Raw genomic sequence first — 57,126 nt, forward strand, 5'->3', positions numbered from 1 at the left:
GAGCTGGCCGAGGCGACGAACTTGTTGTCGACGTCGCGGCTGGTGACGTTGACCGGAATCGGCGGGGTGGGAAAGACCCGGCTTGCTCTACGCGCAGCCGCCAAGGCGCAACGAAACTTCTCCGACGGTGTGACGCTGGTGGAACTGGCTGAGTTGCTGGATGATTCGCTGTTGTCGGGGGTCGTGGCGGCCGCACTGGGGTTGCGCGACCAGTCTGCCCGACCCTCACACGAGGTGCTCGTCGAGTTCCTTGCCCCGCGTGAAGTGTTGCTCGTGCTGGACAACTGCGAGCAGGTGGTGGCCGCGGCCGCGAAACTTGCCGAGATCCTGCTCCGCGTGTGCCCTCGGCTGCGTATTCTCGCGACGAGTCGCGAACCGCTCGGAATCGGCGGGGAAACAGCGCTTCTGATTCCCCCGCTGCCCGTCCCKGATCCSGAYCACCTGCCGAAAGGACTGCCCCGCAACGATGCGGTCACTCTCTTCGCGGAACGCGGCGCCGCYGTAGTCCCGGGATTCGAGCTGACCGAGGAGAACAAGGTCACCATCGCCCGAATCTGTCAGCGGCTGGACGGGCTGCCGCTACCGATCGAACTGGCGGCGGCCCGGCTTCGCGCGATGACGCCCGACCAGATCCTGCAGCGCCTCACCGACCGCTACCTGCTGCTCACTCGCGGCAGCAGGGACGCGCCCTCGCGGCAGCAGACGTTGCGGATGTGCATCGACTGGAGCTATGACCTGTGCACYCCTGCGGAACAACGGATGTGGGCGCAGCTCTCGGTGTTCGCGGGCAGTTTCGAACTCGAGGCCGCGGAACAGGTCTGCGATGGTGACGACGTAGACGACCTCCTCGACACSGTGACGTTCCTCGTCGACAAGTCGATCCTGACGAGAGARGAGTCGGGTTCCGCGGTGCGGTTCCGAATGCTCGAGACCGTCCGCGCCTACGGACGGGAAAAGGCGCAGGAGAACGGCGACTACATCGCGCTTCGCCGTCGGCACCGCGACTGGTGTGAGCGGCTGGCGGTCGAGGCGGAAACCGAATGGATCAGCTCCCGGCAGCTCGCGTTGATCTCCAGACTGGGTCGGGAACAACCGAATATCCGCGAGGCGCTGGATTTCTGTGTGTCCGACAGTCCCGCAACGGGACTGCGGATCGCTGCCGCACTGTACCCGTTCTGGCTGTCCCGGGGATTGCTCAGCGAGGGTCGGCGATGGCTCGGTCGCCTCCTGGCTCGACAACCGGCCGAGCCTACCGGCGATCGGGTCAAGGCGCTCTACGCCGCCAGTGTGCTGGCCGGAGTGCAGGGCGACATTCCCGTGTCGGACACGCTGGCGGAGGAAGCGCAGGCGGTCGCCGCTCAGACAACCGACCCGCTGGTGCGTGCGCACGCCGACCACACGGTCGGATACGCGGCACTGTTCGCGGGGCGCCTCCCCGACGCCCGCGCACACCTCGAGAAGGCCGTCCGAGGGTTCACGGCACGCAACGACCTTTACGAGGTGGCTGCAGTCGTCGGCCTCGGCATGACGCATGACCTCGTGAACGACACGGAACGAGCCATCGAATGCCATGAGCGCGTCCTCGCGATCACCGAGGCGCAGGGCGAATCGGTGTATCGGTCGTATTCGCTGTGGGCGCTGGCCGTCGCGGTGTGGCGGCTCGGGGAGAGAGCACGAGCGGTCCAGCTCCTCGGGCAGGCGCTCCGAGTCGAGCGTCGGGTGAACGATCGACTCAATGCCAGTGTGTGTCTGCAGGCACTCGCATGGATAGCCGCCGAGGAACAGGACATGGAACGCGCGGTCGTATTGCTGGGCGCCGCAGACGAGTTCACCCGGTCGGTGGGCAGTTCGACGGTGTTGGTGCCCGGCCTGAGCGTGTACCAGGACGAGTGCGAACGCCGGACCCGAGAGGCGATGAGTGAGCAGGCCTTCACCGCGGCCCGCAGAAGGGGCACGGCACTCGGTTTCGACGCAGCCGTCGCCTACGCGCTGGGCGAGCAGATTTCGCCCTCTCCGACGTCCGCCGGTCCGTCGCCTGCACCGACGAAGCGGGAGCGTGAGGTTGCCACCCTCATCGCCGAGGGGCTGACCAACAAGGAGATCGCCGCTCGGCTGGTGATCTCGCCCCGCACCGCACAGGGGCACGTGGAACATCTCCTGACGAAGCTGGGATTCAATTCACGTGCGCAGATCGCGGCGTGGGTCGTGGAATCGCAGGGCGAAGGGTGAGATCAGGGCGAGAAGCGACTGCATGATCCCCTGGCGATGGCGCGATCAGTTACCTGGTGATCGGGTGGTCGCGTGACCAGTCCGCGCTGACCTCGCGTAAAGCCTGGATGAGTTTGCGCACGGCCGGTGCCGGCTGAGTGTCCGCCCGCCTGATCATGCAGACGGTCAACTGAGGCGGATTCCATTCCGTTGCCGGAGTGACAACTTCGTCGGCGCAGTGGTCGCGGAGCGTGTGCCGGGGCAGCATTGCGATGCCCACCCGGGCCGCGACCATGAGCAGGCTCGTGTGCGGGTTCGTCGTCTCGTAGACGATGTCCTGTGCCGGCGGTGCGAACGCGGTGTCCACCAACTCCCGCAGGGCGAAACCGTGCGCGGACACCACCCAGGACTGGCCGGCGAGGTCCTGAATTCCCACTGTCGACTTGCCGGCCAGAGGATGTCGCCGGGACACGCACAGCACGACCTCGTCGGAGATCAGATCGGTTGCGGTGAGGCTGGCGTCGGAGGCCGGGTCGTTGGCCCTCACGACGAGTCCGAGGTCGAGTTCGCCGTTCGTCACGCTGTCGCGCACACCCTGGGAGCCCGATTCCCACACCGAGAAGCGCACGTTGGGGAACGAGTTCCGGTAGAGCGGAACCACTCTCGGTAGCAGTATCTGGCTGGCCGTGGTGACGGCACCCAGGCGCACGCTGCCGCTGCGCAGTCCGTTGATCAGCCCCGCCTCCTCGCGGAGCGCGCGATCGGCCTGCAACACCTGCCGAATGTGCGGTAGCAGAATCCGGGCCTCCGCGCTGGGGAGAACCCCGTTGGCGCGGCGGATCAAGAGGACGACATTGAGGTCCTCCTCGAGGCGCCGGATCTGCTGGCTGAGGGTCGGCTGCCCGATGCCCACCTCCTGAGCGGCCTTGCGCAGCGAACCGAGGCGGACCGCGGCCTCCAGATAGCGCATCTGCTCCGACCTCATGCCGCGACCCTAGACCCGAGTGATCGATGATGGCAATCACCCTGGTCGCCTGCGCTCACTTCCGTGAATCAGTTACCCGGATCACACTGGGAAACGAATCGAGAGGCCCGGGGAGGGCCCCAAACGAAGGAGACGCGATGCCCCGCGCCACTGAGAGCGCCGCAATGCCATGGCTGCGCAGGGTCGGCCTTGCGACGCCCGAGTTGGTCGTCGTGACGCATGAGCACGAACTTCTGCCGGACGGGCCGGCGTTCGGCCCGCCGTGGGTCGTGAAGCCGGACATCGCCGGCAGCGGCAAGGGCCTCGCCGGCCTCGTGCACATCTGCAGGTCCCGGGACGAGCTGTCCTCCGCCGTCACCGCAACTCTTCGGAGCGGTGCGCCCGCGGTGGTGGAGGAATTCGTCGAGGGCGAGGAGTGCTACCTCTCCATCGCCCTGGACGAGACGACTCGTGGTGCTGTCGTGCGCGCCGCCGCCACCGGTGGAGTCGGATTCGATGCGCACCAGGCGGCTGCCGTGACGGTCGGCCTGGCGGAAGGCCCCGACGACCACGCGGTCGCCGGCCTGCTCGACCGGGCCGCCGTGTCGGACCCTCGGTTGCGCAGTGCGATCGGTGATGCGCTTCAGGTTCTCTGGAGCGCCTTCTGCAGTGCGGAGGCCGTCCTCGTCGAGGTCAACCCGTTCCGCTGGGACGGTCAGCGACTGGTCGCCGTCGGTGTGGCGGTCGAATTCGACCCCCACGGTCATCCCGACGCACAGGCACTCCGTCCGTCGGCACTGGTGGATGCCGACCCCGTCGTGGACCGCGCACCCACCCCACGCGAACTGGCAGTCCGCGAGGCCGACGCCGCCGAACCGAACAGGGCGGGCATCAAGTTCTTCGAGTTGGACGGCGACGTCGCCTGCATGATCACCGGCGGCGGTGCGGGGCTTCTCGCCCTGGACTACCTGACCGACCTCGGTATCCGTCCCGCCTGCTACCTCGACGCGTCGCCGGGTGCCGGTAGCGCGAAGCTGCAGACGCTGTTCAGTTCGGCGCTCTCCGTCCCCGGGCTTCGCGGGGTGCTGTTCGGCGGCGCCGTGCTGAGTCTCGCCGATGCCCGCGACGTGGCGGTCGAGTTCGCTGCTGCCGCGGATCGGGCCGGATTCGACTCCACACGGGTGCCGACCGTCGTCCGGCTGGCCGGCCCACACGAAGCGGAGGCGCACGCCGTCCTCCGTCGGCGTCTGCCCGGGGCTCTCGTCCTGGATCGCGCGGCCTCACTCGAAGACGCATGCGACCTACTGCTGACCGCGATGGAGCAGTCGCCGCAGGAACTGGAAGGACTCGTCCGATGATTCGTGAGCTTCTCGAAGCCCGTTCAGGTCTTCTCGTGCAGGGCATCACGGGCAGGCAGGGGCAGCTGGAAACGCGGTGGATGCTCGATTCCGGTGTCGACGTGGCCGCCGGTGTCACCCCCGGCAAGGGGGGTTCCGCGGTGCTCGGCGTGCCGGTCTTCGACACCGTCGCCGAGGCCGTGGCGGCGACAGACTCCCGGGTCGCGATGAGCTACGCGCCGCCGCACGCCGCCGCGGATGCGGTCGTCGAAGCCGCACAGGCGGGCGTCGAACTGATCGTGGTCAGCTCGGAGAACATCCCGCAGCATCGCTGGCTCCGGGCACTCGCGGTCGCGCGAGAGCACCACTGCCACGTCATCGGCCCGAACTCCCAAGGTGTCGTCGTCCCCGGCGTGGGCCGAATCGGCTGCCCCGGCGGTAACGAACCGTGGCAGCGATTCGCGCCCGGCTCGGTGGGCATCGTCTCCCGCAGCGGCGGCATGGCCTCCGAACTGGCGATGCTGATGCGCAACTGGGGATGGGGAACCAGCGTGCAGATGTCCATCGGCGGCACGCCCGCGGTCGGGACGACCCTCACCGAAGGCGTCGAACTCGCCGCGAGTGACCCGAACACCCGTGCTGTGGTGGTGTTCGGCGAACCGTCCGGCGGCCAGGAAATCGACCTGGCAGTCGCGGTGGCAGACGGACGAATCGACGTGCCGGTCATCGCGATGGTGGCCGGGCGTGCCGCAGATTCCCTCCCGACGACGCTGCCGTTCGGGCACGCGCCGCGCAGCGCCGACGGAGCCACCGTGCAGGAAAAGTGTGCAGCGCTCGCCGATGCGGGCGTCCTCGTGGCCCGCTCCACCCACCACGTGCGCGCCCACCTCGCGGACGTACTGCCGGCCGCTGCGCTTCGCTGACCGTCATCCCAGACAGAAGGAAATCTCGTCATGACCCAGATCGAATCCGGAGCGGCGGCCCCGGTCCTGACCGTCGGCACCAGCGCAGCGGACAGCACCGGCCGGCCGTGGTTCGAAGCGGAGATCGCCAAGCGCCGTGAGTTCGCTCTGGCGATGGGCGGCCCGGACAAGATCGAGCGCCAACACGCGCGCGGCCGACTGACGGCGCGCGAACGCATCGAACGGCTCGTCGACGACGGATCGTGGCGCGAGATCGGCATGATGACCGGATCGGCCCGCTACGACGAACGCGGGCAGCTGATCTCGGTCGAATCGTCGAATGTCGTGTGCGGGCAGGCGAAGATCGACGGTCGGGACGTCATCGTCGTCGCCGAGGACTTCACAGTCCGAGGGGGATCGTCGGAGGCGACCAACCCCGAAAAATGGCAGTACGTAGAGCGTTTGGCATTGACGTACCGGTGGCCGGTGATCCGGCTGGTCGAGACCGCCGGCGGGAGCGTCAACCTCCTCGAGCAGATGTCCGCCACCAAGATTCCGGGATACCCGCACTGGCCGATGGTGGAGTTGCTGGCCACAGTTCCCGTCGTCGGCGTCGCGCTCGGCGCGGCCGCAGGCCTCGGCGCGGTCCGGGTGTGCGCGAGTCACCTGTCGATCATGACCGCCGAGGGTTCCTACCTGTTCGCGGGTGGACCGGCAGTCGTGAAGAAGGCGGTGGGCGAGGACGTCACCAACGCCGAGCTCGGCGGCGCGGGTGTGCATGCGCGTGCATCGGGTGTCGTCGACAACGAGGCGGCCGACGAGTTCGAGGCACTCGACGACGTCGTCCGATTCCTGTCGTACCTTCCGTCGAGCGTTCACGAGCTCCCTCCGGTGAGGGCCTGCGCCGATCCGGTGGATCGTCGTGACGAGGCCCTGTCCACGACGATCCCGGAAATCAAGCAGTATTCGTACGACATGCGCACGCTGCTGGCCTCGGTCTTCGACGACGGTAGCCTGTTCGAGATCGGACGGTATTTCGGACAGTCTCAGATCACGATGCTCGCCCGTCTCGACGGTCACACCGTGGCGGTCCTCGCGAACGATCCCAGGTGGCTCGGCGGATCGTTGACCGTCGATTCCGCGGAGAAGATCACCAGGTTCGTCGACATGGCCGACACGTTCCACCTGCCGGTGGTGAACCTGATCGACCAGCCCGGGACGTTTGTCGGCCGCGACGCCGAGCAGAAGGGCACCCTCCGCAAGGGCATCAGGACGGCCATGGCCCTCGAGCAGGCTCGCGTCCCCTGGCTCTCGCTGTTCGTGCGTCGGGCCTACGGGCTGGCAGGCGCCGCCTACGGGCCGATAGGTGGTGGCAGCATCAACCGGCGCCTCGCCTGGCCGACGGCGCACTGGGGATCGATCCCCATCGAGGGCGGCGTCGAGGCCGCCTACCGGCGCACCCTGGCCGAAAGTGATGACCCGGACACGCTCCGTGCCGAACTCTACGCGCGGTTCCAACCCGTGGAGAACCCGTTCCGAACTGCGGAAAGGTTCGGAATCCAGGACGTCATCGACCCCCGCGACACCCGTCCGATGCTGTGCGAATGGGTACGTCAGGCCTACCGAATCCTGCCCGCACAGCTCGGCACGACCGCACGCACCATGCGGGCCTGACCGACACCTCATCGCGAACGCCACTTACGAGGAGCAGACCATGAATCTCCAACACGCAGACGTCCGACGCATCCTTGAACTACTCGACACCGCAGAGCATCTCGATTCGCTGGACCTCCGGATCGGCGACGTCGTCCTGCAGGCGCGTAAACCGGGCGCCGCGCCGACGAGTGCGCTGCCGGTCGAAGCCCTGGCGCCGACGACCGCCCCCGCCACCCCGGCCCCCGCCCCGGCCGTGACGCCGCCGCCCGCGCCGGCCGCCTCGGTCACCGTGAGCAGCCCGGCACTCGCCGAAGTCCCGGATCGGATGATCGCCATCCGGGCACCCATGCCGGGCACGTTCTACCGCACGCCGGCACCGACTCAGCCGCCGTTCGTGGAAGAGGGTCAGCAGATCGAGGCATCCGCGACACTCTGCCTGATCGAGGTGATGAAAATGTTCAACTCGGTCCCGACGCCGACAGCGGGCCGCGTTCATTCGATCCTCGTCGAGCACGGTCAGGCCGTCGAGCACGAGCAGATCCTGATGATCGTCGATCCCACCGACGCGGAGGCCGCAGCATGACCGACGACATCCCAGTCGTTCGGCACGACATCCGGAGAGTGTTCGTCGCCAATCGCGGCGAGATCGCGGTCCGCATCATCCGGGCGTGCCGTCACCTCGGCGTCGAGACCGTGGTCGGGGTTTCCGACGCGGACGTCGACAGCCTGGCCGCGCGGATGGCCGACGAGGTCGTAGTCCTCGGTCCGCCGCAGCCGACCCACAGCTACCTCCGCGCGGACCTGCTGATCCGGGCGGCGAAGCGGACCCGTTGCGACGCGGTCCATCCCGGCTACGGATTCCTGTCCGAACGAGCGTCGTTCGCCCGTGCCTGCCGCGACGCCGGCCTGATCTTCATCGGCCCGACACCCGAGTCGATCGACAGCATGGGCGACAAGATCACGGCGGTGGGCCTGGCATCGGAGGCCGGGGTTCCCTGTGTGCCCGGCTCGGGGGCAGTGTCCGATCCGGACGAGGCTCTGGCGATTGCCACGGAGATCGGGTTTCCGGTGCTGATCAAGGCGACCGCGGGCGGCGGGGGCCGCGGCATGCGGGTCGTGGGGTCGGCGGCGGAACTCCCGGAACTGTTCAGGTCCGCGTCGTCGGAAGCCCAATCGGCCTTCGGCGATCCCACCCTGTACGTCGAGAAGTTCATCGAACGCGCACGGCACATCGAGATCCAGGTCATCGGTGATCAGTTCGGCAACGTCGTCCACCTCGGTGAGCGAGAGTGTTCGACGCAGCGGCGGCATCAGAAGCTGATCGAGGAGGCGCCCTCGCCTGTACTCGGGGAGAGCGAACGGGAAGCGATGGGCGAGAGCGCGGTCCGCCTCGCCCGGAACGTGGACTACGTCGGTGCGGGCACCGTCGAGTTCGTGGTCGACGACCGCGACAACAGCTACTACTTCCTGGAAATGAACACCCGCATCCAGGTCGAGCATCCCGTCACCGAAATGATCAGCGGGCGCGATCTGGTGGCCGAACAGATTCGTATCGCGTCCGGGCTACCGTTGTCCTTCACACAGGACGAGGTGATCCTGGACGGTCATGCGATCGAGTGCCGCATCAACGCCGAAGACCCCGATCGCGGCTTCTTCCCCAGTCCGGGGTTGGTCGAGGAGTGGGGACCACCGAGCGGGCCGGGCGTTCGGGTCGACACCCACTGCTACTCGGGATACACGGTCTCGCCGTACTACGACTCACTTCTCGCGAAGATCATCGTGCACGCCCCCACCCGAGCCGAGGCGATTCAGAAGATGAGCACCGCCCTGTCCGAGTTGACGGTCACCGGTCCGACGACCACCGCCACGTTCCACCACTCGGTGCTCGCTCACCCCGACTTCGCCGCGGGAGCGGTCACCACCAGATGGGTCGAGGACACCTTCCTTCGCCAGTCCCTCACCGAGGCGGGAGCATCGGCATGAGCAACCATCAGATCACCTTCACCGACACCAGCCTGACCGACGGTCAGGCCGCGGTATGGGCGGGTGCATTGGACAATCGGATGGTCCTCGCACCCGCCGCCGCGCTGTCGTCCAGCGGCCTCGCTGCGGTCGAGGTGCTGAGCCCGGCGATGCTGGACGAATGCCTGGCCCGCGACGAACACCCGCTGCAGCGGGTGGAACTCGCCCATCGGCACTACGGCCCCGTTCCGTTGCGGGCCACCGTCAACCTGCTGACCGGGCATGGGCGGCCGGGTGCCGACGTCCTCGGACCCACGGCGGTCGACGGCTGGCTGACGGCACTGGCAGCTGCGGGCCTGCGGCAGGTGGTCCTGCTGGATCCGTTGCTGGACCTGGTCCGCCTCAAGGCCGCTCTGGAATCTGCCACCACGGCGGGGCTGACCGCCATTGCCGCGCTTCCTTATACAGCCGATGACGGCGTGTCCGACGAAACCTATGCGGAGCGCGCCGCATCTCTCATCGCTGCCGGCGCCGACCGGGTGATGCTGCGAGACGAGAGCGGAGTCCTGACACCGGACCGGGCGCGCACCCTTGTCCCGGCACTGGTGTCGGCGCTCGGTGACACTCCCCTCGACCTGCACACCCGGTGCCACACCGCACTCGGAACCGTCGTCGCCCTCGAGGCCGGCCGGCTCGGCGTCCGCGGCATCGACACCGCACTGCCGTCGGTCGCCAACGGCGCCTCCCTTCCGTCGCTGCCGTCGTTGATCCGCGTCCTGCGACGCGACGACGTTCAGGGTCTGCCCGACCTCGACGCTCTGCTGTCCGCCGATGCGATCCTCGCCGGGATCGCCGATCAGGAAGGCTTTCCCGCGGCAACCCCGTGGCCGTTCGATCTGGCGACGTACGTCCATCAGCTGCCGGGTGAGGTGGCGGCCGACGTGCGGAGCGCCCTGCGTGAGCGTGGACGGTGGGCCGACCTGCACGAGTTTGCCGCCGAATGCGCGGCCGTGCGCCGTGAGATGGGCTCGCCGCCGATGGTGCCCCCCTTCGCCCGGGCGATCGCCGAGCAGGCGATGTGCCACTTCGGTGGGGAGCAGAGGTACGAGACCCTCCGGCCGGTTCTGCGCAGGTTGCTGCAGGGCGTGTACGGCACGGTGAACGGTGACCAACGCGTCGACCTCCAGGAACGTGTCGGCTCGTTGCTGACGTCCGAATCTGACTCCCCGACAATCGAAGCAGATCTCGCTGCCGATGAGGACGTTCTGCTCGCGTGGATAGCGGGAGTCACGGTCGCGACCGTCCCGCGGAGAGTGGACGTGCAGCCCTACGAAGCATTGACACCCTACGAAAGCCTCACCCGTGGATTGCTCGAGCGGGCCGGTCGCTACGCCACGCTGACCGTGTCCGCGCCCGGTCTCCGCATCCATCTGCAACAGGAAGGGTGAATCACCGTGCTCACCAACCTTCGTCACCTCGTCGAGGCCGAATTCGCCCGGACGGGTCGGCGCCGGACGATCGCCCTCACCGACGGCACGCTCCGGGACGCGCACCAGTGCCTGTGGGCGACCCGGATGCGCACCGAACACATGCTGCCCATCGCGAGCAGGATCGCCGACGCGGGATTCGGTGCCGTCGAGGCCATCGCGATGGTCGGCTTCGACGCGGGAGTTCTGTTCCTGAATCAGGACCCGTTCGAACGGGTGCGGCTGCTCGCTGACCGGATCTCGACGGCTCCGCTACGTGCGGCGGTCCGCAGCAACCTGCTGCACGGCTTCTACCCGCAGCCGGACGACATCAACGAGCTGTTCGTCGAGCGGATGTTCGTCAACGGGATCCGTGACTTCGCGGTCCTCGACTCCCTGCATTCGTGGGACAACGTGGCACCCGGGATCCGCATCGCGAAGCGGCTCGGCGCGAAGGTCACGATTGCTCTCGTGTTCAACCTCGCACCGGGTTACGACGACGATTTCTACGTCCGGCAGGCACGGGAGGTCATCGACCGGTTCGGCGTGGACACGATTTCTCTTGCCGACGCGGGTGGCAGCCTGACCGTCGAACGCACCCGGACGCTGGTACCGGCGCTGCGGGCGGCGATCGGCGAGACCCGGTTGGAGCTGAACACGCACTGTTTGACCGGGATGGGTCCGCAGGTCGCGCTCGAAGCGGCCGTGTACGGAGCGGATCAAATCCTGACCGCCGTCGATCCGCTGGCCAACGGCAACTCGTTGCCGTCGGCTCAGACGATGGCCCGGGATCTGCGTGCACTGGGGTTCGATGTCGACGTCGACGACCGATCACTCGACGAGGTCGGCGACTACCTGGGCAAGCTCGCCGCGCAACTGGACTACCCCGTCGGAGTCCCCGCGGAGTACGACCCCGCCAATTACCAGACGCAGTACGCCGGTGGCGCCATGACGAACCTCGAGGCTCAGCTGAAGGCCGCAGGAATTTCCGACAGACTGCCGGCGGTGATCGAGGAGATCGGCCGGGTCCGTGAGGAATTGGGTTCCCCGGTCATGGCTACGCCGTTCCCCGCCATCGTCGCCGCCCAGGCCGTCATGAATGTCCTGAACCCCGAGCGCTACGCCGTGGTTCCGGACGAGGTGAAGAAGTACGTGTGCGGATACTTCGGTGCGTTGCCGCTGCCCGTCGACGACAACGTCAAGGATCTCGTGATGAACAACGGGTCGTGCGACATCTCCGAGACACCGCCACAACTCGACCCGATCCTGCCGGAACTGCGCAGACGGTACGGCCACCTGTCGCCGGACGACATGATCCTGCGGTACATGTACGGCGACCAGAAGATCGACGCACTCGTCCCGGTCGAGGACACCTTCTCCGTCCAGCAGTCGATCGTGGAGCTGGTGGCCGGACTCGGTCGGATGCGGAGCAAGCACACCGTGCGCCTGGTGGCTCCCGGCCTCGAACTGCGGGCCAATGGCTGACACCCCGGTACGGCCGGAACCCCGGCCCACCGCCGAGACCGAGGCGTACTGGGATGCGGCCCGGGAGGAACGCCTGGTGGTCCAACGGTGCGAGCAGTGCGGGCGTCATCAGTTCTACCCCCGCGCCTTCTGCACGGTCTGCCTCTCCGAGAACCTCGAATGGGTGGACTCGGCGGGAGCGGGAACCATCTACACCTTCACGATCTGCCGGGTTCCCGCCAATCCGTCGATGGCCGACAAGGTTCCCTATACCGTGGCCGTCATCGAACTCGACGAGGGTGTGCGCTTGCTGACCAACATCGTGGACTGCCCGATCGATCGCATCCGCGTCGGTGCCCGCGTCGAAGTGCGCTTCGAACGGATCAGCGCCGAGACGATCCTTCCCCAATTCACTCTGACAGAGGTGGACGACCGATGATCACCGACTACTTCGACACGGGTGCTGCCCGGTACCCGGACCGAACGTTTCTGCAGTCCGACACACTGCGGCTCAGCTACCGGGACGTCGTCGTCGCGTCGCACGCGATCGCGCACGGACTGACCCGGGAAGGGCTGGCGAGCAGCAGGATCGGAATTCTGTCCCCCAACCATCCCGACGGCTTCGTCGCGATGCTCGGGATCCTGCGCGCGGGCGCCACCTATGTGCCACTCAACGCCCGCGACCAGATCGAGGACCTGATCTGGTTCATGCGATTCACGGAGATGTCGGCGCTGGTGTACCACGAGCAGTACCTCCCCCACATCGACCGGATCCGGTCCGAAGTACCCACGCTCACCGCCTGCATCGCGTTCGGCGAGCACTCTGCGGCAGGGCTCAGCACCGAGGCCTGGAAGCGGGAGCACAGCGGACAGACCTGCAACACTCGACGAGGCCTCGACGACATTGCGCTGATCAAGTCCTCCGGCGGCACCACCGGCCGCCCGAAGGCCATCATGCAGAGCCACCGCTGTCTGCTCGCCGCCTACCGGATCGCCAACCAGTTCACCGCACCCGCGAAGGATCCGGTGCATCTGGTGGTTGCGCCGCTGACCCACGCTGCGGGAGCAACGGCAATGGGGCTCTCGGCCTTCGGCACCCGCAATGTGATCGCGCCGTCGACCGATCCCGCCACCGTGCTCGAACTGATCGAACGCGAGCACGTCACGCACCTGTTCCTACCGCCGACGATGATCTACCGGATCCTGGCGCATCCCGACGCCCACACACGTGACTGTTCCTCCCTCGAGTACGTCATCTACGGCGCCGCACCCATGTCCGTCGACAAACTCGAAGAAGGACTGAGGCTGTGGGGTCAGGTCTTCGTCCAGTTCTACGGTCAGTCCGAGGCGCCGGGCGTGATCACGTGCCTGTCTCGGCAGGATCACTACCTCCGTGACGATCCCGCGGGTGTGAAGCACCTCGCGTCGGCAGGCCGGCCGACCGGGGCCTGTGAGGTGGCGCTGATGGATGAGGGCGGCAACGTCGTCCCGGCCGGTGAGCGCGGGGAGATCGTCGTCCGAGGTGAGCTGGTCTGTCCCGGGTACCTCGACAATCCCGAGGCCAACGCCGAAGCCCACCGCTTCGGCTGGCACCACACCGGAGACATCGGGGTCTTCGACGAGAGCGGATACCTCTATGTCGTCGACCGGACGAAAGACGTGGTGATCTCCGGCGGTTTCAACATCTACCCCAGCGAGATCGAGCAGCTGATCTGGTCGCATCCCGCCGTTCAGGATTGTGCGGTGGTCGGCGTTCCCGACGAGGACTGGGGTGAGCGGCTCACCGCGGTGATCGAACTGAAGTCGGAGTCCGAGGCGACCGCCGAGAACATAATCGAGATGTGCCGCAACCGGTTCGGCAGCATGAAGACCCCCAAGCAGGTCGAGTTCTGGGAGTCGCTGCCGCGCAGCGCGGTCGGCAAGGTCCTCAAGAAGGACGTCCGCGCCAAGATCATCGCCGCACACCTGCGGGCGGACTGAGAGATGGCGGACAACAGAGCACTGGCGGGGCGGTACGCCATCGTCGGGGTCGGTGAGGCCGGTCTGGGCAAGGCGCCGGCCGGTGCCACGGCGCTGTCGCTGCAATGCCGGGCCGCCCGCTCGGCGATGCTCGAGACCGGACTCGGCCCGGCCGACATCGACGGGGTCTTCGCGCACTGGGACGACCGCGCGAACGCGCTGCTCGTGGCGGAGTACCTGGACATTCACCCCCGGTACGTCGACAACACGGTGGTCGGCGGCCAGTCCAACATCACCCATCTGGTCCACGCGATGGCGGCGATCGACGCAGGATTGTGCGAGGTCGCCCTCGTCGCCTACGGCAGCACACAGCATTTGGACAAGAGTCGCGCGCGGGGCGGCGTCGTCCAGGACCCGCGCTCACCGATGGGCCAGTTCGCGACGCCGTACGGCATGCTCAATCCGGTCGGGTACTACGCCATGCTGGCCCAGCTGTACGCGAGCCGGTTCGGCTGCGTTCCAGAGCATCTCGGGGAGGTAGCCCTCGCGGCTCGCCGGTGGGCGCAGCTCAATCCGAACGCGGCGCGGCGGGAACCCCTGACCATGGAGGACTATCTCGCGTCACCGGTCATCGCCGACCCACTCCGCAAGCTCGACATCTGTCAGATCAACGACGGTGCCGGTGCCATGATTCTGACGAGCGCGGGACGTGCCGCCGATCTGGCGCAGAAACCGGTGTCGATTCGGGGTTTCGGTGATACCTACCGACATCACATGACCCCGCTCGGTACGGAGGACTGGCTCGACAACGGAGCGCTACGTGAGATCGCCGACGACGCACTCGCGATGGCGCGGCTCGACCGGCAGGACATCGACGTCGTCCAGATCTACGACGCCTTCACCATCAACGTGCTCGTCGCGCTCGAAGGGCTCGGGTTCTGTGAACCAGGCGGTGCCGGCGCATTCGTCGGAGGCGGGCGAATAGCTCCCGGCGGGGCATTTCCGCTGAACACCTCCGGTGGAGGGCTCTCATTCAATCATTCCGGTCAGTTCGGAATGCAGTTGATGATCGAGGCCGTCCGTCAGCTACGCGGCGAATGCGCCGCACGCCAGGTTCCGGATGCGCGTACCTGTCTGGTCCAGGCCGGCGGGATGGTCATGTCCGCGTACATGGTGATGATCCTCGGCACCGACTGACCCATCACTGAATCTGCGCCCGGTTCCGCATCTTTCGACTTCGTCGACTCCGAATACACCCAAGGAGGTTCGTCATGGACAAAACCACTGCGGTACCAGATGTCATGGTGACTGCCAACCTGCTGTCGCGTCTCGACCGTCTGCCGATGACCAGGACAGCTCTGCTGACAACCACACTCGTGACGGTCATCTGGGTCGCCGAAGGATTCGAAACGGGGGTCATCGGCCCGATCTTGCTGCTCGTGAAGGAGCCCTGGGGTCTGACGGCTCAGGGAACCGCTCAGCTCGGGATCGCGTCCACCGGCGGCATCATCGTGGGGGCAGCCCTCGCCGGTCGCATCATCGACCGGTACGGCCGTAAAAGTGTCCTGCTCTGCGGTGTTTCGTTGTTCTCGCTGTTCTCTGCCCTGTGTGCAGTGTCGGCGGACGTCGGGTGGATCATGGCGATGCGGGTTCTCGGTGGACTCGCACTGGGTGCGGTCTTTCCCATTCCGTACCTCATGCTCTCCGAACTACTCGGTACCCGGTCCCGCGCCCGAATGATCGCGGCGGCGTCCGCGGTGCTCGCGCTGAGCTATCTGGTCCCGCAGGCGGCGGCCCTCGTCATGGTCGGTCATCTGCCGGTCGATCTGGCCTGGCGCATCCTGTTCCTCCTCGGTGGCCTGCCGATCCTCGCGGTGCCGCTGATCTACCGGAATCTGCCCGAAAGCCCTCGGTGGCTGCTGCTGAAGGGCCGCACAGACGAAGCGCGCGCACTGGTCGAGCAGTTGGAACGCGAGGCCGGGTACCACCACGAGAATGACCTCGTACACCCCGAGATCGCCACCGTCGTGCGCGCCGAGTACGAGTCCGGCGCCGAACGGGGAAGCGGGACAGCCGATCTGTTTCGCAGGCCGTTGCTCGGCAGATTCATGCTGTGCCTGCTGATCTGCGCCGGCGCAAGCGCGGGCGCCTATGTGCTCTTGGTCTACGCCTCGGTCATGTACGCGGATATGGGGATGACAACCCAGGGAGCGTTGGTCACCACCATCGGAATCATCATTGCCGGCGCGGTGGGGGCGATCGCGGTGGGACAGTTCGCCGACAGGCTCGGCCGCAAGAAGACCTTTCTCCTCTACAGCGTCGGCGCCATCTTCGGATTCAGTGCGCTCGCACTGTCTCAGAACGTTGCACTCGCTGTCACGTGCGGGTTTGTCAGCGCGTTCTTCTGCACGGGTCTGGTTCCTTTCACCAAGCTGTTCACGTCCGAACAATTCCCCACCCATGCGAGGGGTACCGCCGCCGGATTCGTGGAATCCGCGAGCAGGTGCTTCGGTGGAGTCCTCGTCGTCGCATCGATCCCCTTCATCCAGAACAAGCTGGGAACGAGCGCACCGTTCTGGCTCATCTGCGCGATCTTCCTCGTGTGCCTCGGGCCCGTCATGCTCGGTGCTCGTGAAACCCGCGGCATGAGCATCGACCGAGCAGGAGCGGTCTGAAGTGTCGTCCTTGCAGGAGTTCCGGTCGGCCGACTCGGACATTCCGCACCGTTGACGGTGACAGAATGGCGACTACGGGTGATCCGAGTCGACAGGAGACGTCGTGGACGGAATGTTCGGAGCTCCTCGGCCACGTAGGCGAGCGGCCTGGATTGCGATGGCCGCGATGCTCCTGACCGTGGCGGCGTGCGGGCAATCGAGTAGCGACTCCGCCGTCGAGGATGCCCCGCTGGGAAAACCCACGGTCACGGCCACAGCAAGTGTCGGAAAGGGGCCACTCCTCGATGTGACGGTGGACCCGTCCACCGGTACCGCCTATGTCACCAGCAGCGGTGACGACTTGTTGTCGCTGATCGACGCCGACGGCGGCATCAGTGCCATCGAGGCGGGCCGGGCACCGAGCGGGGTGGCGGTGGATCCGTCCACCCACACCGCGTACGTGACGAGCCTGGCCGAGGGAGCGGTGTCGGTGGTCGACATCGCATCCCGGGCCGTCACGGCCACCATCCCCGTCGGTGCCCTACCCCAGGGCATCGAGGTGGATCCGTTGACCCACACCCTCTACGTCGCCAACGTCGAAGACGGTTCGGTGTCCGTCATCGACACCGAAACCCGCACCGTCTCCGCCACCGTCGAGGTCGGGGACCGACCCGGGGGAATGGGCGTCGATCCGTCCACCCACGCGCTGTACGTCGCGACGACGGGGCCGGGCGGGGTCGTGTCGGTGATCGATGCCGAAACCCTCACCGTCACAGACACGATCGCCGCCGGCCGCAGTCCTCACGACGTCGCAGTCGATCCCTCGACCCGGACGGCGTTCGTGCCGAATGCAGACGACGGTACGGTGTCGGTGCTCGACCTCGAAACCCTCACCGTCACAGACACACTGCGAGTCGGGAAGCAACCCTACGGGGCGACCGTCGACCCATCGGCGGACACCGCCTACGTCACCAACATGGATGACGGGTCGGTGTCCGTGATCGACACCGAGACCCGCACCGTCACCGACACCGTCCCGGTCGGGAGCGGTCCGCAGGGTGTGGCCGTCGACCCGACCAGCCACACCGCCTACGTCGTCAACGTCGCCGACGATACGGTGTCGGTGATCGAGCGGTAGCGGTGTCAGCTCCCCTACGCGGTCAGGTTCGGTCATCCCGAACGAGCTGGAGCCACGACTGCGACGCTACCGAATCGTCGGCGCGCGCGGGGCGGGGTGTGCCACTGTTGTGAGAGACCGAAAGCCGCGGCCCACCTGGAGACGGTATGACACGAAAAGCGATCGGCGTCGTCGTCGCGATAGTGGTGTTCGGTGGATTGGCCGGATGCGGCGGCGACACGACCGAGACGGCGTCGGTGTCGGCGACGGCATCGGCATCGGTCAGCGCCACCGAGGAGCAGGACGCGGTTCTCGCTCAGGAAGCGAGGTGGCTGACGGCCATCACTGCCGGCGACCGCGACACGATCGAATCGATCCTGAGTCCCGATTTCAAGCACATCACCAGCGAGGGCACACTGCTCGGTCGTGACGAGGAGATCGCGAGCATCGTTCCGGTGACGTTCACGATGAATGCCACCGAGCAGACCGTCGACATCGTCGGCGACACCGCCGTGATCCACGGCGTCAACACCCTCACCGAGTCGGGCAATGTGCTGGCCCGGGAACGCTTCACCGACGTGTTCGTCAAGCAGAACGGCACGTGGATGGCCCTGTCGGCGCAGGAGACCGCGATCTGACCGTCAGCCAGGTGTCAGGGAACGAAAAAGGTCCCGAAGCCCGGTGTTCCGATCGCCTGCGGGTCGACGAATGCGAGGACCTGACCGGAGCCCGGACGAATGGTGACGGGTTGCGCATCCAGCGTCGGGAACGCTGCGGATCCGGACGCACCCGTGCCGAGACTCACCCAGTGGACGACCGCGAAGTGCGGGTTTCCGTCCCCCGGAGTGCGGCGCACGTGCAACACTGCGGCGCCTGGTTGTTCGCCGACGGTCGCGGCGAGTCGGGGCGTGGGCAAGTCGACGAGCGGGATGACGGGGTCGACCTGGAACGGAACCGTGCTCGGTGCGGCTGTCGCGGTCCCCGACGCCAGGAAGCCGGAGATCGCGAGGGTCGCAAGGACGGTGGCGCCGACACGTCCGACAGCGTTGAGTGCGGTCATACGGATCGACCCTAGTCACTCGACCGCGACTCGGTGCCGGTTCGCGTCTCAGGCGGTGGCGGGGACGAGTTCGGCGATCAGCGCTTCGACTCGCGCCTTGATCTCGTCGCGGATCGGACGAACCGCGTCGACGCCCTTGCCTGCCGGATCGTCGAGCGCCCAGTCCCGGTAGCTGACCCCGGGGAAGACGGGGCAGGCGTCGCCGCAGCCCATTGTGATCACCACGTCGGAGGTTTCGACCGTGTCGGGGGTGAGGATCTTCGGGGATTGGTCGGAGATGTTGATCCCGATCTCGGCCATGACCTCGACCGCTGCCGGATTGACGGTCTCGGCCGGCGCGGACCCGGCTGAGCGAGCCTCGATCCGATCACCGGCGAGGTGGGCCAGGAATCCGGCGGCCATCTGGGAGCGGCCGGCGTTGTGGACGCAGACGAACAGCACACTGGGCCTGGTCATGACGGCGAACCTTCCGTAGCGGACGCGCGAAACCGGGAACGGAGTGCGAGCGACACATAAACCAGCCCGACGAGGACAGGGACCTCGATCAGCGGTCCGACGACACCGGCCAGGGCCTGCCCCGACGCCGCGCCGTAGGTGGCGATGGCGACGGCGATGGCGAGTTCGAAGTTGTTGCCCGCGGCGGTGAACGCGAGAGTGGTGGTGCGCTCGTAGCCCAGGCCCATGACGGCGCCGAGCGCGTAGCCGCCGCCCCACATGATCGCGAAGTACGCCAGCAGCGGGACCGCGATCCGGACGACGTCCCACGGCTGGGACGTGATCCGGTCGCCCTGCAGCGCGAAGAGGATCACGATCGTGAACAGCAACCCGTACAGCGCCCAGGGCCCGATCTTCGGGATGAACTTGGTTTCGTACCAGGTGCGGCCCTTGGCCTTTTCGCCGAAGCGGCGGGTGAGGTAGCCGGCAACCAACGGGATGCCCAGGAAGATGAGCACCGACTTCGCGATCTGCCACGGGGAGGTGTCGATGGTGGTCTGCTCGAGGCCGAGCCAGCCGGGTAGCACGGACAGGTAGAACCAGCCGAGCGCGGCGAACATGATCACCTGGAACACCGAGTTGATCGCGACCAGCACGGCGGCGGCCTCGCGGTCACCGCAGGCGAGGTCGTTCCAGATGATGACCATGGCGATGCAGCGGGCCAGGCCGACGATGATCAGACCGGTGCGGTACTCCGGCAGATCCGGCAGCAGCAGCCAGGCCAGGGCGAACATCAGGGCGGGTCCGAGCACCCAGTTCAGCACCAATGATCCGATGAGCAGTTTGCGGTCGCCGGTGACGGTGTCGAGTCGGTCGTAGCGGACCTTGGCGAGCACCGGGTACATCATGATCAGCAGGCCGAGGGCGATCGGCAACGAGATGCCGTCGATCTCCACCGCGGACAGGGCATCACCCAGGCCGGGGATCATCCGGCCGAGGAGCAGTCCGGCGACCATGGCGACGCCGATCCACACGGGCAGGAACCGGTCCAGGGTGGAAAGCTTCCCGACGACGGCCGGGTGTTCGGTCGTGGTTGGCCCGCTCATAGCTGCGCCTCGGCGCACGTCGGGGACGGCACGGCGGGGCCGCTCTCGGTCAGCAACACAGCGGACAGCTGCTGCAGCGCCGACGGGATCACCCAGTAGTACACCCAGGTGCCGCGTCGCTCGCAGTCCAGCAGGCCGGCGGCGCGCAGCACCTTCAGGTGATGCGAGATCGTCGGCTGCGACAAGTCGAACGACTCGGAGATGTCGCACACGCAGGCTTCACCGCCGGCGTGGCTGGCGATCAGGCTCAGCAGGCGCAGGCGCACCGGATCGCCGAGGGCCTTGAACATCCGGGCCAGATCCCCGGCCCAGTCCTCGGTCAATGGTTCACGCGCGAGCGGCGAGCAACACGCGCCACCGTCCGACAACTCCTGATTCGACATGCGTCGATATTGACAGATGTCGAATCAGGGCGCAACGTAGCGGACGGCCCAGGTGCGGATCAGGCCGTACTACTCGGCACGTCCGGACGGGAAGTGCACCGACCCGTCATTCCCGATGCAACCACCCTGGACGGGGCCGCTGCCGAAGAAGACGCCGTTGAGTTGCCCACTTTGTCCGGGAGCGTTCGATCCGACCCCGGCACCGCCGACGCCGATCGCCCCGCACTGGTAACTGTTGTTGTCGGCGGGCGTGTTGGGGTCGGCGTGGACGTGGAGCTGCGAGCCGGGTGTGCTCGGGTCCCCATGAAATGCCGGTGCCGCCGCCGCGACGCCCGAACCGAGCGCAAAACAGGCGGCGATCGCGGCCGAGGTAATCGCCGTGCGCAACGCGAACGTGTTCATCTGATGTCACCTTTGATTCGATTGTCGCCCGGCGCCTCACCGGCCGATGATTCTCGGGTTACACATGATTTCGGTGTAGCCATTTTCCCGATGAAACAATTATGGTCCGAGCGGTTGGCGGAAATCACCCCTTCCAGCGCTTATCGATGTTTTACACGCGATGCCCGCACCCACTCGCCACGGTCGACGCAGCCCTGGCGTGACCGCGAGCGGCGTCGTCGCACCGAAACTGCTTGACCCCGAGGGGTTCACGTGCGAGTTCCGGACAACCGCTAGCGTTGGAGTGCCCGACACTCGCACGTCCGAAGGGGAGACTGCCACGCATGGCCGCTGACGAGATTTCGGAAGGCAACGACGCGCACCCGACCGCGACGCCACAGTTGCGCCGGCGGCTGGGAGTATTCGACTCGGTGATGATCGGCCTCGGGTCGATGATCGGGGCGGGGATCTTCGCCGCGCTGGGGCCTGCCGCGGCCGCCGCCGGAGGCGCCCTGCTCGTCGGGTTGGCGGTGGCCGCGGTGATCGCGTACTGCAATGCCCACTCCTCGGCCCGGCTCGCCGCGCTGTACCCGCAATCCGGTGGCACCTATGTCTACGGCCGTGAACGCCTGGGACCGTTCTTCGGGTATCTCGCGGGCTGGGGATTCGTGGTCGGCAAGACAGCCTCGTGTGCCGCGATGGCCCTGACCGTCGGCGCCTACGCCTGGCCCGGCCGCGAGCACCTCGTCGCGGTGATCGCCGTCGTCGCCATCACGGCGGTGAACTACCTGGGTGTGCAGAAGTCGGCCCTGGTCACCCGGGTCATCGTGTTCACGGTGCTCGCGATCCTCGCTGTCGTCGTCGTCGTGTGCCTGACCGGTTCCGATACCGGATTCGACGGCCTCGCGATCACCTCCGGGCACGGCGTGGCCGGAGTTCTGCAAGCCGCCGGCCTCCTGTTCTTCGCGTTCGCCGGGTACGCCCGGATCGCCACGCTCGGCGAGGAGGTGAAGGACCCGGCCCGGACCATCTCCCGGGCGATACCCATCGCTCTGACGATCACGCTCGTCGTGTACCTGTGCGTCGCGATCGCCGTCCTGACGGCGCTCGGGGCCGACGCACTCGCGGCCGCGACGGACCCGCTCGCGCAGGCCGTTGCCGCTGCGGGGTTCGGGGGCCTCGAGCCGGTGGTCCGGGTGGCTGCGGTGATCGCCGCGCTCGGCTCGCTGCTCGCCCTGATCCTCGGGGTGTCACGGACCACGTTCGCGATGTCGCGGGACGGCCACCTGCCACGTCTACTCGACGCCGTCCACCCCCGGTTCGCGGTGCCCTACCGAGCCGAGCTGGCGGTCGGTGTGGTGGTGGCGCTCCTCTCCGCGACAGCGGATCTGCGCGGCGTCATCGGGTTCTCCTCGTTCGCGGTGCTGGTCTACTACCTGATCGCCAACGCATCGGCCTGGACCCTGTCCTCGAAACCGTGGTCGCGGCTGGTTGCCGGCGTCGGCGCCGTCGGGTGCCTCGTTCTCGCCGCATTCCTCCCCTTCGCCTCGGTGATCTCGGGTGTGATCGTCCTCGGGCTCGGCGCTGTGATCTACGGGATCCGCACTTCCCTCCGTACCTGACGGTCGGGGTGTGTGCGCTACCCCGCAGAGCATTTCGATTCTCAGGTCGCGGTGGCCAATTGTCGTCTCGCGTGGGAGTCTTCAACGACCATCCTTGCGCCGGGAGAAGGTGAGAATGTTAATCCTGGTTCGGCACTCCCATGCAGGCGAGAAGAAGCTGTGGCACGGCCCCGACGCCGAGCGGCCGCTGAGCCCACTCGGGCACGAGCAGGCCCACGGTTTCGTCGCGGCGCTGGGCGGAATCGAGATCGCGAGTCTGTTCTCGAGTCCCACCACCCGCTGTCGCCAGACCCTGTTTCCACTCGCCGAGGCGCGCGGTCTGCCTGTCCACGATCACCCGCTGCTGGCACCGGACGCGTCCCCCGACGAACTGTTCGCCGTACTCCACGGGCCCGACGCCGACCGGGCAATCTTCTGCACGCACGGGGAGATCCTCAACGCGCTGGCGGAGTTCGCGCGGTCGCGAGGGGTACCGGACGTCCCGCCCTCGGGCGCGACCGCGAAAGGCGGCGCGTGGTTCGTCGACTGCGGTGCAGGTCCGTCCCCGACGCTGCGTTACCTCGCGCCGATTCCGGCGGGCTGATCTCGACCTCTAGGTCGACGCGAGCCGGGCGGCGTCCTCCCGGGCCTGCCGTGCCTTCTGCAGTTCCAGGCCGTACAGCAGGCCGAACGTGAAACCGTTCTCGCCGGGCGTCGCGCCGGCGCGGGCACCGAGAGTCCGGAGCGTCTCCGCGGCGACGACGCTGTCCTGGTGCTCGCCGAGAATCTTCTGCATCTTCTTGAACCGTGCCGCTTTCTTCTTCGCCGTCTTCCTTCCCAGAATCGGTGCGGCGAGTTCGGCGGCGTACCGGGCTCGTTTGGCGGCCTTCCGCGCGCGGTGCAGGGCCGCATCGTCGTCACCGGCAGTCGCGGTGGTGACGCGTGTGAGCGCCTTGCGTTCGGCCTTCCGCACGCACTTGTCGATCACGCGGGGATCGTCGCCGGCCTCGGTGGTCAGCGGTGGAGTGGTGCGCCACCGCGCCAGCGTGGCCAGCAGCGCACGGTAGCGGTCACCGTCGAGGGCTTCCATTACTTCCTTCGTACGACGGAGTTGCTCGGCGAGCAGATCGTTCTCGATGCGCGCGGCAACCGGCCCCATCACGAGTTCCGTAGGCAGGGTGGCGAGCGCATCCGCGAAGCGTGCGCGTTGCACCTGCCGATCCCGCACCTCCCCGAGCAACCCGGCGTACCAGGACAGTTCCGCGTCGAGTTCTGCCCGCGCGATCGGTTCGAACAGGCGCTTGAATACCCGTAGCGTGCTGCGGAAACGTCGGATTCCCACGCGGGTGGGGTGGACCGGGTCCAGCCCTCGACGCAACCACACGTCGCCGGCGACGATCGCCTGAACCTGAGCGTCCAGGTAGTCGACGAGCACCGCTTCCACGGTCGTTCGGGTCGTGTCCCTGCCGTCGACCGCGAGGTGCGCGGCGGTAAGCACACGGCTGAGCTTCGACGGATACGGGGACGGCTGCGCACCGCGGCGGGTGAGGCGCTTACCGATCTTCCTGAGCAGTTTCTCGTTCCCGGCGTCGCCGAGTTCGACCTCCACCTCGCGCCACTCACTCAGGACAGCGCGTTCACCGGCGACGGCACCGCGCACCCGGTCGTCGGCCACTTCCGCCAGCAGGCGGTCGTCGCGGTCGAGGAGTCGCTGTGTGCGTCTCACGGTTTTCAGCGTCGCCACCGGATGCACAGGTTTACCCAGCGCGACACCCTCAATCATGGTTGCCAAATCGTCGGGAAGCGCGTCACTCTCACCCGAAGGCATCCGAATCTCGGTGCGGGCCTTGTCTGCGGGGACCTTCAACTGCCACCCCACATCGGCGTCCCCGGTCCGGCGGCGGAACGTGATCTTCTGACGGAGCAGATCGCGGTCATCCGTGTCGTAGTAGACGCTGTTCAGATTTACCGTGCTCTGCTCGATCCGTCCACCGGCAGGCAACACGTCCTCGAGATCCGGAAGGACGAACTCGAGCCCCACCTCGTACTTGTCTTCCCGCTCGCGCTGCATCGACACCATGGATCCAGTCTGCACCCCGAATATGTCCGGAGCACCCGCAACGGCGGAGAAGTGGAGACGTACGGGTGGACAGTGCGGCGGTTCGGATTTAGTCAACAGTACGGTTACCCCCTGGTGATCCATGCCATAGCGTTCCCATTCGTCAGCCGGCGAGTGCGACGCCAACGAGGTCCCGCACTCCTGGGACGCCCACCGAAAGGATCATCATGACGACCACCGAGAACATCGTCGAAACCCGCCCCGCCCCCTTCACCTGGGCACAGTCCGCCCAGTACAGCCAGGGCGCCAAGGCAGGCGACCTGGTGTTCACGTCCGGTCAGGCCGGTTACGACGACGCCGGCAACCTCGTCGAAGGTGGCTTCGAGGCCCAGGCACGCCAGGTGTTCCGCAACATCGAAAAGATCCTGCATCAGCACGGCGCCTCGATGTCGTCGGTGGTCAAGCTGACCGCCTACCTGGGCAACCGCGACGACTTCGACGCATTCAAGAAGGTCCGCGCCGAATTCTTCACCAGCCCCTGGCCCGCGGTGACCGCGGTGCAGAACTCGTTCCTCGTCGAGGGCATGCTGTTCGAGGCGGACGCCGTCGCCGTGTCCGGCGCCCAGCGAGTCCTCGCCGACACCGACGCCAGCTAGCCCCTGGCTGGACTCCGACCCTTTCCATCACCAGTACAGAACTGGGATTCCATGTCTGACAAACTCTTTCCCACCCTGTTGTCCCCGCTGCAGGTCGGTGACGTCACCCTGAAGAACCGGATCTTCTCATCTGGGCACGACACTGTGATGGTCCACGACGGCGCGGTCACCGACCAGCTCGTCGAATACCACCGCGCCCGGGCAGCCGGCGGTGCCGGGCTGATCATCATGCAGGTCGCCGGTATCCACGAAACCGCGCGGTACACGTACCACGTGCTCATGGCCACCGACGACAGCTGCATCGCGGGATATAGGCGCGTCGCCGAGGCCGCCCACGAGCACGGGTGCGCCTTGTTCGGCCAGGTGTTCCATCCGGGCCGGGAGATCATGGAATCCCAGGACGGTGCGCTTCCGGTCGCGTACGCCCCGTCGGCCGTCCCGAACGAACGATTCCGGGTCATGCCCCGGCCGATGTCCCAGGCGATGATCACCGAGGTCGTGGCTGGATATGCGGCCGGGGCGCGCCGCCTCCAGCGGGCCGGCCTCGACGGTGTCGAGATCGTCGCCAGCCACGGCTACCTGCCCGCCCAGTTCCTCAACCCCGAACTGAACCTGCGCACCGACCAATACGGTGGCGACCTCGACAATCGGATGCGGTTCCTGCGCGAGATCATCTCGGCCGTCCGAGAGGCGGTCGGACCGGGGTTCGCGGTCGGCGTCCGCGTATCCGGCATCGAACACTCCTCCGTGGAGGACGAGCCCACTGACATCGTGGAGGTGTGCCGCAGGCTCGACGCGGACGGGTCGCTGGACTACCTGAACATCACCGAGGGCACATCCGCCAGCCGGTCCGGATCGTTGCATATCGTTCCGCCGATGAGCGAGGAAGCCGCCTACACTGCACCCGCCGCAGCGAAGATCAAGGCGGCTGTGTCGATTCCGGTGCTCGTCGCCGGGCGGATCAACCAACCGCAGGAAGCCGAGATCGTCATCGCCAAGGGACAGGCGGACGCCTGCGCGATGACCCGCGCCCTGATCTGCGACCCGGACATGCCTGCCAAAGCGCAGGCCCAGCGTCCGGACGACATCCGGGCCTGCATCGGCTGCAACCAGGCGTGCATCGGCCACTTCCAGGCCGGCTACCCGATCTCGTGCATCCAGCGCCCCGAGACCGGACGCGAACGCGAGTTCGGCACCCTGGTGATCACCCCGAAGCCGAAGGACGTCATGGTCGTCGGCGGCGGGCCCGCCGGGATGAAGGCGGCCGCGGTCGCCGCCCAGCGCGGTCACCGGGTCACCCTGTACGAGGCAAGCGGGCGAGTCGGTGGGCAGGTGTTGCTGGCCGAGCGGCTTCCCGGCCGGTCCGAGTTCGGTGGCGCCGCAACCAATCTGCAGTCCGAACTCGACCGCTACGGGGTCATCGTGAAAACCCGCGTCGAGGTGGATGCGACGATGATCACCGCGGAACGTCCCGACCACGTCATCATCGCGACCGGCGCCACCCCCTATCGGCCGCCGCTCGAGCTGGACGGGGACATGCCGGTGCTCGAGGCGTGGGATGTGATCGGCACGGGCGGCGGCAACACCCCCAAGGGTGAGATCGTCGTGGCGGACTGGCGAGGCGACTGGACCGGCCTCGGAGTCGCGGAAATGCTCGCCCGGGAAGGGCGCAAGGTGACCCTGTGCGTCAACGGCTACGCGGCCGGTGAACAGCTGCAGCAGTACACCCGTATCGCGATGCTGCGGGCGGCTACCGAGGCGAAGGTTCGGGTGATCCCGCATGCCCGCCTGTTCGGAGCCGACGACGACACCGTCTACCTGGTCAACACGCTGACCGGCGAACCGATCATCCTCGACGGCGTCGACGGACTCGTCCTCGCCCTCGGCCACCAGCAGAACGACGCCCTGCTCGCCGAGGTCGAATCCACCGGCATCCCGTTCACCGGAGTCGGCGACTGCCTCGCCCCGCGCACCGTCGAAGAGGCGGTCCTCGACGGCTTGCGGGCTGCCGCTGCCCTCTACGAGCCCTGTTCAGTCGGTGAGTGAAAACGCTTGGGCGCGTGCACGAAGCGCCAGCCACAGCATCGCGATGTCCGATGAAGCCTTCAGGTTTCGTCCTGTCACCGACTCGATCTTCCGGAGCCGGAAAGCAAGGGATTGCCGGTGGATTCCGAGCTGGTCCGCTGTCGCGGTCCAGCTTCGGTCGTGAGTGAGGAAGGTTTCGAGAGTCTCGACGAGGTTCGACTCGTGTCCCCGGTCATACAGCAGGAGATCTCCGAGGATTGCGTCGGTAGCTTGCCGGGCGTCGGTCAGGGTGCGCGGCACGAACAGTGGCACATCGGTGGAGTATCGAGCGGCGGGTACGCCGGTCGATCGGGCGGTGTCCAAGGCCCAGCTCGCCTGGCGGGCGCTGTCCGAGATCTGTCCGATCGCGGTAGCCGATGGCGACGCTCCCATCGCCCGGGTTTTGCCGCTGAGCAGGTCGATGGTCTCGGCGCACCTTACGGTGGGGAGCAGCATGTAGGCGTGCTCGTCGAGTATGGCGGTCACGTTCGGAACGCCTCGGTCTCCCGCTATCGTCCTGGCAGCGGGAAGGAAGTCGGTATCGAAGCTCAACACCGTCCACTCGGGCGCGGACAGGTCGAATTCTTCGAGGAGTGGTGTGACAGCTTCGGGTGCGTCGGAGCCGGCGAGGATTCGCTGCAGCAGGGCTTCACCGACTTCGTCGGCGTACTCCCGCTCCCTGGTGACCTTTTCGACTTCGACGCCGATCAGGGTCCGCACGTGCAGCAATGCAAAGGCATCGACATCCGTCGCCGGGCTTCCCTCCATGACCAGCATGCATTTGCGGTGAGTGGGGAGTGCATGGGCGGTCATCACGTAATCCGCGCCTTCTACGAGCGTGAGGTGGGCAGGGAGTCGATCGAGTGTGCCCGCGACACTCGACGTCAGTGACCGGATGGCGTTCTCGGACAATGCATTGTCCGTGGCGAGAACCTCGGTGCCATGCTCTACGTCGACGACGTGCAGGGTGAATCGCAGTTCTCTCGAGAGTCTGACCAGAAGACTCGTGTCCGCCAGCACAGTCGAGCGTGCGTGCTCGTAGAGTCGGCTCAGTCGTGCGACCGTGCTGACTTGAACACTCTGACTCGCAACCGCCACGGTCCGTCCTATTGCCGCGAACGGGGTCGTGTGGCTGCACCGAAGGATGGGGAAGTTCAGTCTGTCGGCCATATCCAGCATCGCGGCCGTCAGCGGTGGTGCGGTCTCATCGTCTCCGATGATGACGCCTGCCAGTCCCTTTTCGTGAAGGCGTTCGATGAACGTGCACTGTTCTCGTTCGTCCGACGGCACACACAAACCGGCGGTCATCAGCAGCTCGTCCGCCCCCAGCCAGTCCCAGGGGTCGAGTTCCGAGGTGTGCGCCCACGCGATCCGACGGTCGAGCCCCCCGACACCGGCGACGGCCGCGCACCCGAGCTGGTCCATCGCGATGAGGTCACCGACAGTCAATCTCGACATCGTCTTATCCTCGTCTCTCAGTCCTGGCCGCTGCTGATCCGGCGGGTGATCAGTGCCATCCAGAAATCGGCGATGTCGGCGGAACTCTTCATGCTGCGGCCCGTCAGACTCTCGATCTTGCGTAGTCGGTATCCGAGCGTCTGACGGTGGATGACAAGCCGTTTCGCTGTGGCCGACCAGTTCCGGTCCATGGACAGGAATGCATCCAAAGTCTCGACGAGATCACTGTGATGAGCCGCGTCGTAGTCGATAATCTTCCCCAGTACGGCCCGCGTCGCGAAATGCGCCTCGGTCAGTGTGCGGGGAAGGAACAGGGGTGCCGCGGTCGAATACTCGGCAAGGCCGCCACCGGCTGCCCGCGCGGCCTGGAGAGCCCACCGCGCCTGACGAACGCTGTCCGGAACTCGCCCAGTCGTCGCGTTCCGTGCCGACATGCCCATCGCATCGATGTGGCGGTCGAGTAGATCCGCCGCCGCGTCGGCGTCGGCGCTCGAGACCATCAGATAGCCCTCTCCCCCCGCGGAGCACGACAGATACGGAAATCCGCGGTCTCCGATGAGAGTGCGAACGACGTGGAGGTGAGTAGTGTCGAATCCGATTACGCACCAGTTGGTTTCGGTCAAATGCAGTTGGCCGAGCCGAGGAGCAGCCGCCTCCGCGCTGATCGATCCGGCGATCATCTGCTCGAGCAGCTGCGCCCGCGCGACGTCGGAGCGTTCGCGTTCTCGGGTCACCCGCTCTACTTCCACGCCGACCAGGCTCTGCGCATGTAGCAACACGAAGGCATCGACTTCGATGTCGGTGTGCCCCGCGGCGACGAGCATGCACTTGCGGTGGGTCGCGAGGGCGAATGCCGTCGCCGTGGTTTCGGCACCGGCTTCGATCGCCACTCTCGGCGGAAGACGGTCGAGCCGTCCGTCGACGCGGGTGCGCAGTTGATCGACGAGTTCATCTTCCAGTGGATGTGCATCGCGAAGCACTTCGCTGCCGAGCTCGACATCGACGACATGGAGCCGGTGTCCGAGCTCCACCGACAGTCGATCGAGTAGCGAGGTCTCGTCCTCAGGCGACGCGTGCGTGGCGTCGTAGAGCCGACTCAAGCGCGCAATTCGACTGACCTGGACGCTCTGGGCTGCGACGGCGACGGTGCGGCCGATCGCTGCAAACGGTGTTGCATGACCGACCGCGACGACGGGGAAGTGAAGCTCGTCGGCTTCGGACAGCATGCCCTGGGTGAGCGGGGGCGCCAGCAGGTCGTCGCCGATCGCGATGCCGGCCAAGCCTGCCTCGCTGAGACGTCGAATGAACCGCATCTGTTCGTCCGCCGCTGCCGGCAGGCTCATTCCGGTGGTCATCAACAAGTCGTCGGCACTGAGCCAGTTCCACGGATCGGGCAACTCGCACACATGTGCCCACACCACGGGCCGGTCTACACCGGCCTCACCGGCGACCACGCTGCACGCAAGTTGCCTCATGGCTACCAAGTCGCCGACTGTCAGATTTGACACGAATCACTCCCGGTATTTCACGCCGGTACAAACATCGCCGGCAGAATTATACGTCCGTATGACTCCTCGACCGCGTGTCTCGGGGTGACGGTCGCTGCCCATTCGTCAGGGGATGAGCACGACGGAACCGGTCGTCTTCCGGTCCTCCAGGTCCCGGTGCGCGTCGGCGGCGCGTTCGAGCGGGTACTGCGCGCCGACACGGACGTTCAGCGAACCGTCCGCGACGGCCCCGAACACTTCTCCTGCCCGCCACGTCAGTTCCTGCCGGGTGCGGACGTAGTGCGCGAGGGTCGGACGAGTGAGGAACAGCGAACCCGCGGGATTGAGCCGCTGCGGGTCGAACGGCGGCACCAGGCCGCTCGCCGCGCCGAAGAGTGCGAGGGTGCCACGGATCCGAACGGAGGCGAGGCTCGCGTCGAAGGTGGCTGCGCCCACACCGTCGTAGGCGGCGGCGACTCCCTCACCGTCGGTGAGTTCGCGCACCCGAGCGGCGATGTCGTCGTCGTAGCGGAGTACCTCGGCCGCGCCGGCCTCCCGCGACAACTTCTCCTTCGCGTCCGACGAGACGGTGGTGAACACTCGCGCACCGAGTTTCGTAGCGAGTTGGGTCAGCAGCAGTCCCACTCCACCGGCGCCGGCGTGGACCAGCACGGTGTCGCCGGACTGCACCGGGTACGTCGAGTACGCCAGGTAGTGGGCGGTGAGGCCCTGCGCCAGTGCGGACGCCGCCTGCGGCGCGGGAACGCCCTCCGGCACCGCGATCGCGATTTCGTTGGGCACCACCACCTTCTCGGCGTAGTTGTCCGTCGCGCCGCACCAGGCGACGCGGTCGCCGGGGACGAAGTCGCGGACGTCGGCGCCGACGGCCTCGACGACGCCGGACCCCTCGTCGCCGGGAACGTACGGCAGCGGGTGCGGGTACACGCCGGTCCGGAAGTAGGTGTCGATGAAGTTGACGCCGATCGCGTCGGTTCGGACGAGAAGATCGGTTGGCCCGGGCTCGGGATCGGGAATCTCGGTGAGTTCGAGGACTTCGGGGTGGCCGAGGCGGGCGACCTGAATTGCGCGCATGGGCAATGTCTACATGCTGAACCGAAATTTGAACACACCGACCATTGGGTGATCTTCTCTCGGTAGCTTCCTCGCCGCGCTGCAGAGACCGCTTCGGCCTGCGCCGCGAACAGCGCACGCCTCCGCCGCACTTGCCGGGCGGTGTAATGCCGTGGCACCGATCCCGGCGGTGCACGAAATGAGGTATTGACGCCCGCACATTTCACCTCTTACAGTGGTGTTCAACACATGAACTACGTGTTCAAAAAGTGAACGGAGATAGACAATGGCGTCTCAGCGCATGCGACTTTTCGCTTTCGACTACCAGGGCCCGGCGCACCTGTCGGCCGGCCTCTGGCGGCATCCGAAGGATCAGGGCGCGAACTACAAGAACCTCGCCTACTGGACCGAGTACGCCAAGATGCTCGAAGAGGCCCGATTCGACGGCATCTTCTTTGCCGACAACGTCGGCTACCACGACATTTATGAGGGCAACGCCGACGCGGCCCTCGCCGACGCCGCACAGATCCCCGCGCAGGATCCGTTCATGGCCGTTTCCGCAATGGCGGCGGTGACAAAGAACCTCGGGTTCGGGTTGACCGGGTCGACCTCGTACGAGCACCCGTACGCGCTGGCCCGCAAGTTCAGCACCCTCGACCACCTCACCGACGGCCGCGTCGGCTGGAACCTGGTGACCTCCTACTCCGACAGCGCAGCCCGCAATCTCGGTACCGGACAGCAGGTTCCGCACGACGAGCGGTACGACATGGCCGCCGAGTACCTCGAGGTCTGCTACAAGCTGTGGGAAGGATCCTGGCAGGACGACGCGGTCGTCCGCGACGCCGAGCGCGGCATGTACATCGATCCGAGCCGGGTGCACAACATCGAGCACACGGGCAAGTACTTCTCCGTTCCCGGCTTCGCGCTGTGCGAGCCGTCCCCGCAGCGCACCCCGGTGATCTTCCAGGCCGGCGGCTCCTCGAAGGGTCGCGCCCTCGCCGCAGCCAGCGCCGAGGCGGTGTTCGTTAACGCCGTGTCCATCCCGGCGCTGAAGAAGCAGGTCGACAGCCTGCGTAGCCTCGCCGCCGCCGCCGGCCGTGACCCGCAGAACGTCAAGGTCCTGCAGATGCTCAACGTCGTCTGCGCACCGACCGACGAACAAGCGCACGCCAAGTACGAGAGCTACCGCAAGCTGGTCAGCTACGCCGGGGCGATGGCCCGCTACAGCGGCTGGACCGGGCTGGACATGTCCCAGTTCGACCCCGACGTGCCGCTCAAGCACGTCAAGACCAACGCCGGCCAGACCATGGTCGACCTGTTCTCGAAGATGGACCCCGACAAGGAGTGGACCCCGCGCGACATCGCCGAATTCATCGGCATCGGCGGCACCGGCCCCACCATCGTCGGCTCACCCACCACCGTCGCCGACGAGCTGACCCGATGGATGGACGAAACCGGTATCGCCGGCTACAACTTCGGGCACGCGGTCAAGTACCAGGACATGGCAGACTTCATCGAACTCGTCGTCCCCGAACTGCAGCGCCGCGGCACCGTGTGGAGCGAATACGAAGGCTCGACCCTGCGCGAGAAGCTGTACGGCAAGGGCGCCGTCCGGCTTCGCGACGATCACCCCGGTCTCCGCCTCGGCAACCGCACCGTCGCAGCCGTCTGACCCCACCGACCGAAAGAGGACACCCATGCAGACCGCCGAACTCCACGACGTCGCGGCCACCCTGCGGACCGCACGTGTGAACGGTGCACCGATCACCGCACCGACCAAGACCTGGCCCGCCCTCGACGCGGACTCCGCCTTCGCCGTCCAGCGCATCAACGTCGAACACGCCGTCGACAATGGTGACCGCCTGGTCGGGTACAAGCTCGGCAACATCGCGAAGGTCATGCAGGAAGCCTTCGGCCTCGGCCAGCCCGATTACGGCTTCCTGCTCGCGAGCATCTTCGCCTACGAAGGCACCACCCTCGAACGAGGCGACTACATCGAACCGTTCGTCGAACTCGAACCCGCGTTCGTGCTGAAGAGCAGTCTGCGCGGACCCAACGTCACCGTCGCCGATGTCATCAACGCCATCGACTACGCGGTGCCCGCCATCGAGATCATCGACTCCCGTGTCCAGAACTGGGCCATCGACCTTCCGGACACGCTGGCTGACAACGGATCCACAGGAGCGGTCATCCTCGGCGGCACCCCTCGCCGCATCACCGACCTGACCCTCCGCGACATGCGCGGCTCCCTGCATTTCAACGGGCGCGAGGTCATCACCGGCAACACCCGCAACATCCTCGGCAATCCCCTCGCCGCGGTCGCCTGGCTGGTCAACCGCCTCGCTGCCTACGATGTCGAGTTCCAGGCCGGCCAGGTCATCCTCCCCGGCAGCTGCCTGCAGGCAGTGCCCATGAACCAGCCCGGCCGCTGGGTAGGCGAGTTCGAAGGCTTCGGCGCCATCGAGTTCGACGTTTCCACCGCCAACAACTGACGCGCCCTCTTGACGGGGTTCTGCGCTGTGCACCGTCGAGTCGATTCACGAGAAATCTTCGCGGGGAGAGTATTCCCTGCGGCAACACGTTCGTTCAGGAATCAGGAGCGCCTTCTTGACTGAACGAACTGCGCGGGTGCCTGACCTGATGTGTCGGCGTCAGGCACCCGCTCTCCACGTGCGACGCACCGCCGTACCGGCCACGCCTGACTGCCGGTTACGGCGGTGCGTTTGTCGTAGGACTGCCGATGCCGTCCGTCTGCGCACTCCGCCGACCCGCGCGCGGCTTCGGAGCCCGCACCGTCGACCCCGGGAAACCGAATGAACATCACCGAGCATCCATCCGACCGTCCACCTGGCTGGGACTGGCGACACGAGGGATCGTGCCGCGGCACCGACACCGACATGTTCTTCACACCCGACGATCGCGAACAGCGAACCATCCGCGCACGGCGCGAACGCCGTGCCAAACAGATCTGTCAGGACTGCCCCGTGCTCCCGCAATGCCGCAAGCACGCCCTTACCGCCGCAGAACGCTACGGCATCTGGGGCGGCATGTCCGAGACCGAACGCGCCCGCCTCGGCCGGCGCCACACCCAGCGGCTTGCCCGCTGACATCCCCCGCCCCGCCTGCAGACTCGCATTCCCGCCGGACCGGCGCCGTCGCGGCCCCACCGGATCTCTCGGATGCGCCCTGCGAGCGGGTTCTGGGGGTGGACTGGCGAGAAATACCGCGCCGCTGACCATCCGTGTCGATCCCCAGGACTCGTCCAGTTTCGGGCCGGACACGCCGAACACCCCGACACCGGAACCGTGGGTGCGGGTTCCGGATCGGGGTGCTCGACGGATTCTCGCTAGTCGGTGACGCCTTCTGCACGGGCAGCGGCGGCGACTGCCTCCGCGACAGCGGGGGCGACGCGAGGATCGAGCGGGCTGGGAACGATCGTGTTCACAGCCAGCTCGTCACCGACGACCGAGAGGATTGCCTCGGCGGCGGCGAGCTTCATACCTTCGGTGATCCGGCGGGCACCGGCATCGAGCGCACCCCGGAACACCCCGGGAAAGGCCAGCACATTGTTGATCTGGTTCGGGAAATCCGAGCGCCCGGTGGCCACGATCGCCGCATGCTTACGGGCGATGTCCGGGTGGATCTCCGGGTCCGGGTTCGACAACGCGAACACGATCGAACCCTCCGCCATCGTCGCGATCAGCTCCTCCGGCACGGTGCCCGCGGACACCCCGAGGAACACATCCGCCCCGTCGAGGGCTTCGGCGGTGCCGCCGCGGCGGCCGGCCGGGTTGGTGCGCGCGGCCAGATCCACCTTGACCTCGTTCAGATCCTGCCGATCCTTGGACACGATGCCCTTCGAATCGAGCACCGTGACATCGGCGATCCCGGCGGCGAGGAGGATGTTCGCGCAGGCGACACCGGCGGCGCCGGCACCGGAGATGACGACCCGCAGCTGGTGGAKGTCGCGGTCCTGGACCTTGACCGCACCCTTGAGGGCGGCCAGGACGACGATGGCGGTGCCGTGCTGGTCGTCGTGCATGACCGGGCAGTCCAGGGCCTCGATGACGCGCTGTTCGATCTCGAAGCAGCGCGGCGCGGAGATGTCCTCCARGTTGACCGCCCCGAAGCTCGGGCGCAGCCGGATCAGGGTYTCGACGATCTCGTCGGGGTCCTTGGTGTCCAGGACCAGCGGGATCGAGTTCAGGCCCGCGAAGTTCTTGAACAGGGCGGACTTGCCCTCCATCACGGGMAGCGAGGCCCGSGGGCCGATGTCCCCGAGACCGAGTACCGCGGAGCCGTCGGAGACGACGACCACCAGGCGGCTGGTCCAGGTGTACCGGTCGGCGAGGGTTTCGTCGGCGGCGATGGCGCGGGAGACCTGCGCGACGCCGGGCGTGTAGGCGATGGACAGGGCGCGCTGCGTATCGAGGGCGGTCGTGGTCTCAACCGAGAGCTTCCCCCCGATGTGGCCGGCGAAGATCTCCTCGTCGGTCAGCTCGACCTTCTGCGGTGTGGTGGGTTCGGACACGATGGACACGATGACACTCCTGCTAAGTCCAGGCTCACTCGGGGCCGGGTTACTGAGAAGTAACCGTGAGGATCGGCGCTGATCCTCACAGTTGCTCCACGAACGACAACTGAGGGTGAAGCTTCCGGGGTGCGCGATCACGATGGCCGCAGAACGTCCGAAGCGTCATGGCACGGGCGGGTGAGCCCTGGCAACACTGCCATAACCCCCCGCCGAAGGGCGGTGGCGCCGACGTCGGAGTGGTGCTAAGTCTGGCACGAATATCGATGCACAATCAAATTGCCACGACAGTCAGATGTCTCACGTTTTCTGGCCTCTACCTGTGAGAACAAGTTACCGATGGGTCACTGTGAGAGCCGGTTTCACATAACGGGCCGAGCGTCCGTCAACCCCACCACTGGGTAGCCAGCAGAAGCGCCGCCGCCGCGAGGACGGCGACGGATGCGACCACGGCGACGAGACCGTCGCGGCGGTCCGCAATCCGCTGCGCCACGATCACGAACACGGACGCGACCACGTGCGCGGTGATGGAGATCGTCCCCGGGCCGGGAAAGCCCCGGCCGCCGCCCACGTAGGCGGAGCCGATCACGACGAGGCAGAGGATCACCACGCCGGCGGCGACGGCCCCGCTGAGGGCGCGCAGCGCGCGGACGACGAGAGGGCTGCGTCGCGGTTCGGTGGCCGTCACCGTCCTCGGAAGGATGGGACCGTAGGGGTCGTACCGCTCGAACTCGTGCGTGTTCATGCCGAGACCACCTGTACGCCGGATGCTTTCGAGACGAGGGTGTCGAATTCGTCGGCGTCCGTCGTGAACTCGCCGAGCCGGATGGCCTTGTTCGTGCCGTGATAGTCGGAGGAGCCGGTGACGACCAGACCGAGCTCGTCGGCCAGTTCCTGCAGAACCCGAGTGTCGTCCGACGAGTGGTCGGGGTGGTGCACCTCGAGCCCGTGCAAACCGGCTCCCGCCAGGTCGCGGACGTGATCGAGCGACAGCAGCCGTCCCCTCGTGCGGGCCCGTCCGTGGGCGAGGACGCTCACTCCCCCGGCCTCCGCCACCAGTTGCACGGCGTCGTCGAGGGGGGTATCGGACTTGTCGACGAAGTACCGGCCGCGCGGGGCCAGCAGATCCACGAACGCCTCACCGACGCTGCCGACCACGCCGGCGCGCATCAGGGCCCTGGCCAGGTGTGGGCGTCCCGCCGCGGGTCCCGCTTCCGCGAGCACCTCGTCGGCGTCGATGGGCAGACCGTCCTCCATCATCAACTCCGCCATCGCGCGGATTCGCACGATCCGCTCGTTCCGCAACCGTTCCCGCTCGCGTGCGAACGCCGCGTGCGCGGGATCGAACAGGTAGGCGAGGAGATGCACCGCAACCGGGCGTCCGTCCTCACCGCGCCCCTCGCAGGACATCTCCATGCCCCGCACCAGCGCAAGCCCCGCAGGCAACGCCGCGACCGCCTCGGCCCATCCCGCGGTCGTGTCGTGATCGGTGATCGCCACGATGTCGAGTCCTGCTGCCCCCGCGGCGCGCACCAGGTCCGCCGGGCTGTCGGTTCCGTCGGAGGCCGTCGAATGAGTGTGGAGATCGATGAGCACCAGACCAGTCTGTCAGGTGTCGCGGCACGGGGTCCGAGCGTGCGGCCCGGAAGCCTGGCGTGTCGTGCGACGCCGCCGGCCCGGAGCGGGTGCTGACGTACGATTCACCAGCAGCGTTTCCGACTCGCCGGTGAAAGGGAGGGCCCCGTGCCGTCTGTGCCCTCGCTCCCCAAGCGTGGCAGCGACAAGGATCAGCGCAGCGGAGACAAGGACCCGGGCCCCAGGATCCGCATCCCGACCGCGCGCGCCATCGTCGACTGTGGTGTGTACGTCGACGGCACGAGGCTCCCCGGAAAATACACGCACCAGGCCGCGATGGCCGAGGTCCGCAAGCGGGGCCGAGGGTTCGTGTGGGTCGGGTTGCTCGCCCCCGACGAGGGGCAGATGGAAAGCGTGGCCGAGACGTTCGGGCTGCACGAATTGATGGTCGAGGACGCCGTCCACGCCCACCAGCGGCCGAAGCTGGAACGCTACGACGACGTGCTGTTCCTGGTGTTGCGGACCGTCAACTACGTGCCGCACGAGTCGGTGGCGACGGCCAGCGAGATCGTCGAGACCGGCGAGATCATGGTGTTCGTGGGCGCCGACTTCGTCATCACCGTCCGGCACGGCGACCATTCCCCGCTCGCGAACGTCCGCCACGCGCTGGAGGCGAACCAGGAGCGGCTCGCCCTGGGCCCGTACGCGGTGCTGCACGCGGTCGCGGACCACGTGGTGGACACCTACCTCGAAGTCACCCAGGCCATCGAAGAGGACGTCGACGGCATGGAGGAGGCGGTGTTCAGCCCGCGCAGCAGCGTCGCGGTCGAACACATCTACCTCCTCAAGCGCGAGATCGTCGAACTCCGCAAATCGGTGAACCCGCTGTCCAACCCGCTGCTGCGGCTGACGCGGGCACCGGGCAATCCGGTGCCGAAGGAGATCCGCCGCTACTTCCGCGACGTCCTCGACCACCACACCACCGTCGCCGAGCGGATCGCCGAATACGACGAGGTCCTCAGCTCACTCGTCGACGCCGCCCTCGCCAAGATCGCCGTGCAGCAGAACACCGACATGCGCAAGATCTCGGCGTGGGTGGCCATCGCGGCCGTGCCGACGATGATCGCGGGCATCTACGGCATGAACTTCGACAACATGCCCGAATTGCATTGGCAGTACGGCTATCACGGCGTGGTATTCGTGATCGCGTCGGTGACGGTGGCCCTGTTCGTCACGTTCCGCCGGAACCACTGGCTCTAGGGTGTGTCTCCCAATGATTTGTGGTGTTGTGCTGCAGAATCTTCGGTGTGGCAGACGTTGTTGATCGGTTTGAGGTGTTGACGGACAAGCAGTGGGAGTTGCTCGCGCTGCTCTTGCCCAGTTCCGATGGGCTCCGGGGGCGGAAGTTCCGGAACAATCGTGTGGTGGTCGAGGGGATGCTGTATCGACTGCGGACCGGGGTGCCCTGGCGGGATCTCCCGTCGCATTTCGGGCCCTGGAAGACGGTGTGGAAGCGGCATCGCCGCTACGCCGGAGACGGAACCTGGGATCGGGTGCTGACAGCCCTGGTCGCGATGGCCGACGCCGGCGGGAACCTGGACTGGGCGGTATCGGTCGATTCCACGGTGGTCCGTGTCCATCAGCACGGCGCGAACGCCGCCCGCCACACAGGGGGATCTACCGAATTACACGAACCTGCGTGACGAGCCTGCCGATCACGGCATCGGCCGGTCGAGGGGCGGGTTGACCAGCAAGGCGCACCTGGCGTGCGACGGTCACGGGCGCCCACTGTCGGTGCTGGTCGGCCCCGGCCAAGCCGRTGACAGTCCGATGTTCGCCCACGTGCTGGAGGGTATTTGCGTCCCGCGGCTCGCCGGCGGAGCGCACCGCACGCGCCCCGACGAGGTCCGGGCCGACAAGGCGTACTCATCACGGGCCAACCGGGAACTGCTGCGCAGCAGAGGCATCAAGGCGGTAATCCCGGAGAAGACCGATCAGGCAGCGAACCGGGTGAACAAGGGCCGCGCGGGCGGGCGGCCACCGAACTTCGACCCGGAGTCCTACAAGGGGCGCAACGTGGTCGAACGGGCCTTCAACAAGGCGAAACAGTGGCGTGCGGTGGCCACCCGCTACGACAAACTCGCCCTCACCTACCGCGCCGGATTCCTGCTCGCCGGCATCGTCGAGTGGCTCAAACTATTAGGAGACATGTCCTAGGCGGACAATCGCGAATCCAGCTAGCCGGATTCGGCAGGTCGCCAGTCGCAGAGACGCCATCGCCCGGGCCGTCCCGTTCGGCGGCCGCGCCGAACGTGGGGATCGATCAAATCGGATGCACATCGCCATTGGTGCGAAAGATAACCTCGACAGTTTGGGAGGGGCACTCTACGACGCGATATCGTAGGTTTGCAGCGTTAGAGGTGAAGCGTATGAATGATCCGCGCGAGACACAACGCGACGTGACCCTGAACATCACGTCGGAGCTCGAGGCCGTCGGATTTCAGAATGCACAGGAGATCGGACGCGGCGGTTTCGGGCTTGTGTACCGGTGTGGCCAGCCCGCTCTTGACCGGTCGGTGGCCGTAAAAGTCCTGACCGCCGACCTCGACGACGAAAACCGTGCCCGATTCTTCCGGGAACAGCGCGCTATGGGTCGACTGACAGGTCATCCCAACATCGTCAGCATCCTCCAAGTCGGCACCACCGCCAGTGGCCGTCCGTATATCGTCATGCCCTACCACCCGCAGGAGTCACTGGAAGCCGCAATCCGCAGTCACGGCCCTCTCGACTTTGCGGAAGCACTTCGTCTCGGCGTGAAGATGGCGGGCGCACTGGAGACTGCCCATCGCCTCGAGATCCTTCATCGCGACGTGAAACCGGCCAACATCCTGCTCACCGACTACGCTGAGCCAGCGCTGACGGACTTCGGAATCGCTCGCATCTCGGGGGGCTTCGAAACGGGAACCGGAACAGTCACGGGGTCGCCCGCCTTTACTGCACCGGAAGTGTTACGCGGGGATCCGCCCAGCCTCGCCTCGGACATCTACAGTCTCGGAGCGACCCTCTTCTGCGCAATCACCGGGCACGCCGCGTTCGAACGCCACAGCGGGGAACAAGTCGTCGCGCAGTTTCTCAGGATCACAACCCAGCCTGTTCCAGACCTTCGCGAGCACGGCATTCCGGATGCCATATGCGCAGTCATCGAACGTGCAATGGCTAGTGACCCGACGGACCGCCCGCGGTCAGCTGCGGCCCTCGGCGAAGAGATCCGAGAGCTACAGCATCAACTCGGCTACCCGATCGACGACATGGCCCTGCAGGCGAATCCCCAGGCCGTCAAGAACAGCAAGATGCCCGCCGATCGTGACGCCGGCGACAGCAGAAAGCCACACCCTCGGACCCCGTCACGAAACGCGAACGGGAATTTGCCACTGGAGCTAACCAGCTTCGTCGGTCGGCGCAATGAACTGGCCGAAGTAAAGAAGCTGCTCTCGACGGCGCGCCTGGTCACATTGACTGGGATCGGGGGAGTAGGCAAGACCCGGCTGGCACTGCGAGCGGCCGCGGAGGCGCGGCGCGCATTTGCAGACGGCGTCTGGCTGGTCGAACTCGGGGAACTGCGAGATGAGTCGTTGCTCGCCGACGTGGTGGCCAGCGCGCTCGGACTGAGGGACCAGTCCACACGCCCCATCGAAGACCTACTGGTCGAGTTCGTCGCCGCACGAAGACTGCTACTCATTCTCGACAACTGTGAGCAAGTCGTGGATGCCGCAGCTGCCCTCGTCGAGACACTTTTGCGCGCATGCCCAGGACTTCACGTCCTCGCAACCAGCCGGGAGATCCTCGACATCAGTGGTGAAGCTGTGCTCCGTGTCCCTCCTCTCACGGTTCCCGACGCACAGCGCGACCCGTCGCTGCGTGGCCTGCCCAGCTACGATGCGGTGACCTTGTTCGCAGAGCGGGCAGCAGCAGCCGACTCCACTTTCGAATTAACCGAAGACAATCGGATATCGGTCGCCAAAATCTGTCAGCGCCTCGACGGATTACCCCTACCCCTCGAGCTGGCCGCTGCGCGCCTGCGTGCGATGTCTGTCGACCAAGTGCTGGAGCGCCTGACAGACAAGTACGAGATACTGTCGAGATCGGGCAGAGACGTGCCGACGCGCCAGCAGACGCTGCGACTATGCGTTGATTGGAGCTATGAACTCTGCTCACCCCGCGAACAAGCGGTATGGGCGCGACTGTCGATCTTCGCTGGCTCATTCGAACTTGATGCAGCAGAACAGATATGCGGAAAAACCGTCGAATCCGGTGAGTTCATCGATACCATCGCCTCGCTGGTCGACAAGTCGATTGTTATATCTGAGACCCTTGCCTCGGTGGTCAGATTTCGATTACTCGAAACGATACGCGACTACGGACGCGAGAAACTGCACGCTGCAGAGGAATACGAAGCACTATCGGTCCAACATTGTGCTTGGTACCGTCAGTTGGCAATCGACGCAGAAGCGGACTGGATCAGTCCACGACAAGTCGGCTGGATCTCCAGACTTGGCCGAGAACGCCCCAATCTGCGCGCAGCAATGGAATTCAGCCTGTCGGACGCAGGTGACCCCGACGTAGGACTCAGCATCGCCACCGCCCTCTTCATGTTCTGGTCATCGGGCGGCCTCTTCAATGAAGGCCGATACTGGCTGGGCCGGATACTCGCACACCAGACCGGAGAACCGACCGCGGAGCGAGTCAAGGCACTCTATGCAAACAGCGTGCTCGCTGAAGTGCAAGGCGACCTGTCTGCAAGCCACGCGCTTGTCGAAGAGGGGCAGGCAATGGCAGACGAGCTAACAGATCCCATGGCACGCGCACTCATCGCACATGCCGAAGGACTGCTCGCGCTATTCAACGAAGACCTTGACCGTGCGTGCTTGTTTCTGGAGCAGGCAGTAGCGGTGTTCGGTGACCAGGTTGAGCTCGCGCTGCAGGTCGGCGCTACCTATACCCTCGGATGGGCACACGAAATGCGCGGTGACACTCACCGTGCGATCGAATGCTATGAACGAGTTCTCGCGACCACCAAATCGCATGGTGAATCCGTCTACAGGTCCTACGCGCTATGGGCACTAGGCGTGGCGGTGTGGCGGCAGGGAGACAATGCAAGAGCCACTATGGTTCTCGAAGAAAGTTTGCAAATCGCCCATAGAGTAGATGACCCCCTCACTGCGGCAACATGCCTCGAAACGCTTGCGTGGATTGCCTGTAGTAACCATGACCCCAGTCGAGCGGCAACACTCATGGCCGCCGCAGAAGCGCTAGTGCAATCCGTTGGAAGCTCCACGGTCATCTTTCCCAACCTGAGTCACCATCACGATCACTGTGAACGTGCGGTCCGCCGAGCTCTGGGTGAGCGAACGTTCAACTCCGCATTGCGTAAGGGCGGAAACCTCGACTTCGCCGCCTCTGTCGCGTACGCGCTCGGGCAGCGCCCCCCTAGGCATGATTCGACCACTCCCGTAGCCACGCTTACGAAGCGGGAACAGCAAGTTGCCGAACTCGTTGCCGAAGGTATGACGAACAGGGCGATCGCCGAAAAGCTGGTCATTTCACAGCGGACGGCCCAGGGGCATGTTGAGCACGTACTCGCCAAACTTGGATTCACCTCGCGCGCTCAAATTGCGGCCTGGGTGGTGGAACAGGCTCAGTAGGGACAACGGCAAGCCGCGTAGGCCTGGGGTGCTGCACCTTAAGCCTTGCCGCAAAGGTTGGGGCGATCGGACCATCATGGTTCGGTGGGAAACTCGCGAGTGTCTCGATCGCTCCCGCAGGCGACATGGTCTGCGGTATAGGTAACTACGTGAACGCCGCGACTAGGGGCGGGCGTGTATAAATCTGGCAACAACGGATCTGGCGATATGTCAGCAGTTCGTGCAGATGAGGTCATCATCTCCCAGAAGTCGAGATGGTCTGCCTGAATCGATCCTGTTGGGAAGGCTCGGTTTTCGCGGGGGAGTGGTAAGAGAAAAAGCGGATCATATGGCACGATCGGTTGTACAAATCACATGATCCACTGTACGGTGCTTAACGTCACTTCTGATCGCGTACGGATTGGAGTCCGTCTTGCACCCACTTTTCCGTGTCGCAGTTTCTTCCGCTGCTCTCGTGGCCGCACTACTTGCCGGCTGCAGCAAGGCGGATACGTCCGCGAACTCCACCGTGACAACGACGGCGGCGACAGTGAACACGGCTGCACCGGTTACCCCTCGGTTGAGTTCAGTCGAAAACTTCCGTGACATCGCTGGCAGAGAGGGCGGTTACCGGACTGTGGATGGGGGCACGATCCGCGCTGGGCTAATTTACCGCTCAAACGCGCTGGTTGCTGACGGCGGCGATTTGGCGGTACTGAATACTTTGGGTGTGCGCGCGGTCTTTGACCTCCGGTCCAGTGGTGAGGTTTCGGCGAAGCCGGACCGGGTGCCTGAGGGTGCGAAGTATGTGCGGTACAACGTGTACGGCGACGCCGCGGACAGCAATGCCGCGGCAGGGGGTGGACTCGATATCTCGTCGGTCACCAGTGTCAATCGCCTGATGGCCGACGCCTATCAAAAGTTGGTCAATGTGCCGGAGGTACGTGCGCAGCTCGGTGCCGCTATCACCGACATAGCTCTCACTGATGGGCCAGTGATCTTCAACTGCACTTCGGGTAAGGATCGGACAGGGTGGATCGCCGCCACTATCCTGACCATTGCTGGCGTCGATCGTGGCACTGTCATGCGCGACTACCTGCTGTCGAACGAGTACCTGGCAAGAACGACTGATTCGAACGCAGCCCGCGCAACTGAATCTGGCGGCCCTGCCAGGGGTGATGCGATGCGCGCGCTGTCGAGTGTCCGGCCGGAGTACCTGAAGGCCGGTCTTGACGAGATCGAGAAGATCTACGGCTCGTTCGACAACTATGTTGCGGACGGGCTTGGGCTGTCGGATGGAACTCTCGCGGCCTTGCGCAGCAAGCTCGTGGTCGCGTAGCACCACAACCACGGAAGCGAACCCGCGAACCTGATCTACGAAGCAGTCAATTCGCTCTCGACTAGCTTCGTATCCAAAGAGGAACCGCGGGGTCGCTGGTGTCGATCTCGCGTGCAAGCCGGTGGCCGTCGAAGACGGATTCCGCGGTCACCCGGGGCTCGAGACAGTCACCGATGCGGAGAACACGGGTGATGCCGTTCTCTTCGAGCGATTCGGAATTCCGGGTCAGCTCGTCATAAAGCGTTGAGCGGGAAAGGCGTTGGGTCACGAGGACGACGCTGTCCACGCGCCATTCGCTCACCTTGCCCGAATGGTAGCTGTTGTGCCCCCGCACCACCCCGCGTTCGATCGACGTGACGACTTGGCTCGGAACCACTTCGACCTCCAGCTTCAGGAGATTGTGGTGGACGTGGCCGCCTTCATCGGTGAAGAACAGCGCGGCCTCCTACTCCGCAACTGCGAGAGGGTGAGCCTCCGCGTGCGATGCGTCGGCTTCGACGGCGCGGGTGACGCGCATGAGAGCGACTGCCACGAGGGCCGCGAGCAGGAGGGGCACGATGACCGCCAGGTTCATCGCGCGCGGCGTCATCACGCTGAGCGCGTAGCCCGCGACGATGGGCGACAGGATCGCTCCAGCACGCCCGATGCCCATCATCGCGCCGTACCCCTTGGCCCGCGCGAGCACTCAATATATAACGCAACACAAGGTACGGTGCAGATGGAGTTTCTCCGTGCCGGGCGACGTCGGTGCACGCGCCGACTTGTCGAACGTGCGGTGCGAAGGCGACCGCCGCGACGTCCGAACTGCGCGTACCTCTAGTGCGGAGCATGGCCAAGCACGATATGTACGCAGTGCGTGCTCGCGAAGTGCGGTTCCGTCCCATACTCGAAGGAGACCGATGTCCGAGGATACCGAAAATTCAACTGTCAGCCGTGCGCAAAGGATGTTCGGCACTCTCGCGCCGAAGCTCGCATCGTTGACAGACGATGTGCTGTTCGGTGACGTCTGGAAGCGACCTGCGTTGTCCCCACGCGATCGCAGTCTGATAACCGTGGCTGCGCTGGTCGCGCTCTGCCGGGAAAACCAACTGCCGGGGCATTTTTCGCGGGCATTGGGCAACGGCGTACAGCAAGAGGAACTCGTCGAAATCATCACCCATCTCGCGATCTACGCGGGTTGGCCCAATGCTGTGACGGCGATAGCGACGCTCGGGGCGGTCCTCGAACAAGAGAACGATGGAGCGATCCCGACGAGCTGACCTAGGTCTGCGCAGCAGGAAAGGGAACCACTATGACCGAACACAACGGCAGGACGAGTGAACCAATTCTCGATCCCGACCTCGAGATCGTCGACTCGCACCACCACCTCTTCGACCGCCCGGCCGGGCGCTACATGTTCGAGGACTATCTGGCGGACGCCTCGGCGGGGCACAACATAGTCGCCTCGGTGTACGTCGAAACCCAGGCGATGGCACGCACCTACGGTCCGGCCCAGTTACGCGCGATTGGTGAGGTCGAGTTCGCCAACGGCGTGGCCGCGATGAGTGACAGCGGCGGTTACGGACCCTGCCGGGTCTCGGCCGCGATCGTGGGCTACGCAGACCTCACCGTCGGCGAGCCCGCGGGAGAGTTTCTCGATCTCGCGCTCTCGACCGCACCCGAACGCTTCCGTGGGGTGCGACAGATACTGATCGACCACCCGTCGGAGGCGCCGTACCGGTACATCACGCACCGTCCCCCGAGTGGACTCATCCGCCGCCCAGGACTCGTGTCAGGACTGCGCGAGCTCGGGAAACGAGAACTCACTTTCGACGCCGCCGTCCTCCACCATCAGCTCCCAGAGTTGAGCAGATTGGCGGACTCCGTTCCAGAGACGACGATGATCCTGAACCATCTGGGGTTGGCGATAGCCATGGAAACGAACGCTGAGGAGAGCAACGCAATCTTTCGAAGCTGGCGAGACTCCCTGCATGATCTTGCTCGACGTCCCAACGTCGTCTGCAAGATCGGTGGTCTAGGCCTGCCCTTCTGGGGTTTCGGCCTCGAAAGTCGGGAGACCAAGGCCGGTTCGGATGAACTGGCAGAGATCTGGCGCCCATACGTCGAAACCGCGGTGGAGGCGTTTGGTGCTGACCGCTGCATGATGGAGAGTAATTTTCCGCCGGATGCTCGATCGTGCGGATTCGTTTCCCTGTGGAACGCGCTGAAGTCCGTTACGGAAGCCTGCTCTGCCTCGGAGAGGACGGCACTGTTCAGTCGTACGGCGAGGCGTGTTTACCGAATCCCGTCCGTTGGACAGGCGGACGTGCGCGGCCCCCGCGGCCGTGGACCGGGGGCCTCCGCACGCCCTGATGTTGTGACCGTTCAGGCCAACGCCGCGGCGACGGCCTCGGCCGCGGCGAATCCGGCGTTGTCCAGTTCGTCGTTCACCGGTGTCGGGCAGGACGACAGTTTCACGACGACGACGCCCCGGTCGACGTCGATGTAGATGGACTGACCGTAGATGCCCAGACACAACAGCACACGCCGATCGGGGTGGGGAATCCAGAACTGATTTCGGTACATTCCGCCCGGGAGCGGCGTTCCGGTCGGCGATTGAGAATATGCCTCACACGAATCGGGCGCGCCACGTAGGGAATCGTCGATCCAGTGCAGCGGCACGACCTGTTCGGCGCCGATGCGTCCGCCGCGGCGGAGCATCTCACCGAATCGCGCAACGTCCCGGAGTGTCGYGGCGAGGCCGCCGTCCGCGAAAACGGCTCCGGCACGGTCTACCCCGGCGTCCATGTCGTCGGCGGCGAACTTCGACCACACGAGCCGCGACAGCAGCGCCGGCATACGGTCGGCGGCGGCGCGTTCGCATACCCAGCCGAGTACATCCGTTTCACACGAGCGGTATTCGAACGGGCCACCGTGGGGGCGATCCGCTTTCAGCATCGGTAGGAACTGGTAGAGCGACGGCGGCACCCAATCGTCGACGCGCGGAATCCAGCCCACGGCCTGATCGAGGTACCGCACCTCGGCGCCGGGCTCCAGGTATTCTTCGGAGAATCGGATGCCGGAACGCATGTCGAGGATATGGCGCACAGTGGCGCCCGCGTAGCCGGAGTTCGCAAGCTCCGGAATATACTCGGTGAGTGCGGCTTCCGGGTCCAGCAGACCGGTCGCGATCAAGTTTGCCGCGACGGTTCCGACGATTGACTTGCTGACCGAGAACAGCATGTGCGTCCGGCCGGGTTCGAGGTCTCCGGGATACAACTCGGCGCGCACGGTGCCGTTGTGGAGGACCATGAATCCGTCGGTGTAGGTGCGGTCGAGTATCGAACGGAGCGTTTCGGTGCCGACGGGGAGATCGAGATCGAGCGGGTCGCCGTCGGTGAGTGGCAGTGGCGCCGATCCGGCAGCGACCCGTGCCGTCGGCACGACTTGCCGCATTCGGCCGAAGGTGTACCGGTTGGTCGGTGGGCTCTGCCAATCCGCAAGGCTGACAAACGACTTGGTATCGATCATTTCACGGCCTCGCTGCTCTGTCCGGCGGCGATGATGACCGCCTGCTCGTGGGTGAAGCTCATTTCAGGTGTCGGCCGGCGGAAGCCGCGTGTGAGCCAGACGAGGTAGACGATTCCGATTGCCAACCAGGAGATTCCGGAGATCAGTGCATGCTCGCTGAGCTGGGTGATCATGTACAGCGTCACGGCGGCGCCGACGAGCGGCATGACCACGAAGTGGACGGCACTCAACTGCCGTGTGGCGTAGTTCCGCAGGTAGTACACGATGACGCAGAGGTTGACCGCGGTGAAGGCCGTGAACGCGCCGAAGTTGATGAATCCCGTCGCGGTTTCGAGCGGCATGTTCATACCGAGGAAGCACATGCTGCCCGTGACGAGCACACAGAACACCGGAGTCCGGGTACGGCCGTTGAGCTTTCCGAACAATCGGCGGGGAAGCACGCCGTCGCGGCCCATGATGAACAGTAGACGGCTCGAGCTGAGCTGGACGGCCAGGCAGGATGCCGATCCTGCGATGATTCCCGCGAGGTTGGTCCAATCGGCGAAGAACTGACCACCGACCTGCACCGACATCGCGTACGACGCGGCCTGCGCGTCGTCGAAGATGTCGCCGGGGTGGACGAGCTGCATGACATATGCCACGACGAAGAAGATGACGCCGCCGATCGAGACGATCCAGATGATGGCCCGGGGGATGTTTCGCGCGGCGTCCTTGGTCTCTTCGGCGAGTGTGGTCACCGCGTCGAAACCGAGAAACGAGTACGCCGCGATCGCCGCTGCCGCGGAGATGCCGGCGACCGTGCTGTCGGAGTTCCAGAACGGTTCGCCGTAGGAGGCGACCGGATTGCCGGCGAGGAACTTGATGCAGTACGCGAAGAAGAGCAGTACCAAGAAGGTGGAGACGGCGAGCAGCAGCCGGTTGAGACGATCGGCGAGCGCGATCCCGATGACATTGATCGCCGTCGTCAAGCCGGCGTTGATCAACATCCACAGCCAGATGGGAACCGCCGGGAACTGTGCGTTGAGCAGGATCGACTGCGCCAGCCACGCGACCATCGGCAGGAACAGGTAGTCCAACAGGATCGCCCATCCGACCAGGAACCCGGCCGCCGAGCCGAGGTTGCGGCGGGCGTAGAAGTACGCCGAACCCGAGACCGGGTAGATGCGCGCCAGCCGTGCGTAGCTCAGTGCGGTGAGCAGCATCGCCCCGGTCGCGACCAGGAACGCCGTGGGCGCGGTGCCGGCACTGACGACTGCGATGACGCCGAAAATGATCATGACCAGGCTCGGAGCCATGTAGGACAACCCGAATGCCACTACTGACGGCAGTGTCAGTCGCGGCGTCAACTGTGGTTCGTCAGTCGCTGTCGCGACCCGCGATTCCGTCATGCGAACTCCTTGAAGTAGTGCTGTGGCGACGACCACTAAACTCCGCTGCGACGGTGTTGTCAACGCTGTTGACAACTTTGTGGGCAGCAGGATGCGCGGGTGCTGTATTGCTACGGTGGATCGATCGAGGGATCGAGGGGAGCACGATGGCGAAGGACACCGCTCGCGCCACAACGCCGGCGCGGACGACGCGGCGTGAACGCAAGGGGCTGCAGCAGGAAGCCGCGGTGAAGGCCGCGTTCGAACTCGCTCAGCGTGACGGCGCCGCCGGGCTGACTATGCGTCGCCTCGGCGAGGAACTGAAGGTCGATGCGACGACTCTGTACCGGCTGTTCCGCGACAAGGACGAGTTGCTGCTGGCCGTCTACGACCACGCGACCGCTGTCGAACTCGAGGAGATCGGGGAGGTGCCCGAAGGCGAACACTGGCAGGACACGTTGCGGCGCATCGCCGATCGGATCTGGGCGACCGCGGTCCGTTCGCCTGCCATCGCGGCGCTGACGTTCGCCCGTACGACGGGCGGTCCGGCAGAGCGCCGAATGGTCGAGCTGATCCTCGAGACGTTCGCGCGGTCGGGCCTGTCTCGCGAAGCCACGGTCCGGTACTACCGGGCATTTGCCGACGCCACGCTCGGGCTCGCCGGGCAGGTCGCCGTACTTGCCACCCTGGACCCCGAGATCCAGGCGAAGGACGCCGCGTCATGGACGCGCATCTACGCGCATCTACCCGACGGCGAGTATCCGACGGCCCGCGCCCACATCACGGAGCTGACCGGCATCGATCGTCGGACGATCTACGATCTGGTCGTCGAGGCCGTGCTGGCGGCCGCCGAGCGCGAGAGCGCCGAGTCGGCCTAGCGAATCGCGAGCGGGCTCGAACGACACCGTTCGTTCCGCCACAACACCGACGGGGTAGTGAGCGACGGGGACGCGGAAGCCGTGTACGACCGCGAGAACGTCGACGGCATCTGTGGGTGCAGTTACCGAGCAGACCAGTTCGTATCGGACGGCTTTCTCTGCCAGCGCCACGACGAGGCCTCGACGGGGGACCAACTCGACGAAGCCTTCGCTCCGGAGTGTAAGAAGCCCCTCGCGGACAGGCCTCGTGCTGACTCCCACGGCTTCGGCAATCCGCTCGATGCGGAGGAAATCGCCTGCACGCACGTCGCCGGAAATGATCATCTCGCGCACATACGAGGCAACTTCCTCCGGAAGTTGCTGTCGCCTTGATCTGTCATGTAGCGGCATCGGCGGTCGCACCTTCCCGGATATGAGACTGATTGATATACCATCTGCCTCTAATGTGGTTGCGAGCTTGTGAAATGAGGCGGTCGCAGGCCTTCAATTTGGTTGCGCATCTCGTCGGCCGGCGTGGCCTCGGCGCACTTCGTGGTCGCTAGACTCGGGCGGTGGACATCCGGGACGCCGAGTACCTCGTCGCCGTGGCCGATCACGGCAGCATCACCGAGGCCGCGCGGGCACTGTTCATCGCGCAGCCGTCGCTGTCGCAGGCGATCCGGACTCTCGAACGCGATCTGGGTGTCGAACTGTTCGATCGTGGAGGACGGAAGCTGCGGATCACCCCGGCGGGCACGTCGTTCGCGCATGCGGCGCGGCAGGTCCTCGCCGATGTGGAGCGGGCGCGGGCCGTCGTGCACGACGTCGCCGAACTGCGGTCCGGCACCCTCACGATCGCGGTTCTCAATTCTCTTGCCGCCGACCCGCTTCCGCGGATCGTCGGCCGGTTTCATCGACAGTACCCGCGCGTGGTCCTGGCCACGGTGTCGGCGGACGTTCCGGACGGTGTGGGCCGCGCGGTCCGGTCGGGTGAGTGCGACCTCGGGCTCACCGAACTGCTCGTCGACCACCAGGGGCTCGAGTTCCGGATGGTGGGGGAACAGGAGATCGTGCTCGCGCTCCACGCCGATCTGGCGATCGAGCTACCGGATCCGGTGCCCGTCGACCTGCTTGCCGACATTCCGATGATCGTCGAGATCGGGTCGCGGCCACGACTGCCGGTGAACAACATCGCCGTCGAGTGTGCGCATCGTCAGTCGATGTGGGAGCTGGTTGTCCAGGGTGCGGGGGCGACCCTGCTGCCGCGGCGCGTCGCCGAGCAGGAACTGCCGGGGGTCGTGGTGCGCTCGCTCGCACCGCCGGAGGTGCGCACCATCGGTCTCGTCCATCGACCGGATCCGCTTCCGCCCGCGGCGGCGGCGTTCATCGCCGCGCTCGACGAGGCTCAGGGCGCGAGCGTATCGAGGAACGCGCGTCCGGCCGGAGACAGCCGGGCTTCGTCGTAGATCACCCCGTACGGGACGGTGATCGGCGGGTCGAGGGTGCAGATCCGGGCGCCGCCGACCGCGGCCCGTTCCGCGAGGGTGCGTTCCATGAACGACATTCCCACGCCCTCGACGACGAACGCGCCGACGGCTTCCCGCTGCTCGACGACGGCCGACATGATCGTCCGGCTCCCAGCGGCCTGCAGTGCCTTCTCGATGACGGTGCGCGACGACGACTCCTTGGGCAACCCCACCACGGGAATGTTCGGAAGGTCATCGAGGGGGAACGGATCTCGCCAGTCGATCTCGGCGTCGTGCGGAACCACCAGCCAGTACTCGTGGATTCCGAGGACGCGCGTCGTCAATCCGGCTGCAGCGAAAGGGAAATGACTGAAGGCGATCTCGCAGTGTCCGTCGCGGATCAGCGAGGCGATGACGTCGACCGGCCGCAGGTCGGCGAGCCGGACGACCACGCCGGGATACTGCTTGCGGAAGGACCCGATCAGTTCCGTGACGGGGCCTTCCGCGACGTGCGCGGACGCGCAGATGTCGAGTCGGCCGCGCGGCAGTCCCGAGACGTCGACCAGCGAGCTCTCGGCGGCCACCAGGTCTCGCACGATCTTCCGCGCCGGACCGACGAATGCCTTTCCCGCCGCACTGAGCACCAGGCCGCGGCCCACGCGGTGGAACAGTTCGACACCGAGGTCACGCTCGAGATTGCGCAGCCCCTTCGACAACGACGGCTTGGTGACGCCCAGGGCCTCGGCCGCGAGCGCCAGGCCGTCGTTGTCGACGGTGGCGAGAAAGTACTCGACGTGACGCGACTCCACCAGTGCAGACTACTGCGTACGACCCGTCGATCCGCCGGATGTCAGATGTGACGTCCGCCGGTGACTTCGAGAACCGTGCCCGTCATGTAGCTGGACAGATCGGACGCGAGGAACAGTGCGACGTTCGCGATCTCCTCGGGCTCGGCACCGCGGCCCATCGGGACCTCCTTGAGCTTCGCCTCGATGATGTCGGCGCGCAGGGCGCGGATCATGTCGGTGTTCACCACGCCGGGCTGGATCGCGTTGACCCGCACCCCGAGGTGGGCGACCTCCTTCGCGGCCGCCTTGGTCAGGCCCACCATGCCGGCCTTCGCGGCGCTGTAGTTGGTCTGCCCGACCATGCCGACCTTGCCCGAGATCGACGAGATGTTCACGATCGAACCCTTGCCGGCCTCCCGCATCGCGATCGACGCGATCTGGGTGCCCAGCCACGCGCCCTGCAGGTGCACGTCGATGACGGAGCGGAAATCGGCGAGCGACATCTTGCGCAGCGTCGCGTCGCGGGTGATGCCGGCGTTGTTGACCCACACGTCCATCGCGCCGAACGCGTCGATCGCCGTCTTTCCGAGGTTCTGCATCTGATCCGGATCGGTCACGTCGCAGGCGACGGCGACGGCCTGGAAGCCGTCGGCCTCCAGCTTTCCGGCGGCGGCCTTGACGTTCTCGGCGTGCATGTCGCCGAGGACGACCGACGCGCCCTCACTCGCGAACTTCCGGGCCATCTCGAAACCGATGCCCTGGGCCGCGCCCGTGACGACGGCGACCCGTCCCTCGAGAAGTGTCATTGATTCTTCCTTCCTCAGTTGTACGAACGCAGCAGCCCGCGGCTGATGATCTGCTTCTGAATGTCGCTGGTGCCCTCGCCGATGAGGAGGAACGGTGCCTCCCGCATGAGGCGTTCGATCTCGTATTCCTTGGAATAGCCGTAGCCGCCGTGGATCCGGAAGCTGTCCTGCGTCACCTCGGAGCAGAACTCGCTCGCGAGGTACTTGGCCATCCCGGCCGCGACGTCGTTGCGTTCCCCGGAGTCCTTGAGCCGCGCCGCATTCACCATCATCAGGTGTGCTGCCTCGACCTTGGTCGCCATCTCCGCGATCCGGAAGGCGATCGCCTGGTGTTCGGCGATCGGCGAACCGAACGTCTCCCGCGTCTTCGCATATTTCACGCCGAGTTCGAATGCGCGCTGGGCGATCCCGCACGCGCGGGCGGCGACGTTGACGCGGCCGACCTCGACGCCGTCCATCATCTGCCGGAAGCCGCGGCCCGGGTCGCCGCCGAGGATCGTGTCTGCCGCGGCCTGGTAGCCGCTGAACACCATCTCGGTGGTGTCGATGCCCTTGTAGCCCATCTTGTCGATCTTCCCGGGGATCGTGAGCCCGGGTAGCACCTCGCCGAACCCGGCGGGCTTCTCGATGAGGAACGCGGTGAGGTTGTCGTGGGGCTTCGCCGCACCCTCCTCGGTGCGGACCAGCACCGCCACCAGCGTCGACGACCCGCCGTTGGTCAGCCACATCTTCTGGCCGTCGATCACGTAGTTGCCGTCCGCTGCCCGGGCCGCCTTGGTCCGGATGGCGGCGACGTCGGAACCCAGTTCGGGCTCGGACATCGAGAACGCGCCGCGCAGTTCACCCGTCGCCATGCGTGGCAGGTAGTGGGCCTTCTGTTCGGGTGTGCCGTGACTCGCGATCATGTGCGCGACGATGAAATGGGTGTTGATCACCCCGGACACGCTCATCCAGCCCCGCGCGATCTCCTCGACGCACAGTGCGTAGGTGAGGAGGGATTCCCCGATTCCGCCGTACTCCTCGGGGATCGTGAGCCCGAACAGGCCCATCTCCTTCATCTGCTCGACGATCGCCGTCGGGTACGTGTCGGAATGTTCGAGCTCCTGCGCCTGCGGAATGATCGCCTTGTCCACGAACTCTCGCACTGCCGAGACGATCTCGCCCTGGGTGTCCGTGAGCCCGGCGGTCTGCGCCAGTCGTGTCATTGTTCCACCTGTCCCGTGTTCATCATTTCTCCGTACTCTGCTCGGCGTGCACGTCGTTCAGGCGGTCGCGCAATGCGGACCGCAGGACCGCACCCCGTGGGGACAGGGGCAACTCGTCGACGAAGACCACCTCACGCACCTTCTTGTACGGCGGCACCGTGGCCGCCACGAACTCGATCAGTTCCTCGGCGGTGATGCGCGCCGTGGTTTCTGCCACCACGAATGCGACGGGCATCTCCCCGACCCCGAGAACGGAGCGGCCGACCACCACGACGTCGAGAATGCCTCGTCGTGACAGCAACAGCTGTTCCAATTCGTGCGGATCGACGGTGTAGCCCTTGTAGAGGAGTGCGTCCTCGGGTCTGCCAACCATGTCGAATATCGAGTTCCATCTCGCCGGGAAATTTCATTGTTCGTGAATATGCCCGGACAATTCCTCCGGACACTGACACCTATTGAAGTGCCTCGGACCGCCGTGGTCAAAGACGCTGTAGGAAACCGACAGTTTCCCTCTTCCTATGGGTCATAAATGCCGTCTGCGCTGCGCGTTCTCGTTCGTGGCACTCGCTTGACAGCGAGGCCGGGTTGCTGGATATTCACCTTCATGGCTGAACGCGAAGTGAGTGACGAAGACTTCAAGGACATTCTCGCGCAGACGAGAACCTTTATTCAGAAGGAAGTAATTCCCAGGGAAAATGAAATCGCGGAAAAGGACCTGATTCCGGACGACATTCGCCGCAAGGCGGCGGAGATGGGTCTGTTCGGGTACGCCATCCCGCAGCAGTGGGGCGGGCTCGGACTCGACCTCACGCAGGACGTGGAACTGGCCATGGAGTTCGGGTACACGAGCCTGGCGTTGCGGTCGATGTTCGGCACCAACAACGGGATCGCGGGCCAGGTGCTGGTGAATTTCGGTACGGACGAACAGAAGTCGGAATGGCTCGAGCGCATCGCGTCCGGTGACGTGGTCGCGTCGTTCGCGCTGACCGAGCCGGAGGCCGGGTCGAACCCGGCGGGCCTGACCACCCGCGCCGTCCTGAAGGACGGCAAGTGGACGATCAACGGCACCAAGCGGTTCATCACCAACGCGCCGTTGGCCGATCTGTTCGTGGTCTTCGCCCGCACCCGTCCCGCCGACGAGACCGGCACCGGCATCGCGGTGTTCCTCGTCCCCGCCGACACCGCCGGCGTCGTGGTCGGGCCGAAGGACAAGAAGATGGGCCAGGAGGGTGCCTGGACCGCGGAGGTCGCGTTCGACGACGTCACCGTCCCCGAAACCGCCCTGGTCGGCGGCAGCGAGGAGGCCGGCTACCGCGCCGCCATGACGTCGCTCGCCCGGGGCCGCGTGCACATCGCCGCACTCGCCGTCGGCAGCGCTCAGCGTGCGCTGGACGAGTCCGTCGCCTTCGCGGCGGTCACGAAGCAGGGCGGCACCCCGATCGGTGACTTCCAGTTGGTGCAGGCCATGCTCGCCGACCAGCAGGTCGGCGTGTCCGCGGGCCGCGCGCTGGTGCGGGACGCGGCGCAGAAGTACGTCAGCGGTGAGGATCGTCGTATCTCCCCGTCCGTGGCGAAGCTGTACTGCACGGAGATGGCCGGCAAGGTCGCCGACCTCGCGGTGCAGGTCCACGGCGGCACCGGATACATGAGAGACGTTCCGGTGGAACGGATCTACCGTGAGGTCCGCCTGCTGCGCCTGTACGAGGGCACCAGCGAGATCCAGCGTCTGATCATCGGCGGTGGCCTCGTCCGCGAAGCGAAGAAAGCGCTCTGAGCCCATGTACGAAGCAGTGATCTGTGAACCCGTCCGCACCCCAGTCGGGGGATTCGGCGGCATGTACCGCGACATCCCCGTCACCACCCTCGCATCGACGGTGTTGAAGGGCCTGATCGAACGGACGTCGATCACGTCCGACGACATCGACGACGTCATCTTCGGTCAGGGCTACGCCAACGGCGAGGCTGCGGCCATCGGCCGGATCGCTGCGCTCGACGCCGGCCTCGACGTCACCGTGCCCGGCATCCAGCTCGACCGCCGCTGTGGCTCCGGGCTGCAGGCCGTGATCTACGCGGCCATGCAGGTGCAGACCGGAATGAGCGATCTGGTGATCGCGGGCGGCGCCGAGTCGATGAGCCAGACCGAGTTCTACAGCACCGGAATGCGCTGGGGCGTCAAGGGTGCGTCGGTGGAATTCCACGATCGCTTGGCCAAGCCCCGCACCAACTCCGGCGGCGTCAACTTCCCCGTCGAGGGCGGCATGATCGAAACCGCGGAGAACCTGCGCCGCGAGTACTCGATCAGCCGCGAGGAGCAGGACGCGTACGCCGCGGAGTCCCACGCGCGTGCGATCCGCGCCCAGGACGGTGGCCTGTTCGACGCCGAGACGATCCCGGTGACGGTGCCGGGCAAGCGCGGGAAGCCCGACGTCGTCGTCACCACCGACGAGCACCCGCGCCGCGATGTCACGGCCGAGTCGTTGTCGGCGTTGCGGCCCATCCGGTCACGCGTCGACCCGGAGGCGACCGTGACCGCCGGCAACGCCTGTGGTCA

General features: G+C 66.0%; 51 protein-coding genes and 2 pseudogenes (1 of these 53 only partly in view). 31 read left to right on the plus strand and 22 right to left on the minus strand.

Annotated features, from left to right (window positions below):
* Nucleotides 1-2,229: ATP-binding protein (locus AC1D1G_RS08785; RefSeq protein ID WP_477951749.1), on the plus strand; the 2,229-nt coding region annotated here is incomplete at its 5' end.
* Nucleotides 2,230-2,278: 49 nt separating this feature from the next.
* On the opposite strand, the gene AC1D1G_RS08790 is transcribed toward AC1D1G_RS08785, so the two are convergent.
* A complete protein-coding gene (locus AC1D1G_RS08790; protein ID WP_477951750.1) occupies nucleotides 2,279-3,193 on the minus strand; it encodes a LysR family transcriptional regulator in 915 nt (304 codons plus the stop codon).
* Nucleotides 3,194-3,330: 137 nt separating this feature from the next.
* On the opposite strand from AC1D1G_RS08790, the gene AC1D1G_RS08795 reads away from it, so the two are divergent.
* From AC1D1G_RS08795 to AC1D1G_RS08855, 13 genes are all read left to right on the plus strand, one after another.
* Nucleotides 3,331-4,530: an ATP-grasp domain-containing protein gene (locus AC1D1G_RS08795; RefSeq protein WP_283333231.1), complete on the plus strand. Its 1,200-nt coding sequence runs from the start codon at nucleotides 3,331-3,333 to the stop codon at nucleotides 4,528-4,530.
* A complete protein-coding gene (locus AC1D1G_RS08800) occupies nucleotides 4,527-5,432 on the plus strand; it encodes a succinate--CoA ligase subunit alpha (protein WP_283333230.1) in 906 nt (301 codons plus the stop codon). The genes AC1D1G_RS08795 and AC1D1G_RS08800 overlap by 4 nt, the downstream gene beginning before the upstream one ends.
* Before the next feature lie 30 nt (nucleotides 5,433-5,462).
* Nucleotides 5,463-7,085: an acyl-CoA carboxylase subunit beta gene (locus tag AC1D1G_RS08805; protein WP_477951751.1), complete on the plus strand. Its 1,623-nt coding sequence runs from the start codon at nucleotides 5,463-5,465 to the stop codon at nucleotides 7,083-7,085.
* A gap of 40 nt (nucleotides 7,086-7,125) precedes the next feature.
* Entirely contained in the window at nucleotides 7,126-7,650 is a 525-nt protein-coding gene (locus AC1D1G_RS08810) for an acetyl-CoA carboxylase biotin carboxyl carrier protein (protein ID WP_280779419.1), read from the plus strand.
* Entirely contained in the window at nucleotides 7,647-9,050 is a 1,404-nt protein-coding gene (gene accC / locus AC1D1G_RS08815) for an acetyl-CoA carboxylase biotin carboxylase subunit (protein ID WP_283333229.1), read from the plus strand. The genes AC1D1G_RS08810 and accC overlap by 4 nt, the downstream gene beginning before the upstream one ends.
* Nucleotides 9,047-10,477 (plus strand): beta/alpha barrel domain-containing protein, encoded by a 1,431-nt coding sequence (locus AC1D1G_RS08820; protein ID WP_477951752.1) that lies wholly within the window; start codon nucleotides 9,047-9,049, stop codon nucleotides 10,475-10,477. The genes accC and AC1D1G_RS08820 overlap by 4 nt, the downstream gene beginning before the upstream one ends.
* Nucleotides 10,478-10,483: 6 nt before the next feature.
* Nucleotides 10,484-11,980, plus strand: coding sequence for a pyruvate carboxylase (locus tag AC1D1G_RS08825; protein WP_477951753.1), 1,497 nt, complete (start codon nucleotides 10,484-10,486; stop codon nucleotides 11,978-11,980).
* Nucleotides 11,973-12,398, plus strand: a complete 426-nt coding sequence (locus tag AC1D1G_RS08830) for a Zn-ribbon domain-containing OB-fold protein (RefSeq protein WP_477951754.1) — start codon at nucleotides 11,973-11,975, stop codon at nucleotides 12,396-12,398. The genes AC1D1G_RS08825 and AC1D1G_RS08830 overlap by 8 nt, the downstream gene beginning before the upstream one ends.
* Nucleotides 12,395-13,939 (plus strand): class I adenylate-forming enzyme family protein, encoded by a 1,545-nt coding sequence (locus AC1D1G_RS08835; RefSeq protein ID WP_477951755.1) that lies wholly within the window; start codon nucleotides 12,395-12,397, stop codon nucleotides 13,937-13,939. The genes AC1D1G_RS08830 and AC1D1G_RS08835 overlap by 4 nt, the downstream gene beginning before the upstream one ends.
* Before the next feature lie 3 nt (nucleotides 13,940-13,942).
* Nucleotides 13,943-15,115 carry a thiolase C-terminal domain-containing protein gene (locus AC1D1G_RS08840; protein WP_477951756.1) on the plus strand — a complete coding sequence of 391 codons (1,173 nt, stop codon included), beginning with the start codon at nucleotides 13,943-13,945 and terminating at the stop codon, nucleotides 15,113-15,115.
* Nucleotides 15,116-15,189: 74 nt separating this feature from the next.
* Entirely contained in the window at nucleotides 15,190-16,593 is a 1,404-nt protein-coding gene (locus tag AC1D1G_RS08845) for an MFS transporter (protein ID WP_477951757.1), read from the plus strand.
* Between the two features lie 157 nt (nucleotides 16,594-16,750).
* Entirely contained in the window at nucleotides 16,751-17,710 is a 960-nt protein-coding gene (locus AC1D1G_RS08850; protein WP_477951758.1) for a beta-propeller fold lactonase family protein, read from the plus strand.
* Nucleotides 17,711-17,856: 146 nt separating this feature from the next.
* Nucleotides 17,857-18,327 (plus strand): nuclear transport factor 2 family protein, encoded by a 471-nt coding sequence (locus AC1D1G_RS08855; protein WP_477951759.1) that lies wholly within the window; start codon nucleotides 17,857-17,859, stop codon nucleotides 18,325-18,327.
* Between the two features lie 14 nt (nucleotides 18,328-18,341).
* Here the strand turns inward: AC1D1G_RS08855 and AC1D1G_RS08860 are convergent, their stop codons facing one another.
* The 5 genes from AC1D1G_RS08860 to AC1D1G_RS08880 form a co-directional block, all read right to left on the minus strand.
* Nucleotides 18,342-18,749 (minus strand): hypothetical protein, encoded by a 408-nt coding sequence (locus tag AC1D1G_RS08860; RefSeq protein ID WP_283333220.1) that lies wholly within the window; start codon nucleotides 18,747-18,749, stop codon nucleotides 18,342-18,344.
* Nucleotides 18,750-18,797: 48 nt separating this feature from the next.
* On the minus strand, nucleotides 18,798-19,205 hold the full coding sequence (locus AC1D1G_RS08865) for an arsenate reductase ArsC (protein WP_477951760.1): 408 nt from the start codon (nucleotides 19,203-19,205) through the stop codon (nucleotides 18,798-18,800).
* Nucleotides 19,202-20,290, minus strand: coding sequence for an ACR3 family arsenite efflux transporter (gene arsB, locus AC1D1G_RS08870; protein ID WP_477951761.1), 1,089 nt, complete (start codon nucleotides 20,288-20,290; stop codon nucleotides 19,202-19,204). Before arsB ends, AC1D1G_RS08865 begins: the two co-directional genes overlap by 4 nt.
* A complete protein-coding gene (locus AC1D1G_RS08875) occupies nucleotides 20,287-20,673 on the minus strand; it encodes an ArsR/SmtB family transcription factor (RefSeq protein WP_477951762.1) in 387 nt (128 codons plus the stop codon). The genes arsB and AC1D1G_RS08875 overlap by 4 nt, the downstream gene beginning before the upstream one ends.
* Before the next feature lie 69 nt (nucleotides 20,674-20,742).
* Nucleotides 20,743-21,075 (minus strand): hypothetical protein, encoded by a 333-nt coding sequence (locus AC1D1G_RS08880; protein WP_280779433.1) that lies wholly within the window; start codon nucleotides 21,073-21,075, stop codon nucleotides 20,743-20,745.
* Nucleotides 21,076-21,398: 323 nt separating this feature from the next.
* Here AC1D1G_RS08880 and AC1D1G_RS08885 point away from each other — a divergent pair, with 323 nt between their 5' ends.
* Both AC1D1G_RS08885 and AC1D1G_RS08890 read left to right on the plus strand, forming a co-directional pair.
* Nucleotides 21,399-22,676, plus strand: a complete 1,278-nt coding sequence (locus AC1D1G_RS08885; protein WP_477951763.1) for an APC family permease — start codon at nucleotides 21,399-21,401, stop codon at nucleotides 22,674-22,676.
* Nucleotides 22,677-22,791: 115 nt separating this feature from the next.
* A complete protein-coding gene (locus AC1D1G_RS08890) occupies nucleotides 22,792-23,259 on the plus strand; it encodes a SixA phosphatase family protein (RefSeq protein ID WP_283333216.1) in 468 nt (155 codons plus the stop codon).
* Nucleotides 23,260-23,268: 9 nt separating this feature from the next.
* Here AC1D1G_RS08890 and AC1D1G_RS08895 read toward each other — a convergent pair whose 3' ends face one another.
* Nucleotides 23,269-24,735 carry a CYTH and CHAD domain-containing protein gene (locus AC1D1G_RS08895; protein WP_477951764.1) on the minus strand — a complete coding sequence of 489 codons (1,467 nt, stop codon included), beginning with the start codon at nucleotides 24,733-24,735 and terminating at the stop codon, nucleotides 23,269-23,271.
* A 206-nt stretch (nucleotides 24,736-24,941) separates the two neighbouring features.
* Here AC1D1G_RS08895 and AC1D1G_RS08900 point away from each other — a divergent pair, with 206 nt between their 5' ends.
* Both AC1D1G_RS08900 and AC1D1G_RS08905 read left to right on the plus strand, forming a co-directional pair.
* Nucleotides 24,942-25,370 (plus strand): RidA family protein, encoded by a 429-nt coding sequence (locus tag AC1D1G_RS08900; protein WP_477951765.1) that lies wholly within the window; start codon nucleotides 24,942-24,944, stop codon nucleotides 25,368-25,370.
* Between the two features lie 51 nt (nucleotides 25,371-25,421).
* Entirely contained in the window at nucleotides 25,422-27,416 is a 1,995-nt protein-coding gene (locus AC1D1G_RS08905; RefSeq protein ID WP_477951766.1) for an oxidoreductase, read from the plus strand.
* Here the strand turns inward: AC1D1G_RS08905 and AC1D1G_RS08910 are convergent.
* The 3 genes from AC1D1G_RS08910 to AC1D1G_RS08920 all read right to left on the minus strand — a co-directional run bounded on the left by AC1D1G_RS08910 (nucleotide 27,402) and on the right by AC1D1G_RS08920 (nucleotide 31,471).
* Nucleotides 27,402-28,892 (minus strand): PucR family transcriptional regulator, encoded by a 1,491-nt coding sequence (locus AC1D1G_RS08910; RefSeq protein WP_477951767.1) that lies wholly within the window; start codon nucleotides 28,890-28,892, stop codon nucleotides 27,402-27,404. The genes AC1D1G_RS08905 and AC1D1G_RS08910 overlap by 15 nt on opposite strands.
* A 17-nt stretch (nucleotides 28,893-28,909) precedes the next feature.
* Complete coding sequence (locus AC1D1G_RS08915; protein WP_280779440.1) at nucleotides 28,910-30,400, minus strand: PucR family transcriptional regulator; 1,491 nt, start codon at nucleotides 30,398-30,400, stop codon at nucleotides 28,910-28,912.
* Nucleotides 30,401-30,505: 105 nt separating this feature from the next.
* On the minus strand, nucleotides 30,506-31,471 hold the full coding sequence (locus AC1D1G_RS08920) for a quinone oxidoreductase family protein (protein WP_477951768.1): 966 nt from the start codon (nucleotides 31,469-31,471) through the stop codon (nucleotides 30,506-30,508).
* Nucleotides 31,472-31,736: 265 nt separating this feature from the next.
* On the opposite strand from AC1D1G_RS08920, the gene AC1D1G_RS08925 reads away from it, so the two are divergent.
* From AC1D1G_RS08925 to AC1D1G_RS08935, 3 genes are all read left to right on the plus strand, one after another.
* Nucleotides 31,737-33,122 (plus strand): LLM class flavin-dependent oxidoreductase, encoded by a 1,386-nt coding sequence (locus AC1D1G_RS08925; protein ID WP_477951769.1) that lies wholly within the window; start codon nucleotides 31,737-31,739, stop codon nucleotides 33,120-33,122.
* A gap of 25 nt (nucleotides 33,123-33,147) precedes the next feature.
* Nucleotides 33,148-33,942: a 2-keto-4-pentenoate hydratase gene (locus AC1D1G_RS08930; RefSeq protein WP_477951770.1), complete on the plus strand. Its 795-nt coding sequence runs from the start codon at nucleotides 33,148-33,150 to the stop codon at nucleotides 33,940-33,942.
* A 321-nt stretch (nucleotides 33,943-34,263) separates the two neighbouring features.
* Nucleotides 34,264-34,557 carry a WhiB family transcriptional regulator gene (locus tag AC1D1G_RS08935; protein ID WP_317569305.1) on the plus strand — a complete coding sequence of 98 codons (294 nt, stop codon included), beginning with the start codon at nucleotides 34,264-34,266 and terminating at the stop codon, nucleotides 34,555-34,557.
* Nucleotides 34,558-34,796: 239 nt separating this feature from the next.
* On the opposite strand, the gene AC1D1G_RS08940 is transcribed toward AC1D1G_RS08935, so the two are convergent.
* The 3 genes from AC1D1G_RS08940 to AC1D1G_RS08950 form a co-directional block, all read right to left on the minus strand.
* The gene (locus tag AC1D1G_RS08940; protein ID WP_477951771.1) at nucleotides 34,797-35,990 is read right to left on the minus strand and encodes an NAD(P)-dependent malic enzyme; all 1,194 of its coding nucleotides are present in this window, start codon (nucleotides 35,988-35,990) and stop codon (nucleotides 34,797-34,799) included.
* Nucleotides 35,991-36,366: 376 nt separating this feature from the next.
* Nucleotides 36,367-36,726, minus strand: coding sequence for a hypothetical protein (locus AC1D1G_RS08945; RefSeq protein WP_477951772.1), 360 nt, complete (start codon nucleotides 36,724-36,726; stop codon nucleotides 36,367-36,369).
* Nucleotides 36,723-37,577: a PHP domain-containing protein gene (locus tag AC1D1G_RS08950; RefSeq protein ID WP_105412761.1), complete on the minus strand. Its 855-nt coding sequence runs from the start codon at nucleotides 37,575-37,577 to the stop codon at nucleotides 36,723-36,725. Before AC1D1G_RS08950 ends, AC1D1G_RS08945 begins: the two co-directional genes overlap by 4 nt.
* 147 nt (nucleotides 37,578-37,724) lie before the next feature.
* Between AC1D1G_RS08950 and corA the strand changes: the two genes are divergently transcribed.
* From corA to AC1D1G_RS08970, 4 genes are all read left to right on the plus strand, one after another.
* Entirely contained in the window at nucleotides 37,725-38,816 is a 1,092-nt protein-coding gene (gene corA / locus AC1D1G_RS08955; protein ID WP_280783512.1) for a magnesium/cobalt transporter CorA, read from the plus strand.
* A 47-nt stretch (nucleotides 38,817-38,863) separates the two neighbouring features.
* Nucleotides 38,864-39,773, plus strand: a protein-coding gene (locus tag AC1D1G_RS08960; protein WP_477951773.1) for an IS5 family transposase whose coding sequence is annotated in 2 segments (ribosomal slippage) — nucleotides 38,864-39,220 and nucleotides 39,222-39,773 — 909 coding nt in all. Because the reading frame shifts where the segments join, the coding sequence is not laid out codon by codon here.
* A gap of 212 nt (nucleotides 39,774-39,985) precedes the next feature.
* Nucleotides 39,986-43,258, plus strand: a complete 3,273-nt coding sequence (locus AC1D1G_RS08965; protein WP_477951774.1) for a protein kinase domain-containing protein — start codon at nucleotides 39,986-39,988, stop codon at nucleotides 43,256-43,258.
* Between the two features lie 529 nt (nucleotides 43,259-43,787).
* Nucleotides 43,788-44,576 (plus strand): tyrosine-protein phosphatase, encoded by a 789-nt coding sequence (locus tag AC1D1G_RS08970; protein WP_477951775.1) that lies wholly within the window; start codon nucleotides 43,788-43,790, stop codon nucleotides 44,574-44,576.
* A gap of 61 nt (nucleotides 44,577-44,637) precedes the next feature.
* Here AC1D1G_RS08970 and AC1D1G_RS08975 read toward each other — a convergent pair whose 3' ends face one another.
* Nucleotides 44,638-44,862, minus strand: coding sequence for a hypothetical protein (locus tag AC1D1G_RS08975; protein WP_477951776.1), 225 nt, complete (start codon nucleotides 44,860-44,862; stop codon nucleotides 44,638-44,640).
* A 159-nt stretch (nucleotides 44,863-45,021) separates the two neighbouring features.
* The gene (locus tag AC1D1G_RS08980) at nucleotides 45,022-45,231 is read right to left on the minus strand and encodes a hypothetical protein (RefSeq protein WP_283332284.1); all 210 of its coding nucleotides are present in this window, start codon (nucleotides 45,229-45,231) and stop codon (nucleotides 45,022-45,024) included.
* A 244-nt stretch (nucleotides 45,232-45,475) separates the two neighbouring features.
* Between AC1D1G_RS08980 and AC1D1G_RS08985 the strand changes: the two genes are divergently transcribed.
* Both AC1D1G_RS08985 and AC1D1G_RS08990 read left to right on the plus strand, forming a co-directional pair.
* A complete protein-coding gene (locus tag AC1D1G_RS08985) occupies nucleotides 45,476-45,835 on the plus strand; it encodes a carboxymuconolactone decarboxylase family protein (protein WP_477951777.1) in 360 nt (119 codons plus the stop codon).
* A 32-nt stretch (nucleotides 45,836-45,867) separates the two neighbouring features.
* Nucleotides 45,868-46,848 (plus strand): annotated as a pseudogene (locus AC1D1G_RS08990) (amidohydrolase family protein); the annotation flags it as partial.
* Between the two features lie 92 nt (nucleotides 46,849-46,940).
* Here AC1D1G_RS08990 and AC1D1G_RS08995 read toward each other — a convergent pair.
* A complete protein-coding gene (locus AC1D1G_RS08995; protein ID WP_477951778.1) occupies nucleotides 46,941-48,086 on the minus strand; it encodes a serine hydrolase domain-containing protein in 1,146 nt (381 codons plus the stop codon).
* Nucleotides 48,083-49,474 carry an APC family permease gene (locus AC1D1G_RS09000; protein WP_477951779.1) on the minus strand — a complete coding sequence of 464 codons (1,392 nt, stop codon included), beginning with the start codon at nucleotides 49,472-49,474 and terminating at the stop codon, nucleotides 48,083-48,085. The genes AC1D1G_RS08995 and AC1D1G_RS09000 overlap by 4 nt, the downstream gene beginning before the upstream one ends.
* 146 nt (nucleotides 49,475-49,620) lie before the next feature.
* Between AC1D1G_RS09000 and AC1D1G_RS09005 the strand changes: the two genes are divergently transcribed.
* The gene (locus AC1D1G_RS09005) at nucleotides 49,621-50,331 is read left to right on the plus strand and encodes a TetR/AcrR family transcriptional regulator (RefSeq protein WP_283351144.1); all 711 of its coding nucleotides are present in this window, start codon (nucleotides 49,621-49,623) and stop codon (nucleotides 50,329-50,331) included.
* Between the two features lie 165 nt (nucleotides 50,332-50,496).
* Here AC1D1G_RS09005 and AC1D1G_RS09010 read toward each other — a convergent pair.
* Nucleotides 50,497-50,721 (minus strand): annotated as a pseudogene (locus AC1D1G_RS09010) (GntR family transcriptional regulator); the annotation flags it as partial.
* A 161-nt stretch (nucleotides 50,722-50,882) separates the two neighbouring features.
* Here AC1D1G_RS09010 and AC1D1G_RS09015 point away from each other — a divergent pair.
* Nucleotides 50,883-51,776 carry a LysR family transcriptional regulator gene (locus AC1D1G_RS09015; RefSeq protein WP_005265006.1) on the plus strand — a complete coding sequence of 298 codons (894 nt, stop codon included), beginning with the start codon at nucleotides 50,883-50,885 and terminating at the stop codon, nucleotides 51,774-51,776.
* On the opposite strand, the gene AC1D1G_RS09020 is transcribed toward AC1D1G_RS09015, so the two are convergent.
* The 4 genes from AC1D1G_RS09020 to AC1D1G_RS09035 are packed head-to-tail and all read right to left on the minus strand — an operon-like array spanning nucleotide 51,716 to nucleotide 54,948.
* Nucleotides 51,716-52,585, minus strand: a complete 870-nt coding sequence (locus tag AC1D1G_RS09020; protein ID WP_005250384.1) for a LysR family transcriptional regulator — start codon at nucleotides 52,583-52,585, stop codon at nucleotides 51,716-51,718. The genes AC1D1G_RS09015 and AC1D1G_RS09020 overlap by 61 nt on opposite strands.
* Nucleotides 52,586-52,626: 41 nt before the next feature.
* Nucleotides 52,627-53,370, minus strand: a complete 744-nt coding sequence (fabG, locus tag AC1D1G_RS09025) for a 3-oxoacyl-ACP reductase FabG (RefSeq protein ID WP_009475780.1) — start codon at nucleotides 53,368-53,370, stop codon at nucleotides 52,627-52,629.
* 14 nt (nucleotides 53,371-53,384) lie between these two features.
* Nucleotides 53,385-54,575 (minus strand): acyl-CoA dehydrogenase family protein, encoded by a 1,191-nt coding sequence (locus AC1D1G_RS09030; protein ID WP_133985452.1) that lies wholly within the window; start codon nucleotides 54,573-54,575, stop codon nucleotides 53,385-53,387.
* Nucleotides 54,576-54,597: 22 nt separating this feature from the next.
* Entirely contained in the window at nucleotides 54,598-54,948 is a 351-nt protein-coding gene (locus tag AC1D1G_RS09035) for an AMP-binding enzyme (protein ID WP_054245945.1), read from the minus strand.
* A gap of 231 nt (nucleotides 54,949-55,179) precedes the next feature.
* Between AC1D1G_RS09035 and AC1D1G_RS09040 the strand changes: the two genes are divergently transcribed.
* Both AC1D1G_RS09040 and AC1D1G_RS09045 read left to right on the plus strand, forming a co-directional pair.
* The gene (locus tag AC1D1G_RS09040; RefSeq protein WP_133985448.1) at nucleotides 55,180-56,349 is read left to right on the plus strand and encodes an acyl-CoA dehydrogenase family protein; all 1,170 of its coding nucleotides are present in this window, start codon (nucleotides 55,180-55,182) and stop codon (nucleotides 56,347-56,349) included.
* A 4-nt stretch (nucleotides 56,350-56,353) separates the two neighbouring features.
* On the plus strand, nucleotides 56,354-57,126 hold the 5' portion of the coding sequence (locus tag AC1D1G_RS09045; RefSeq protein WP_283351146.1) for an acetyl-CoA C-acetyltransferase. 451 nt of this gene lie beyond the right edge of the window; only the first 773 of its 1,224 coding nucleotides appear in the window; the start codon lies at nucleotides 56,354-56,356; its stop codon lies beyond the right edge, outside the window.

The sequence above is a fragment of the Rhodococcus sp. P3_B8 genome, from assembly GCF_056402775.1.

Excerpts from the sequence above, each read along its gene's own strand:
- AC1D1G_RS08905 (WP_477951766.1), top strand. The coding sequence starts at position 25,422 with ATGTCTGACAAACTCTTTCCCACCCTGTTGTCCCCGCTGCAGGTCGGT.
- AC1D1G_RS08835 (WP_477951755.1), top strand. The coding sequence starts at position 12,395 with ATGATCACCGACTACTTCGACACGGGTGCTGCCCGGTACCCGGACCGA.
- AC1D1G_RS08830 (WP_477951754.1), top strand. The coding sequence starts at position 11,973 with ATGGCTGACACCCCGGTACGGCCGGAACCCCGGCCCACCGCCGAGACC.
- AC1D1G_RS08980 (WP_283332284.1), bottom strand. The coding sequence starts at position 45,231 with ATGATGGGCATCGGGCGTGCTGGAGCGATCCTGTCGCCCATCGTCGCG.
- AC1D1G_RS08865 (WP_477951760.1), bottom strand. The coding sequence starts at position 19,205 with ATGACCAGGCCCAGTGTGCTGTTCGTCTGCGTCCACAACGCCGGCCGC.
- AC1D1G_RS08875 (WP_477951762.1), bottom strand. The coding sequence starts at position 20,673 with ATGTCGAATCAGGAGTTGTCGGACGGTGGCGCGTGTTGCTCGCCGCTC.
- accC (WP_283333229.1), top strand. The coding sequence starts at position 7,647 with ATGACCGACGACATCCCAGTCGTTCGGCACGACATCCGGAGAGTGTTC.
- AC1D1G_RS08890 (WP_283333216.1), top strand. The coding sequence starts at position 22,792 with ATGTTAATCCTGGTTCGGCACTCCCATGCAGGCGAGAAGAAGCTGTGG.
- AC1D1G_RS08855 (WP_477951759.1), top strand. The coding sequence starts at position 17,857 with ATGACACGAAAAGCGATCGGCGTCGTCGTCGCGATAGTGGTGTTCGGT.
- AC1D1G_RS08925 (WP_477951769.1), top strand. The coding sequence starts at position 31,737 with ATGGCGTCTCAGCGCATGCGACTTTTCGCTTTCGACTACCAGGGCCCG.
- AC1D1G_RS09005 (WP_283351144.1), top strand. The coding sequence starts at position 49,621 with ATGGCGAAGGACACCGCTCGCGCCACAACGCCGGCGCGGACGACGCGG.
- AC1D1G_RS08810 (WP_280779419.1), top strand. The coding sequence starts at position 7,126 with ATGAATCTCCAACACGCAGACGTCCGACGCATCCTTGAACTACTCGAC.
- AC1D1G_RS08790 (WP_477951750.1), bottom strand. The coding sequence starts at position 3,193 with ATGAGGTCGGAGCAGATGCGCTATCTGGAGGCCGCGGTCCGCCTCGGT.
- AC1D1G_RS08885 (WP_477951763.1), top strand. The coding sequence starts at position 21,399 with ATGGCCGCTGACGAGATTTCGGAAGGCAACGACGCGCACCCGACCGCG.
- AC1D1G_RS08860 (WP_283333220.1), bottom strand. The coding sequence starts at position 18,749 with ATGACCGCACTCAACGCTGTCGGACGTGTCGGCGCCACCGTCCTTGCG.
- AC1D1G_RS08845 (WP_477951757.1), top strand. The coding sequence starts at position 15,190 with ATGGACAAAACCACTGCGGTACCAGATGTCATGGTGACTGCCAACCTG.
- AC1D1G_RS08795 (WP_283333231.1), top strand. The coding sequence starts at position 3,331 with ATGCCCCGCGCCACTGAGAGCGCCGCAATGCCATGGCTGCGCAGGGTC.
- AC1D1G_RS08945 (WP_477951772.1), bottom strand. The coding sequence starts at position 36,726 with ATGAACACGCACGAGTTCGAGCGGTACGACCCCTACGGTCCCATCCTT.
- AC1D1G_RS08920 (WP_477951768.1), bottom strand. The coding sequence starts at position 31,471 with ATGCGCGCAATTCAGGTCGCCCGCCTCGGCCACCCCGAAGTCCTCGAA.
- AC1D1G_RS08910 (WP_477951767.1), bottom strand. The coding sequence starts at position 28,892 with ATGTCGAGATTGACTGTCGGTGACCTCATCGCGATGGACCAGCTCGGG.
- AC1D1G_RS08935 (WP_317569305.1), top strand. The coding sequence starts at position 34,264 with ATGAACATCACCGAGCATCCATCCGACCGTCCACCTGGCTGGGACTGG.
- AC1D1G_RS08840 (WP_477951756.1), top strand. The coding sequence starts at position 13,943 with ATGGCGGACAACAGAGCACTGGCGGGGCGGTACGCCATCGTCGGGGTC.
- AC1D1G_RS09040 (WP_133985448.1), top strand. The coding sequence starts at position 55,180 with ATGGCTGAACGCGAAGTGAGTGACGAAGACTTCAAGGACATTCTCGCG.
- AC1D1G_RS08850 (WP_477951758.1), top strand. The coding sequence starts at position 16,751 with ATGGCCGCGATGCTCCTGACCGTGGCGGCGTGCGGGCAATCGAGTAGC.
- arsB (WP_477951761.1), bottom strand. The coding sequence starts at position 20,290 with ATGAGCGGGCCAACCACGACCGAACACCCGGCCGTCGTCGGGAAGCTT.
- AC1D1G_RS09000 (WP_477951779.1), bottom strand. The coding sequence starts at position 49,474 with ATGACGGAATCGCGGGTCGCGACAGCGACTGACGAACCACAGTTGACG.
- fabG (WP_009475780.1), bottom strand. The coding sequence starts at position 53,370 with ATGACACTTCTCGAGGGACGGGTCGCCGTCGTCACGGGCGCGGCCCAG.
- AC1D1G_RS08895 (WP_477951764.1), bottom strand. The coding sequence starts at position 24,735 with ATGGTGTCGATGCAGCGCGAGCGGGAAGACAAGTACGAGGTGGGGCTC.
- AC1D1G_RS08900 (WP_477951765.1), top strand. The coding sequence starts at position 24,942 with ATGACGACCACCGAGAACATCGTCGAAACCCGCCCCGCCCCCTTCACC.
- AC1D1G_RS08820 (WP_477951752.1), top strand. The coding sequence starts at position 9,047 with ATGAGCAACCATCAGATCACCTTCACCGACACCAGCCTGACCGACGGT.
- AC1D1G_RS08880 (WP_280779433.1), bottom strand. The coding sequence starts at position 21,075 with ATGAACACGTTCGCGTTGCGCACGGCGATTACCTCGGCCGCGATCGCC.
- AC1D1G_RS08930 (WP_477951770.1), top strand. The coding sequence starts at position 33,148 with ATGCAGACCGCCGAACTCCACGACGTCGCGGCCACCCTGCGGACCGCA.
- AC1D1G_RS08805 (WP_477951751.1), top strand. The coding sequence starts at position 5,463 with ATGACCCAGATCGAATCCGGAGCGGCGGCCCCGGTCCTGACCGTCGGC.
- AC1D1G_RS08800 (WP_283333230.1), top strand. The coding sequence starts at position 4,527 with ATGATTCGTGAGCTTCTCGAAGCCCGTTCAGGTCTTCTCGTGCAGGGC.
- AC1D1G_RS08985 (WP_477951777.1), top strand. The coding sequence starts at position 45,476 with ATGTCCGAGGATACCGAAAATTCAACTGTCAGCCGTGCGCAAAGGATG.
- AC1D1G_RS09035 (WP_054245945.1), bottom strand. The coding sequence starts at position 54,948 with ATGGTTGGCAGACCCGAGGACGCACTCCTCTACAAGGGCTACACCGTC.
- AC1D1G_RS09030 (WP_133985452.1), bottom strand. The coding sequence starts at position 54,575 with ATGACACGACTGGCGCAGACCGCCGGGCTCACGGACACCCAGGGCGAG.
- AC1D1G_RS08965 (WP_477951774.1), top strand. The coding sequence starts at position 39,986 with ATGAATGATCCGCGCGAGACACAACGCGACGTGACCCTGAACATCACG.